This is a genomic window from Methylobacterium sp. A54F (genome assembly GCF_053346035.1).
In genome coordinates this window covers 54,348-101,315 of record NZ_JBKFBF010000016.1, presented here as the reverse complement: position 1 = coordinate 101,315, position 46,968 = coordinate 54,348, and the positions used below count along the sequence as shown (strand labels likewise).

Below are 46,968 nucleotides of genomic sequence, written 5' to 3'. Positions count from 1 at the left end.
GAACCCGATCCCATCTCGAACTCGGCCGTTAAACGCACCAGCGCCCATGGTACTGTGTCTCAAGGCACGGGAGAGTCGGTCGCCGCCAGGCCCGCACAGCGCAATCCAGCAAACCCTCGACACGATCCACTACCGCAAAAGGCCGCCCCTCACCGGGCGGCCTTTTCGCGTTCAAGGCCCCTCGGATCGCCGATCAGATCGCCAGGCCGAGCTGCAGCGGCGCCCGCGTCGGGCCGTGCTGCAGGCTCGACAGGGAGACGCCGAGGAGGCGCACGCTCCGGCGCAGCGGGAAGACGTCCTGCAGGAGCGCGAGGCTCACCTGCTCCAGGGTCGCGCGGTCGGGGACCGGCTCGGGCAGCGAGCGCGCCCGGGTGATCTGCTCGAAATCCGAGAACTTCACCTTCAGGGTCACGGTCCGGCCGCCGACCTCGCGGGCCGCGCAGGCCGCCCAGACCTTGTCGAGGATCGGGGCCAGGCGCTCGGCCAGCACCGGGAACGTCGCCGCATCGTCCGGGAAGGTGTTCTCGGCGCCGATGGACTTGCGGATGCGGTGCGCCCGCACGGCGCGCCGGTCGTCCCCGCGGGCGACGGCGTGGTAGTAGGGCCCGGCGCTGCCGAAGGCGGCCACGAGCTCTTCCAGGGTGCGGGCCTTCAGGTCGCGGCCGGTCTCGATGCCGAGGCGCTTCATCTTGGCCTCGGTCACGGGGCCGACGCCGTGGAAGCGGCCGATGGCCAGCGCCTCCACGAAGCCCGGGCCCATGGCGGGGGTGATCACGAACAGCGCGTTCGGCTTGCGGTAGTCCGAGGCGACCTTGGCCAGGAACTTGTTGTAGGAGACGCCCGCCGAGGCGACGAGGCCGGTGCGGGCCAGGATGTCCGCGCGGATCGCGCGCGCGACCGCGGTGGCGGTCGGCAGACCCTGGCGGTTCTCGGTCACGTCGAGGTAGGCCTCGTCGAGCGCCACCGGCTCGATCAGGTCGGTGTGCTCGGAAAAGACCGCGCGGATCTCCTCGGAGATCGCCCGATAGACGTCGAAGCGGGGCTTCACGAAGACGAGGTCCGGGCAGAGCCGCCGCGCCGTGACCGAGGGCATCGCCGAGCGCACCCCGAAGGCCCGCGCCTCGTAGCTCGCCGCCGCCACCACCCCGCGCTCGCGCGAGCCGCCCACGGCGATGGGCCGGCCCCGCAAGGCCGGATCGTCCCGCTGCTCGACGGAGGCGTAGAACGCATCCATGTCGATGTGGATGATCTTCCGGACGTCGGGACAACCCCCGGACGTGTCCTCCCTGCTCATCGCGATCCCGGGATGCAGCTTTCCGTTCGGTCTTTGTTCCGGAAACCGCCGCCTCCGGTCAAGCCGCGGCGGGGGCTTGTCGACAGGCTCCTCGAAAGTCCTCTGGCCTCCCGGAGGCGCGGATCCGCCGTCAGGCCGGCGCCGGAGCGCCCCCGAACGCCGCTGCGGCCTCGGCCGTCCGCCAGCAGGCGGCGGCCTGTCCGGGCGCGACGGCCATGGGAGGCGGGGCCTCGCGGCCGCAGCGGTCCTCGGCCAGGAAGCAGCGGGGGGCGAAGGCGCAGCCCGGCGGGCGGGCGGCGAGGTCGGGCGGGCTGCCCGGAATCGTGACGAGGCGCGCGCCGCGCGCCATCGCCCCGTCGGCCCGGCTCCTGAGCAGGCCGATCGTGTAGGGGTGGTGCGGGGTGCGCACCACCTGGCGGGCGGAGCCGGATTCGACGATGCGGCCGGCGTACATCACGGCGATGCGGTCGGCGACCTCGACCGCCGCGCCGAGGTCGTGGGTGACGAAGATCGTCGAGAGGCCGAGCTCCGCCTGCAGCTCCCGCAGGAGGAGCAGGATCTGGATCTGCACGGTGGCGTCGAGGGCGGTGGTGGGCTCGTCGGCCAGCAGCACCTCGGGCCGGCAGGCCAGCGCCAGCGCGATCATGGCGCGCTGGCGCATGCCGCCGGACATCTCGTGCGGATAGGCGTCGAGGCGTCGCTCCGGGCTCGGGATGCGCACGCGCTCGAACATCGCGAGCGCCCGCGCCCGCGCCGCGGCCGCGCCGACGCCCTCGTGGCGGCGCACCGCCTCGGCGATCTGGCGGCCCACCGTGTAGACCGGGTCGAAGGCGAGCAGCGGCTCCTGGAAGATCATCGAGACCGTGCGGCCCTGGAAGGCGGCGAGCGCGCCCTTCGAGAGGCCGAGCACGTCGCGCCCGCCGACGCGGATGCGCCCCTCCGTGCGGCTGCGGCGCTCCGGGTGGAGGCGCAGGATCGCGCGGAGCGTCACGCTCTTGCCGGAGCCGGACTCGCCGATGAGGGCCACCGCCTCGCCCTTGGCCAGGGTGAGGTCGACGCCGTCGACGGCGCGCACCGGCCCGAAGGAGACCCGGAGGTTCTCGATCGCGACGGCGGGCTCGGTCGCGCTCATGCGGCCTCCGCGGCTGCGGCCAGGGTGTGGCCCGAGCCCGGCTGGCGGGCGAGGCAGGCGGCGCGATGCTCCGGCCCGATCGCGTCGAGGGGCGGCTCGGTCGAGCCGCAGACGCCCTCCGCCAGCCGGCAGCGCGGGTGGAAGCGGCAGCCGGCCGGCGGATCGATCGGGTTCGGGGGATCCCCGGCGAGCAGCGCGACCTGCGTGCGCGCATCCGGGTCGAGGGAGGGCATCGCGGCGAGCAGCGCCTCGGCGTAGGGGTGGGCGGGCCGCGACAGGACCCGCTCGGCGGGGCCGATCTCGGCGACGCGGCCGAGATACATCACCATCACCCGGTCGCAGATGAAGCGCACCACGTTGAGGTCGTGGCTGATGAACAGGTAGGTCAGGCCGAACTCCTGCTTGAGGTCGAGGAGGAGGTTCAGCACCTGCGCCTCCACCGACTTGTCGAGGGCCGAGACCGCCTCGTCGAGAAGGAGGAGCCGCGGCTCCAGGGCGAGCGCGCGGGCGATGTTGACCCGCTGGCGCTGGCCGCCGGACAGCTCGTGCGGATAGCGGTCCGCGAAGCGCCGCGGCTCCAGGCCCACCCGGGCGAGGAGGCCGCGGGCGCGCTCCGTCGCGGCCCGGGCGCCGAGGCCGTTGACCCGCGGCCCGAAGGCGATGGACGCCTCGACGCTCATGCGCGGGTTGAGAGAGGCGTAGGAATCCTGGAACACCATCTGGGCCTGCCGGCGGAAGCTGCGCCAGGGCAGGGCCCGGCTCCCCACCGCCTCGCCGTCGAACAGCACCTGCCCGGCATCGGGCGCGATCAGCCCCATCAGGAGGCGCGCGGTGGTGGACTTGCCGCAGCCGGATTCGCCGACGATGCCGAGGGTCTCGCCCTTGAGGGCCGTGAAGTCGACGCCGTCGACCGCCCGCACCGCGCGGGCCGGCCCGCGGGCGAGGCCCGTCCGGACGGGGAAGTGCTTCACGAGGCCGGAGACGCTGAGGAGCGGCTGGGCCGGGCCGCCGCGGTCGCGCGGGTCGGTCGTCACCGGGGCCGTGGCGGCGGTCATGAGCGGATGTCCATGGCGGCGCGCAACCCGTCCGAGAACAGGTTGAAGGCGATCGAGACGATGAAGATCGCGAGGCCGGGCAGGGCCGCGACGAGGGGGTTCACGTAGATCGCGGTGCGCAGGGTGTTGAGCATCAGGCCCCATTCGGGCTCCGGCGGGCGCACGCCGAGGCCGAGGAACGACAGGCCCGAGGCGAGGATCATCGAGACGCTGATCAGGCTCGTCGCGTAGACGAAGATCGGCCCGAGCACGTTGCCGAGCACCTGCACGCGCACGATGGTGAAGGGCGAGGCGCCGGAGAGCCGCGCTGCGTCGACGTAGTCGCGGGTCCGGATCTGCGTGGTCACGCTCTCGGCGACCCGCGCGATCTGGGGCACGAACACGCAGGTCAGCGAGACGATGGCGTTGAACACCCCGGCCCCGAGCGCCCCCGACAGGGCGATGGCGAGCAGCACCGACGGAAAGGCGAAGAACACGTCGATGGTGCGCATCACCACCGTGTTGAGGAGCCCGCCCGCGTAGCCGGCGACGATGCCGAGCCCCGAGCCGAGCACGAAGGCGATCAGGACGGGCGTGACGCCCATGAACAGGGAGAGGCGCCCGCCCATCATCAGGCGGCTCAGCATGTCGCGGCCGAGCTCGTCCGAGCCGAGCCAGTAGGTCGCGTCGCCGACCGGGCGGAGGCGGCGCAGCATGGAGCCCTTGTAGGGGTCCATCGGCGTGATCCAGGGCGCGAGGAGCGCGACCGCGACGATGAGGAGGATGATGCCGGCCGCGCCGAGGGCGACGGGGTCGCGCAGGAGCTTGGCGCCGACATGCCCCCAGTAGCCGCGGGAGGAGCCCTGGGAGGAGCCGTGGGAAGAGCCGCCTGCGGACAGGGCGGCCGCCCCGCCGGCGCCGAGGGGCGCCCCCTCGGCGAGGGCCGCGACGTCGGCGGCCGTGACGGGTGCGGCGGTGACGGGTGGGGTCATCGGTTCAGCCCCGCGCGATGCGCGGATCGAGGGCCGTCTGCATCACGTCCACGATCAGGTTGAGCGCCACGAAGAACATCGCCAGCACCAGGATCGCCCCCTGCAGCAGCGGCAGGTCCCGCTGGAAGATGGCGGCGTTGAGGAGGAAGCCGGTGCCGGGCCAGGCGAACACCGTCTCGATGAGGATCGACCCGCCGAGCAGGTAGCCGAGCTGCAGGCCCATGATGGCGAGCGCCGTGGGGGCGGCGTTGCGCACCACGTGGCGGAACACGCCCGGTCCGGTGAGGCCCTTGGCGCGCAGAGCCTCCACGAAATCCTGGGCCAGGATGTCGCCGACGAGCGCCCGCACGGTGCGGGCGATGATGCCCATCGGGATCACCGACATCGTGACGGCGGGCAGGATGAGGTAGCGCAGGTGCTCGAGGTCCGGCCGCCAGTTGCCCGAGCCGTCCGGCCCCGCGCCGGTCGGGGGCAGCCAGCCGAGATGGGCGGAGAACACGATCACCAGCACCATGCCGAGCCAGTAATGGGGCACGCTGACGCCGAACACCGCCACCAGCGAGGCGAGACGGTCCGGGAGCGTGTTGCGCCGGTAGCCCGCCACGAAGCCGAAGAGGGCGCCGAAGGTGAAGCCGATCAGCGTCGCGACGCTCGCCAGGATGAGGCTGTTCACCACCGCCCGCCCGACCTCGGAGAGGACGGGGCGCCCGGTCGCGATGGAGTTGCCGAGGTCCCCGTGCAGGACGCGCCAGAGCCAGAGCCCGTACTGCACGGGCAGGGGCTTGTCGAAGCCGTAGGCCGCGCGCAGCTCCGCGATGGTCTCCGGCCCGGCATCGACCGGCAGCACCGCGCTCAGGGGATCGCCCGGCGCGAGGTGCACCAGGAGGAAGCAGACGAGGCTGACCCCGAGGGCGACCGGCGTGACGTAGACGAGGCGTTTCAGGACGTAGAGGAGCATCGGGGACCTCGGGCGTGCCGGGCATGCAACGGGGCCGCCGCTTGCCCGCCCCCCTCCGCGGGGGCGGGTGGGCCGGCCGTCGGGCCGGATCGGGCGCGGGGCGCGCCGGCCCCGCGCCGCGCCTGCCCCGCGGGGGCCCGGCCCCCGCGGCGGCGGGCGGGTGATCCGGCGCCGCCCATCACCGCCCGGCCGTCGCCATGGTGATCGGCGAGAAGTCCTGGAACCAGTTCTGCGCCTGCACGAAGCCCTTCACCTTCGGGCTCATCGCCCGCGGGTTCACGTCGTGGGTGATCATCAGGAACAGCGCGTCGTCCACGAACTTCTCGTGCACCTTCCTCAGCACGGCGTTCTGCTCGGCCGGGTCGAAGGCGTTGCGGATCCCGGCGAAGAGCTTGTCCATCTCGGGGTCGCAGAAATAGCCCCAGTTGGTCCCGCTCGGGGGCGTGAGGTCGCATTGCAGGTGGCGGCTGAAGGCCGTGAAGGGGTCCTGGATGAAGTAGGAGTAGTTCAGGCCCGTGGCGCCGCGGGCCATGTCCGACTTCGCGCCCGCCCGCCAGATGTTGATGAGCGTGTTCCACTCCACGACCTCGAACGCGATCTCGATGCCGACCTCGGCGAGGCTCTGCTGCACGAACTCGTTCATGGGCAGGGGCTGCATCTGGCCCGAGCCCGAGGCCGAGATCAGGATCTTGGTCTTCAGGGGCTTGCCCGGCCCGTAGCCGGCCTCGGCGAGCAGCTTCCGGGCCGCCTCGGGATCGTAGGCGAGCTTGAAGCCCGGGCTGCCGAACCACTGGTGGCCGGGGGGCATGAAGCCCTGCGCGGGGATCGCGAGGCCGCCGAGCAGCTCCCGCAGCCCGTCGCGGTCGATGGCGAGGTTCGCCGCCTTGCGCACCCGGATGTCGTTCCAGGGAGAGCCCGGGACCCGCGAGAGGTGCCAGGTCCAGTTGTGCGGATAGCTGTTCGTGACGATCTGGAAGCCCGCCCCCTTGAGGGAGGGCACCGCGTCGGGGGCGGGCGCCTCGATCCAGTCGACCTGGCCGGAGCGGAGCGCCGCGACCCGGGCGTTGGCCTCGGGCAGGGGCACCAGCACGAGCTTGTCGAGCTTCGGGATCCGCGCCTTGTCCCAGTAGGCGGCGTTCGGGACCATCTCGGCCCGCTCGCGCGGGGCGAACAGGGTGAGCTTCCAGGGTCCGGTGCCCGAGGGGGTCCTGGCGAAGGCATCCCAGCTCCGGCCGAGCTTCTCCCACTGGGCGGGCGAGGACATCATCACCCAGGCGATCTGGTAGGGCAGGGTAGCATCCGGCGCCTTGGTGCGGATCTCGACGGTGAGGGGGTCGACCACCCGGTAGCTCGCCACCGCCGGGATGCGCGAGCGCCCCTGCGCCGACTGGCGCGGATCGAATTGCGGCGCGTCGTTCTTCAGGAGCTTGTCGAGGTTCCAGACCACCGCGTCCGCCGTGAAGGCCGACCCGTCGTGGAAGCTCACGCCCTCGCGCAGCTTGAAGGTCCAGAGGGTCTTGTCGGCGGCATCCACGGCCCAGCTCTGAGCGAGGCCCGGGGCGAGGTCGGAGGGCTTCGTGGCGCTCGACAGGTCCCAGTTCACGAGGCCGTCGTAGACCGTGTAGCCCATGAACCGCATGCCCTCGCCGCCGTTGTCGGCCTGCCCCGTGGTGAGCGGGATGTCCGAGGCGGTCATGCCGATGCGCAGCACGCCCTGCGCCGATGCGATGCCGAGCGGGGCCGGCGCTCCCGCCAAGCCGAGGGCCGCGGCGAGCGCCAGGCGGCGCAGGCGCCATCCGTTCGCGCGGAGCCCGCGCGTCGTCCGAGTGTGAGGCCGCATGCCGATCCGCTATCCGTTCTCCGCCCGCACCCCTCCGGCCGAGGGGCGCTGCTGGGCCGGCATCTTGTATGCAAGCCGGTGGCCAGTTCGGCCGGGCCCGCGGGGATTCCACCGCGCGGACGGATGCGGCAGGGTCGACCGGGCGCCGCACGATCGGGGGGGTCATGGCCGATCTCAGGAGCCTCGAGATCTTCTACTGGACCGCGACGCTCGGCAGCTTCAGCCGGGCGAGCGAGCGGGTGAACACCACCCAGCCCGCCGTCTCCCAGCGCATCGCCGCGCTGGAGGCCGAGTTCGGCGCCGCCCTGTTCGAGCGGCGCGGACGCGGGGTCGCGCTGACGCCCAAGGGCCGGGCGCTGCTGGCCTACGCGGAGCGCTTCCTGGCGCTGCGGGCCGAGATGCGCGCCGCGCTGGCGACGCCGGAGACCACGGCCGGGGCGCTCCGCCTCGGTGTCTCCGAGACGATCGTGCAGACCTGGCTGCCCCGCTTCCTCGAGCGCATGAGCGCGACCTACCCGGGCGTCACCATCGACATCGCCGTCGACATCTCGCCGAACATGCGCGACGCCCTGCTGTCCCGCGAGCTCGACCTCGCGTTCCTCGTCGGGCCCATCACGGTGCCGAGCCTCGTGAACCATCCCCTCTGCCGCGTCGGCCTCGCCTGGATCGCGGCGCCGGGGCTGGAGACCGGGGCGGGCCCCCTCGACCTCGCGGCCCTGACCCGGCACCCGGTGATCACCTACCCGCGCAACACCAGCCCCTACGCCGAGCTGCGCGAGCTGATCCTGCGGGCGAACCTGCCGCCGCCGCGGCTGCACACCAGCGCCTCGCTCGCCACCATCGTGCGCATGGGCATCGAGGGCCTCGGCATCTGCCTGATCCCGCCCGACGTGGTCCGGGCGGAGCTCACCGCCGGCTCCCTGCGGGTCCTGCCGAGCGCCGTCGGCCTCTCGGACATCCCCTTCACGGCCACCTACGCGGCCGGTCCCGACACGGAGCTCGCCGAGCGTGCGGCCGGGATCGCGCGCGCGGTGGCGGCGGAACCCGACTGGCGCCGATAAGGGCGGCTTATGGCTCCGCATCGCCAATGACGATTGGCGCAGATCTGGGCAGGCTGCGAACCTGCCGCATCGCGAGGCAAGGGACGAATCGCCGTCAGGCCCGTCCCGCAGCCCGGAGGACGAGATGCCCCATCCCGCTTCCGTCACCCACCCCCGCTTCCTCGATGCGGGCGAGGCCGCCCTGGTGGTCGAGTTCGGCGACGCGGTCGACCCCGCCCTGAACGACCGCGTGCTCGCCCTCGACGCGGCGCTCCGGGCGAGCCCGCCCCCGGGGCTCGCCGAGACCGTGCCGACCTACCGCTCGCTGATGCTCCACTACGACCCGCTCGCGATCGGCCGGGCCGACCTCGTCGGGGCGGTCGAGGACGCGCTGGGCCGGGAAGGCCCCCGCCGGGACGGCGGCGCGGGCCGGACCTGGATCCTGCCCTGCTGCTACGATCCGGCGCTCGCCGAGGACATCGGCGAGGCGGCGCAGGCCCTCGGGATCACGCCGGAACGCCTCGCCGAGCGTCACGCGGGGGCCGCGTACCGGGTCTACATGTACGGCTTCGCGCCGGGCTTCGCCTATCTGGGCGGCCTGCCCGAGGAGCTCGCCGGCCCGCGCCGCCCGAGCCCGCGCCCGCCCCACCCCGAGAACGCGGTGATGATCGGCGGCGGCCTTGCGGCGGTGGCGACCGTGCCCATGCCCACCGGCTGGTACGTGATCGGCCGGACCCCCGAGCGGCTCTACGCTCCCGAGCGCGCGTCGCCCTTCCTCGTCGAGGGCGGCGACACCCTGCGCTTCGAGGCCGTGGACGCGGCGGCCTTCGCCGACCTCGACCGGCGGGCGCGCGCCGGCGAGACCGTCTCGCGCGCCGGCGAGACGCGCACCGGGAGGCCCGCATGACCGCCCTGCGCATCCTCGCCTCGGGCGGCGCCACCCTGCAGGACGGCGGCCGGCACGGCTACCTGCGCTACGGCATCACGCCGGCCGGCCCGATGGACCCCCTGGCCCATGCCACCGCCAACCGGGCGCTCGGCAATGCCCCCGGCGGCGCCGCGGTGGAGGTCTCCCTCGGCGGCCTCTCGGTCACCGCGGAGGACGGCGCGGTCGACGTGGCGCTCGCGGGCGGCGCCTTCCGGATCGATCTCGACGGGCGTCCCCTGCCGGGCGCCGTCGCCCTGACGCTGCGGCCCGGCGCGCGCCTCACCCTGCGGCCCGGCCGCGCGGGCGCCTGGTGCACGCTCGCGGTCGCGGCCCGCATCGCGGTGCCGGCCCTCCTCGGCTCCCTGGCCACCCACGCCCGCTCGCGCATGGGCGGCCTCGACGGGCGGGCCCTGCGGGAGGGGGACGCGCTGCCCTTGGCCGATGCGCGCGCGGGCGTCGGCGAGCCGGTCCGCCTCCTCGCCCCCTGGCTGGAGCGGCCGGCGGACACGATCCGGGTCGTGCCGGGCCCGCAGGCCGACCACTTCTCGGGGGACGCCGTCGCGGCCTTCCTGGACGGGCCCTGGACGGTGAGCCCCCGCGGCGACCGCATGGCCTGCTTCCTCGACGGCGCGCCGGTCGCCCACGCGCGCGGCCACGACATCGTCTCGGACGGCGTCGCCATGGGGGCGGTCCAGGTCCCCGGGTCGGGGCACCCGATCGTGCTGATGGCCGACCGCCAGCCCACCGGCGGCTACCCCAAGATCGCCACCGTGATCGGGCCGGACCTCGGCCGCCTCGCGCAGGCGCAGGCGGGCACGCGGCTGCGCTTCCGCACGGTGAGCCTCGACGAGGCCGTGGCGGCCCGCCGCGCCGAGGCCGCCTGCCTCGCCCCCGCCATCCCGACGGAGCCGGTGGTCCGCACCGCGTTCACCCCCGAGTTCCTGCTCGAACGGAACCTGATCGACGGGGTGGTCGGGTGAGCGGGACGAACGCGACGAGCGCGCGCAACGAAACGGAGGACAGGATGATCCCCAAGGTCGACCCCGCCGGCACGCCGGCCGAATCCCTCGCCGACGCGGCCGCCGCGCGGCGCGCCATCCGCTCCGGCGCCTGGCGGGGCCACACCAGCGGCCTGGCGCCGGCCCACGTGCAGGGCAACCTCGTGGTTCTGCCGGACGCGCTGGCGGGCGACTTCCTGCGCTTCTGCCAGGCGAACCCCAAGCCCTGCCCGCTGATCGGCGTCTCGGAGCCGGGCGCGCGGGGCATCCCGGCGCTGGGGCCTGACCTCGACATCGCCACCGACGTGCCGGCCTACCGGGTCTTCGCGGACGGCGCTCTCGTCGCCGAGCCCGCGCAGGTGGCCGACCTCTGGCGGGACGACCTCGTGAGCTTCGTCCTCGGCTGCTCGTTCTCGTTCGAGCACCTGCTGATGGAGGCCGGCATCCCGCTGCGCCACGTGGCCGAGGGGCGCAACGTCGCGATGTACCAGACGAGCATCGCGACCCGCCGGGCCGGCGCCTTCCACGGGCCGATGGTGGTGTCGATGCGGCCGATGCGGGCGGCGGACGCGATCCGCGCCGTGCAGGTCACCGCTCGCGTCCCGGCGGTGCACGGGGCGCCCGTCCACCTCGGCGATCCGGCGCTGATCGGCATCGCGGACCTCGCCCGCCCCGATTACGGCGACCCGGTCGCCGTGCGGCCGGACGAGATCCCGGTCTTCTGGGCCTGCGGGGTGACGCCCCAGGCGGTGGTGGCCGCCGCCAAGCCCGACTTCTGCATCACGCACGCGCCGGGGCACATGCTGATCACCGATCTCCTCAACCGCGACCTGCCCTTCGCAGCCTGAGCGGGCACCTCCAACACCGAACGGGAGCCTCGAGCCATGTGGTTGAAAGACACGAATCCGGGTGAGCGCAAGGTGCTCGGCGCGGCGTTCGCCGGCTACGGCGTCGATGCGTTCGACTACATGGTCTACACCTTCCTGATCCCGACGCTCGCGATGGTCTGGGGGCTCACCAACGTCCAGGCCGGCAACATCGCCACCGCGGCGCTGGTCACCTCGGCGATCGGCGGCTGGGGCGCCGGCATCCTGGCCGACCGCTACGGCCGGGTGGTGATCCTGCAGGTGACGGTGGCGTGGTTCTCGCTCTTCACCGTGCTGTCGGGCTTCACGCAATCCTACGAGCAGCTGCTGTTCACCCGCGCCATGCAGGGTTTCGGCTTCGGCGGCGAGTGGTCGGTGGGCTCGGTGCTGATCGCCGAGACCATCCAGGCGCGCTACCGCGGCAAGGCGGTGGGCCTCGTGCAGTCGAGCTGGGCGGTGGGCTGGGCCTGCGCGGCCATCGCCTTCTGGGCGGTCTTCGCCTTCGTGGAGCCGGCCACCGCCTGGCGGGTGCTGTTCTGGCTCGGCACGGTGCCGGCGGTGCTGATCTTCTGGATCCGCCGCAACATCGGCGACCCGAAGGTCTACACCGAAGCGAAGGCCGAGGCGGCCCGCACCGGCGCCCGCGCCAACGCGCTCGAGATCTTCACCGGGCCGCTCCTCGGCCGGACCGTGCTGGCGAGCCTGCTCGCCACCGGCATGCAGGGCGCCTACTACGCCGTCACAACCTGGCTGCCGACCTACCTGAAGACCGAGCGCCACCTCTCGGTGCTCAACACCAGCGGCTACCTCCTGGTGCTGATCCTCGGCTCGTTCATCGGCTACCTGACGAGCGGCTGGCTCTCGGACCGGATCGGGCGCCGCCGCGGCTTCATGCTGTTCGGCGCCTGCGCGGGGGCCCTCGTCGTGGCCTACACGCACCTGCCGATCACGGACGGCATGATGCTGGTGCTGGGCTTTCCCCTCGGCTTCTTCCTCTCCGGCGTGTTCTCCGGCATGGGCGCCTTCCTGAGCGAGCTCTTCCCCGTGCGGGTGCGGGGCTCGGCGCAGGGCTTCTGCTACAATTCCGGGCGGGCGCTCGGCGCGGTCTGCCCGGCCCTCGTCGGCTACTTCAGCGGCACCATGGGCCTCGGGGTGGCGATCGGGACGCTCGCGGTGGCGGGCTACGCCCTCGTGGTGGTCGCGGCCTTCTTCCTGCCCGAGACGGCCGGCCGCGACCTCGAGGCCGCTGCGGCCGAGGAGGCGGTGGCCGACCGGCCCGGCGCCCTGCCGCAGGGCTCGGCCTGAGGCAGCCCCTCGACCAGCAGCCTCTTGACCAGCAGCCCTCGGGCCGCGAAGCCAGCGGACGACAAGCCCTGGCCGCGCCCGAGGACCGCCCCCTTGACCCTCACCCAGATCACCCACCACGACCTCGACGGCTACGGCGCCGCGACGATCGTGGCCGCGTTCGCCGCGCCCGCGCGGATCGTGCACGTCCCGCGCTACTCCGACGTCGGCCCCGTCGTGGAGGCGGAGCTGAAGCGCCTCGACAAGGCGCGGGAGCCGGAGGGGCTGATCCTCACCGACCTCGGCCTGGAGGCCGTCGCGGTGAAGTTCCTGCGCAGCTTCGCGGCGCTCAACCGGCGCCGGGAGGAGGGGCTCCGCCATCGCCTGACGGTGCTCGACCACCACGCCTCCTCCCTCGACCAGCTCCGCGAGCAGGGCCTCGCGCCGGCCGTCCACCCGGAGCGGACGGGCCTCTGGAGCGTCGATCTCGGCGATCCGCTGATCACGGTCCTGATCGACGAGGGGCGCTCGGCCACCCGGATGGCCTACGAGCACCGCGACCTCTACGCCGACCGCGAACCCGCGGCGGAGACGGCCGACCTCGAAGCCCTGGTGGGGGCGATCGACGCCCTCGACCTCTGGCGCAAGGACAGGCCGGAGTTCCTGGGGGGCCTCGCCCTCGACGAGGTGTTCTGGGACAATGTCGGCACCCTGGTGCCGGTCGGCCATCCCTGGCACGACCCGTTCGTCGCCCGCCTCCTCCTCGGCCTCGCCGGGCTGCTGCGGGGCGGCGCGAGCCCGGCCGAGATCGAGCGCGGCGTCAGCGCCGTCCGGCTCGCGGCCTGCGACGCCCTGCTGGCGGAGGAGCCCGGCGACGAACCGGCCCTGACGACGCGCATGCGCATGGCCCGGGCGCTCGCCCGCTCGGACAGCCTGTTCCATGCCCTCTCGGACGGCACGCTCCTGTCCTTCGGCCTCGATTCCGGCACCTTCCAGCGCGTCTCGGACCACGTCATGGCGCTCGGCCGGGCGAAGCGGGTCGTGAACGTGCAGAGGGTCGGTACCCTGTCCTTCCGCTCGAACGACGAGACGGCGCTGGACGGGGCGCGCAGGTTCCGCGGCGGCGGCCACAAGGACGCGGCCGGCGGCAAGCTCACGAGCGGCTCGGCCTACTCGCTCGCCGACGCCGTCGCCCAGGTCGAGCCGGTCCTCAACCCGCCCCCGCCGGACCCGGCCGCGAGCCCCTTCGCGGCGCTCCGGAACTGGAAGGGCTAGGGCGGGCCCGAAGTTGCCGGGCCGCCCGCCAAGCCGCCCCTAGGTCGCCCTCAGGCCGCCGTGGCGGGCTTGTCGGCCAGGCCCGCGCGGACGCGGTCCAGGCCCTCCGGTCCCAGCGCCAGGGCGAGGCGCACCGCCTCGGCCACGAAGGCGTCGGGCGTCGTGCCCGCGCGCCGCGCTGCGCGGGACACCTCCAGGCCGAGGGCGAGGTCGAGGGCGACCGGGGCTGTGCGGGGGGGCGGCGCGGCGGACGCGGCCGGTGCCGAGGGCGCCCGCGGCGCGGCCGGCGGCGTGCCCTCCTGGGCGAGCCCGAGCGCCTGCCGGCGCCCCTGCGTGGCGAGGCGGTCGGCCCGCTCGTTGCGGGGGTCGCCGGCGTGGCCCCGCACCCAGGTCCAGCGCACGTCCCGCGCGGCCGCGAGCGCGTCGAGCTCCTGCATCAGGTCGATGTTCTTCACCGGACCGGTGGCGGTGCGCCAGCCCCGCGCCTTCCAGCCGCGCATCCACTCGGTGACCGACTTCACCACGTACTGGCTGTCGCAGCGCATCTCGATCTGCGCGCCCTCGGGGAAGTGCGACAGCGCGCGGATCGCGGCGGTCAGCTCCATGCGGTTGTTGGTGGTGGCGCGCTCGCCGCCGCAGAGCTCGATGGTCTCGTCGGGGCCGGAGATCACGACCCCCCAGCCGCCCGGGCCGGGATTGGGGTCGCAGCCGCCGTCGGCGTAGACGATGGTTCGCATGGGGTTTCGGCTGCCTGTCTGATGCGGGTCGGGTCGAGCCTACCCCAGCGGGGCAAGGGAGTCAGGCCGGGGACTGGGAGTCAGGCCGGGGACGGGGAATCAGGCCGTCGCCGGCGCCGTCCCGGGCTCGACGGGCGGGGGCGGTTCGGCCGCGGGGCGCCGGTAGGCGCCGGGCCGGAAGGGCAGGAGGAGCTGGTCGAGGAGGCCGAGCTCGCTCACCCCGGCGACGCCGACCGGACCGTCGCAGGGGCCCGGCACACGGTGGGTGCCGAAGGCGCGGTCGAACAGCGAGAACACCGTGGCGAAGTTGGTGTCGAAGGCCGCCGGGTCGGTGGCGTGGTGCCAGCGGTGCATGGCCGGCGAGACCAGGACGGCCCGCAGCGGCCCGAGGGTCCAGGGCAGGTCGGCGTGGATGAACTCGCCGTAGAAGTGCTTCACGAGCCAGGCCACCACCAGCGCGTAGGGGGGCAGGCCGAGCAGGCTGAGCATCAGGCCGTCGATGAGCACCGTGGTGAGCCGGTTGATCGGGTGGAAGCGGAACACCGCGAGCCAGGTCATCTCGGTGTCGCTGTGGTGGAGCGCGTGGGCGGGCCAGAGCCAGCGGGTGTGCTCCAGGCGGTGCCGCCAGTAGCCGATGAAGTCGGCCGCGAACACGGCGCAGAACGTCACCAGGGCCACCGGCAGCGCCTCCCAGGCCGCCGGCGGCACGAGGTGGAGGCCGTTCGCGTCGAGGGCGCCGCGCATCGCCACCAGCATCAGGCCGAGGGGCGGCGCGATCAGCAGCGGGTCGAGCCCGATGAGCACGAGATTGCGCAGGATCTCGGGCACGGCGCGGCGGCCGTCGGCGATGGCGGCGCTGCCCTTGGCGATCAGCGCCAGGGCCCCGAAGAGGAGGCCCGGCAGGGCAAGCTGCTCCAGGGCTTCGGCGAGCGTCGTGCCGGTTCGCAGCAGGAGGTCTTGAACCGGCAAATCTTGGAGAAGCGGGAGCATCGGCGGCAACGTCCGGCGGAGGCCGGCACGATCCCGCCTTCCGGTTAATGCGGCCTTAGGGCCGGGTCGGCGGCCACCGCGCGGGCGAGGGCGGCGGCGTCGTTGCGGATGTCGGGCACGGCGGTCGCCTCCCACAGGACCCCGCGCAGCAGCGGGCCGAGGAGCCAGAGCGGCCGCGCCTCTCCGGCCTGCAGCCGGTAGGCCGCGTCGGCGTCGAGGCCGATCCCGAAGGGGCCGGGCCGCACCAGGCCGCGGGCGAGGAGCTGGCCGAGGAGCGGGTCGGTGCTCTCGGCCGCCTGCCCGATGCCCGTGGCGTCCAGGATGCACTGGACGGCGAGGGTCTCGAGGGCCGTGCGGCCGCGGGGACGCAGCGTCACCAGCGCCTCGGCGGGCGCATCCTCGATGGCGACGACGCGCCCGGCCCGCACCGTGAGGCTGCCCCGCGCGATCTCCGCCTCGATGGCGGCGCCGGCCGGCGGGGCGGTGCGGTGGCGGTGCACGTCCCAGAACGGGCGCAGGTGGCGCAGGAACCGCGCCCGCTCGGCGGGCGGCAGGCCCCGCCAGAGCGGGTTCGTCGCCGGGCGCAGGGCGTCGATCACCCCGCGCCAGCCGGTGCCCTGCGCGTCCGCGGCGGCGGCCTCGGCCCGGACCCGGCGCAGCAGCCCCCGCAGCGAGGCGGAGTCCGCCGCGAGGTCGGGCGCCGGCCAGGGGCCCGTCGCCGCGTGCGGATTGGGCAGGAGCCCCCGCCGGGACAGGGCGATCACCGGCCCCGCGAAGCCGTGCCGGCGCAGCGTCGCGACCGCGTCCACCATGGTGAGGCCGGTGCCGAGGATCAGCACCGGCCGGTCGGGATGGAGGCGTCCGAGGGATTCTGCGCGCCAGGGATCGAGCCGGTGGCGGCTCGGCGGGCCGCCCGAGGGCGCGAGGTTGCCGACCGCCAGCACCGCCCCCGCGACCCGGTGGCCCGAGCCGCCCTCGAGCCGAAGGGCGAATCCGTCCGGGGCGGGCGCGAGATCGACGACCGCCTCGTTCACGAGGCGCAGGCGACCCGCGTCGCGCCCGGTGACAGCCTCGGCGAGGAGCTCGGTGAGGTAGCGCCCGTAGAGGCCGCGGGCCGCGAAGGTGCCGGCCGGCGTCGCCCGCACGCCCTCGGTCCCGGGTTCGAGGGCCGCGAGCCAGCCCTCGAAATGGCCGGGCCGGTCGGGGAACGCGCTCATGTTGGCCGCGCGCACGTTAAGGAGGTGGTCCGGGTTGCCGGTGGCGTAGGCGAGCCCGCGCCCGAACCGGTCGGCCCGCTCGCACAGCAGCACCGGCCGGTCCGGGGGCAGGGCGGCGAGGAGCTGGAGCGCCGCCATCGTCCCGCTGAAGCCGGCGCCGATCACGGCGATGGGAAGCGGGCGCGCCTGCGGGTTCACGGAATCGATCTCGGCTCTGGATGGGAGCCCGGAGGGTAGGCGGCGGGCGCCGTGCCCGCAACAAAGGATTGATGCGCCGGATCAATCCTTTAGTGCGATGCAGCGAGTTTGGGAGGATCATCCCCGGCCGCCGCGGGCCGGGGGTGATCCTCCTGCGGGCCACCGCATCGGGAGACGGTCGACGCCCTCAGGCGTTCGGGGCCGCGACCGGGCTGCGCAGGCCGGCGATCACCGCGCGCAGGATCTCGTCGCCGCCGGTCTGCGCGCCGTCGGCCCGCATCGCGTAGATGCGCTCGTGCACGAAGGCGAGCTTGGCGATCACGGCGGGCGTCAGCTTGAACGGGTATAGCGCCGGCTGGCCCATGCTGCGGGAGAGGGAGTTCACCGCGTAGGTCAGGGGCAGCCACGCCTCGATCAGCCGGTCGAGGTCGGGGGTGCGGTGCGGGTCGAAGTCGATGATGACCGGCGCGTCCGGCCCGTGGCGCAGGCGCGGGCGCACGTGCAGCTCGAAGGTCGAGGCGGTCTCGATGGTGTCGACGATGTGGAGGTAGTGCGCCCAGGTCTCGGCGAAGTCCTCCCAGGGGTGGGCGGTGGCGTAGGCCGAGACGTAGGCCTCCTCCCAGCCGGGCGGCGCGCCGTTCGCGTAGTGGCGCTGCAGGGCGCCGGCGTAGTCCGCGCTCTCGTCCCCGAACAGGGACCGGAAGGTCCACAGGCTCGGGTCGTTGCGCACCAGCACGTTCCAGAAATAGTGGCCGATCTCGTGCCGGAAGTGGCCCAGGAGGGTGCGGTAGTACTCGCCGAACAGGAGCCGGCGCCGCTCGCGCTCGACGTCGTCGGCCTCGGCGATGTTGAGGGTGATGAGGCCGTCCTGGTGCCCGGTGAGCACCGGCGGGCCGATCAGGAAGCTCTCCGCCGGATCCACCAGGAAGTCGAAGGCGAGCCCGTCCGCCGCCTCGGCGCGGGTGGCGAGCGGCAGGTCGAGGCGCAGCAGCGAGTAGAACAGGCGATGCTTGGCGGCCTCGATCTGGCGCCAGCGCGTCAGGTTCCAGGGCATCGTCAGGTCCGGCACGAGGCGGTTGTGGCGGCAGGTCGTGCAGAACGGGGAGGGGTGGTCCTCGGGCACCAGCCAGTTGCAGGCCCCGTGCGCGGCATTGGCGCAGAAGCGGTACTTGCGGCCCGGCTGCGCGTAGGCGTGGAAGGTCTGGGCGCCGCCCATCTGCGGGTGGGCGGAGTGGCCCGAGGGCTCCAGGGCGGAGACCTCGTGCACCTCGCAGACGTAGCCGAGGCGCCGCTCGCAGCTCTCGCAGGCCGTGCTCTCGAAGGTCACGGGCTGGTCGCAGGCCTGGCACTGGAAGATCTTCATCGTGGGCCCGGTCCGGCGTCGGGAACGCGGCGGCAGCCCCGGGGCGGCCGCGCGGGACGGTGTTCGTCACGACGCCTCTGGCCACAAGGGCGCTTGGCCGCCAAAGTTCCCGCGGCGGGGACCCGATTGAGAATCGATACCTGCCGGCGCCGGTTCGGCGCCGGGCCCGGACGCAACCACGCCTGGAAACCCACGCACGGAACTTGCTAGGGTCCGGCCGGGAGCGGCCCCGCACGGCGGCCTCAGAACGGCCCCCCCGCGGGCCTCAAGCGCACGCAAGCGCATCCATCAGCCGAGAGCGGAGTGCCCGTGTCGATCAAAGCTGCCCTCCACCACGTCACGCACTACCGGTACGACCGCCCGATCGCCCTCGGCCCCCAGGTGGTGCGTCTGCGCCCGGCCCCCCATGCCCGCACCCGGATCCCGGCCTACGCCCTGAAGGTGAGTCCCGAGAACCACTTCGTGAACTGGCAGCAGGACCCGAGCGGCAACTGGCTCGCCCGCTTCGTCTTCCCGGAGAAGACCGACGCGCTGCGCATCGAGGTCGACCTGACCGCCGACCTGGCGGTGATCAACCCGTTCGACTTCTTCGTGGAGGACTACGCACAGACCCGGCCCTTCGCCTACGCGGAGGACCTGCAGGGCGAGCTCGCGCCCTACCGCGTCACCGACGATGCCGAGGGCCCCGAGATCGACGCCTTCCTGGAGCGCCTGCCGGAGGAGCCCGGCACCGTCCAGTTCCTGGTGGCGCTGAACGGGCTCGTGGCCTCGAAGATCGCCTACGGGGTGCGCATGGAGCCGGGCGTCCAGGCGCCGGCCGAGACCCTGACCCTGGGCAGCGGCTCCTGCCGCGACTCGGCCTGGCTCCTCGTGCAGGTGCTGCGCCGGATCGGCTTCGCGGCCCGCTTCGTCTCCGGCTACCTGATCCAGCTCGTGCCCGACACTACGGCGGTCGACGGGCCGGAGGGCACCAAGACCGACTTCACCGATCTCCACGCCTGGGCCGAGGTGTACCTGCCGGGCGCCGGCTGGATCGGCCTCGACGCCACCTCGGGGCTCCTCTGCGGCGAAGGGCACATCCCGCTCGCCGCCACGCCCCACTACCACTCCGCCGCGCCGATCTCGGGGCTCGCCGAGCCCGCGAAGGTCGAGTTCGGCTTCGAGATGACCGTGACCCGCGTGGCGGAGTCGCCGCGCATCACCAAGCCCTTCTCGGACACCGTGTGGACGGCCATGGACGCGCTGGGCGAGCGCGTGGACGCCGACCTCGCCGCGCAGGACGTGCGCCTGACCATGGGGGGCGAGCCGACCTTCGTGTCGGTGGACGATTTCGAGGCCCCCGAGTGGAACGCCGCCGCGGTGGGGCCGACGAAGCGCGGCCTCGCCGACCAGCTGATCCGCCGCCTGCGGACCCGCTTCGGGCCGGGCGGCATGCTGCATTACGGGCAGGGCAAGTGGTACCCCGGGGAGAGCCTGCCGCGCTGGGCCTTCGCCCTCTACTGGCGCCGGGACGGGAAGCCGATCTGGCAGGATCCCGCCCTCATCGCCGCCGAGACGGGGCCGCGGGAGGCCGGAATCGGGCAGGCCGAGGCGCTGATCGGAGCGCTCGCCCGCCGCCTCGGCCTCGCCGACTACGTGATGCCGGCCTACGAGGACCCGCAATACTGGGAGGAGCGCGAGGCGGAGCTGCCCGTCAACGTCACCACCGACAACCCGGAACTCGCCAATGCCGAGACCGCCGCCCGCATGAGGCGGGTGTTCGCGCGGGGCCTCGGCGCGCCCGCCGGCTACGTCCTGCCCCTCGCGAGCCTCGCCACGGGCCGCGACGGCGGGGGCGACGAGCGGCGCTGGATCTCCGAGGCCTGGACCTTCCGGCGCGGTGCCGCCCTCCTGACGCCGGGCGACTCGCCCCTCGGCTTCCGCCTGCCGCTGTCGAGCCTGCCCCACGTGCCGCCGGAGCACTACCCCTACTACCAGCCGCAGGACCCGCTGGAGGCCCGCGAGCCCCTGCCCGAGGGCCATCCCGGCCGGCACACGCCGAACGGCTCCGGCGTCACCGGCGTCGCGGTGCGCACGGCGCTCGCCGTGGAGCCCCGGGACGGGATCCTGCACGTCTTCATGCCGCCCCTGCAGCGGGCCGACGAATACCTCGCCCTCGTCGGGCACCTGGAGGCCGCCGCGGCCGAGACCGGCCAGGCGGTCCACGTCGAGGGCTACGAGCCGCCCTTCGATCCGCGGCTCAACGTCATCAAGGTCACCCCCGACCCCGGCGTGATCGAGGTGAACGTGCATCCGGCCAAGACCTGGCGGGAGGCGGTCGCCATCACGAGCGACCTCTACGCCGACGCCCGCGAGACCCGGCTCGGCGCCCAGAAGTTCATGACCGACGGGCGCCACACCGGCACGGGCGGGGGCAACCACGTGGTGCTCGGCGGCGTCACGCCGGACGATTCCCCCTTCCTGCGCCGCCCCGACCTCCTCAAGAGCCTAGTGCTGTACTGGCAGCGCCATCCCTCGCTGTCCTACCTGTTCTCGGGCCTCTACATCGGCCCGACGAGCCAGGCGCCTCGCATGGACGAGGCGCGCCACGACGGGCTCTACGAGCTCGAGATCGCGCTGGCGCAGATTCCGGCGCCGGACGCCCCGAACATCCCCCGCTGGCTCGTCGACCGGATCTTCCGCAACATCCTCGTCGACGTCACCGGCAACACGCACCGGGCCGAGATCTGCATCGACAAGCTCTACTCGCCGGACGGGCCCACCGGCCGCCTCGGCCTCCTCGAGTTCCGCGGCTTCGAGATGCCGCCGGACCCGCGCATGAGCCTCGCCCAGCAGCTCCTGCTGCGCGCCCTCGTCGCGTGGCTGTGGCGCGAGCCGCAGGCCGGCCCATGTGTCCGCTGGGGCACGGCGCTGCACGATCGCTTCATGCTCCCGCATTTCCTCTGGGCGGATTTCCTCGGAGTGCTGGAAGACCTTGGCCGGGCAGGCTACGCTTTCGACCCGAAGGCCTTCGAGGCGCAGCGGGAATTCCGCTTCCCCGCCTTCGGGCAGGTCGAGCACGGGGGCGTCGGCCTGGAGCTGCGCCAGGCGCTGGAGCCGTGGCACGTGCTCGGCGAGGAGGGGACGAGCGGTGGCACGGTGCGCTACGTCGACAGCTCGGTGGAGCGCCTGCAGGTCCGGGTCACGGGCTTCGTGCCCGGGCGGCACGTCATCGCCTGCAACGGCCGGCGGCTTCCCATGACGGGCACCGGCACGGCGGGCGAGGCGGTGGCGGGCCTCCGCTTCAAGGCCTGGCAGCCGGCCTCGTCGCTGCACCCGACGATCCCCGCGCACGCGCCCCTGACGATCGACATCCTCGACGCCTGGAGCGGCCGCGCCCTCGGCGGCTGCCGCTACCACGTCGCCCATCCGGGCGGGCGCAACTACGAGACCTTCCCGGTCAACACCTACGAGGCCGAGGGCCGCCGCCTCGCCCGGTTCCAGCCGCACGGCCACACCCCGGGCCGGGTCGAGATGCCCCGCGAGGAGGCGAGCGCCGAATTCCCCCTCACCCTCGACCTGCGAACGCCGGCGCCCCGATGAGGATGCCGGGCGGCGACGGGGAGGGCGCGCCCGATCGGCTCGCCCGCTGGACGGCCGCGTACCGGCCGCTCCCCGGGCTGCCCGACGAGTTCCTGCGCGGGGACGGCACCCGGCGCCACGCCTGGACCCGCTACGTCGACCGGCTCGGCCGCCTCGACGAGGCGGAGGTCATGGCCCGCTTCGTCTCGGCCGAGCGGCACATCCGCGACGCCGGCATCTCCTACCGGGTGCACGGCGACCAGCGCGAGCACGCCTGGCCGCTGAGCTCGCTGCCCCTCGTCGTGGAGGCGGCCGAGTGGCGCGAGCTGAGCGAGGGCCTCGTGCAGCGCGCCGAGCTGATGGAGGCGATCCTCGCCGACGTCTACGGGCCCGGCCACCTCGTGGCGGAGGGCCTCCTGCCCGCCGCCGTGGTTGCGGGCAGCCCCGAGTTCCTGCGCCCCCTGCACGGGGTCGCCCCGCCCGGCGGCCGCTACCTGAAGCTCTACGCCGCCGATATCGGCCGGGATGCGGACGGGCGCTGGCAGGTGCTCGCCGACCGCACCCAGGCGCCGTCCGGCCTCGGCTTCGCCCTGGAGAACCGGATGGTGCTGACCCGCGCCTTCCCGGACTTCTTCCAGGAGCTGCACGTCGAGCGCCTCCAGGCCTTCTTCCGGAGCTTCCGGGAGAGCCTCGCGGCCGGCGCCGAGCGCACGGATCCGCGCATCTGCCTGCTCACCTCGGGGCCCTACAGCTCCACCTACGTCGAGCAGGCGGCGCTCGCCCGCTACCTCGGCCTGATGCTGGTGGAGGGCGACGACCTCGTGATGCGCGAGGGACGGCTGCAGGTCCGCACCGTCTCGGGGCTGAAGCGCGCCGACGCCCTCTGGCGGCGCATCGACGCCGACTACCTCGACCCGCTGGAGCTGAACCCGGCTTCCCGCCTCGGCATCCCGGGCGTGATCGAGGCCCTGCGCAACGGCAGCCTCGTGATGGCCAACATGCCGGGCTCCGGCATGGTCGAGTCCGCGGCCCTCGCGCCCTACCTCGACGGGATCGGCCGCCGGCTCCTCGGCGAGAGCCTTCGCCTGCGTTCCCCCCGCGCCTGGTGGTGCGGCGACCCGGCCGGGCTCGCCCACGTGCGCGACCACCTCGACGCCCTGACGCTCCGCCCCGCCGCCACCCCGCAGCGCGGGGCCGGGCGCGACGCGATCCTCGGCCCCCACGCCCTCGCGGCCGACCGCGCGCGCGTGGTGGCGGCGCTGCGCGACCGGCCCTTCGACTACGTGGGCCAGGAGCCCGCCCCGCTCTCGACCATGCCGGGCTGGGAGCGCACCGCCGCGGGCCTGCGCCTCGTGCCACGCCCCTTCGCGCTCCGGGTCTTCGCGGCCCACACCGCGCAGGGCTGGCGGGTGATGCCCGGCGGCTTCTGCCGCATCTCCGAGCGGCCCGAGGTCGACCCGAGCGAGATGCGCCTCGGCATCCGCTCGGCCGACGTCTGGGTGCTGTCCGAGACGCCCGTCGACACGCCCACCCTGCTCTCGCAGGTGCCCCCCAGGGTCCGCCGCATCGCCGGGCACCTGCCCTCGCGGGCCGCCGACAGCCTGTTCTGGTTCGGGCGCTACCTGGAGCGGGCCGAGGCGGTGCTGCGCCTCGTGGTGGCGCATCTCGGCAGCCCCGGCGGCGCGGTGGTCACGGACATCCCCGGCGACAGCGCGACGCCGGCCGCCCGGCGGATCCGCGCCCTGCTGCACGAGTGGGGCGCCGCACGGGCCGCCGACCTGCCCACCGCGGCGCTGGCGCTCGAGGCGCTGGCGGGCCGCGAGGCGCCGGGCTCGGCGCGCGCGCATGTCCAGTCGGCGCGCAAGAACGCGTCCAGCCTGCGCGCCCGCCTGTCCGGCGAGGCCTGGCGCGTGCTCGCCGACCTCACCGAGCTCCTCGCCCTCGACGGGACCCGCGACTACGCCGAGTCGCAGCTCCTCGGGCGGGCGGAGCGGGCGCTGAGCCACCTCGCGGCGCTCGCCGGCCTGATTCAGGAGAACATGAGCCGGGCCGCGGGCTGGCACTTCGCCGACCTCGGGCGCCGCATCGAGCGGGCGATCAACACCACCTCCCTCGCCATGGCCTTCGCGGGCGACGATGCCCGGGCCGACGACCTCGGCGTGATGCTGGCGCTGAGCGACTCGCAGGTGGCCTACGGGGGCCGCTACATGCAGGGCGTCGCCCTGGAGCCGGTGCGGGACATGGTGCTCCTCGATCCCTTCAACCCCCGCTCCGTCGCCTTCCAGATGGAGGCGGTCGCGCGCCACCTCGCCGAGCTGCCCGCGCTCTCCGCCGACGGCATCCCGGAGCCGCACCGGCGCCTCGCCGCCCGGGTCGCCGCCGAGTTCGAGAGCGGCGAGGCGGCCGATTTCGACGACGTCGCCATGGCCCGGCTCGAGAGCGAGCTCGAGCGCCTCGCCGACGCCGTGGCGATCCGCTACTTCGCCAGCGGCCCGCAGGCCCTGCGCCCCGAGAAGCTCCTGGGGCTGGCATGATCTACGCCCTGCGCCACCTCACCACCTACCGCTACGGCCGGCCGGCGCGCTTCGCCCGCTGCTCCCTGCGCCTCGCGCCGCGGGACGAGGCGGGCCAGACGGTGCTGGAGCACGCGCTGACCCTCGGCCCCGCCCCGCGCACGGATGTCAGCCGGAGCGACTTCTTCGGCATCGAGACGCGGGCGATCACCATCGACGCGCTCCACACGGAGTTCCACGTGGAGGCCCTGTCGCGGGTGCTGGTGGCGCGCGAGGCGCCCCCGCCCCCGGAAGCCGGCGAGGCCTGGGAGAGCGTGCGCGACCGCGCGGCGGTCGACCGGGCCTTCGGGCCGAGGGGGCCCGTCCACTTCCTGTTCCCGAGCGCCCGCGTTCCCCTCCTGCCGGCGGTGGCCGACTACGCCCGGCCGAGCTTCCGGCCCGGCCGGAGCGCCTACGGGGCCGCGCTCGACCTGATGCACCGCATCCGGACGGATTTCCGCTTCGACGCCAAGGCGACCACGGTCGCGACGCCGATGCCCGAGGCCTTCGCCCTGCGGGCCGGCGTCTGCCAGGATTTCGCCCACGTGATGATCGCGGCCCTGCGCGGCCTCGGGCTGCCGGCGGCCTACGTCAGCGGATACCTCCGGACCCTGCCGCCGCCCGGGCAGCCGCGGCTGCGCGGGGCGGATGCGAGCCATGCCTGGGTCTCGGTCTGGTGCGGCGACGCGTGGCGGGACCTCGACCCGACGAACGACGTGGCCGTGCGCGACGACCACATCGTGGTGGCCCGCGGGCGCGACTACGGCGACGTCGCCCCCATCGACGGGATCGTCACCGCCTCGGGCTCGCAGCGTCTCAAGGTGGAGGTCGACGTCGTCCCCGAGGACGAGCCGGTGCCGGTCGCGCTCTCGGCCTGAGCTTCAGCCGAACAGCAGGTCGGCGATCCGGGCCGCCTCCACGGGCTTCTCGCAGTGGCGCACGTCCGCGTAGCGGGCCGGGATGGTGCTGCGCTCGTAGCCCGTGGCGAAGAGGAAGGGCACCCCGCGCTCCCGGAGCCGGTCGGCCACCGGGTAGGCCATCACGTCGCGCAGGTTGATGTCGAGCACCGCGCCGTCGATCCGCGGCGTCTCGGCGATCAGGGCGAGCGCAGTGTCGACGCTCCCCACCGGCCCGAGCACCTCGGCGCCGCGCTCCTCGAGGGCGCGGCGCATGTCGTCCGCGATGAAGTACTCGTCCTCCACCAGCAGCACGCGACGCCCGGCCAACGCGTTCGGCATGGTCCTCTCCGCTCTCGCCGAGGGCCCGAAGTCTCGCCGAGGGCCCGAAGTCTCGCCGAGGGCCTGGATCGGCGCCTGAGCCCGACGCCCCGCGGCCCTCGCAGCAGGGTTCGGCCCGGATGCGCCATCCTAGCATGGTCGAGACGCCGGGGCGCCCGATGGGCGTGATGCCGAGCCCCGCCGACCTCGTCGCCGTCACCCGCATCGTGCGGACCTGTCGCTCCATCGGCCCGCAGGACCGCATCCTCTCGGTGCTGCCCGCGGAGGTGCCCGTGGGCGCGGGTCGGGCGACTTGGACCGGACCCCGGTGAGCCCTGCCGGTGAGCCCTACCCGGTGAGCCCTACCCTTCGGCGAAGCGCCGGAAGGCCTCCAGGGTCTCGCCGCTGACGTGGTGCTCGATGCCCTCCGCGTCGCGGCGGGCCGTCTCGGGGCTGACGCCGAGGGCGCAGAGGAAGCGCTCGACGATGCGATGGCGCTCGCGGGCCTGCTCGGCCAGCACCCGGCCGGCCTCGGTGAGGAACACGCCCCGATAGGGGCGCTGCTGCACGAACCCTTCCTCGGCGAGGCGCTTCAGCATCTTGGCCACCGTCGGCTGGGCGACGCCGAGGCGGGCCGCGATGTCGACCTGGCGGGCCTCGCCGCCGTCGCCGATCAGGTCGGCGATCAGCTCCACGTAGTCCTCGACGAGTTCCAGGCGGCGGGCCTCCCGGGCCTGCCGGAAGCTCTCGACATGCACCTCGGGATCGATCAGCGCGGGCTCCGGAGCCGGCCGTGACGGGTCCTGCATGGTGCCGGCTGCCTCCCTGGGACGTCGCGCGGGGGACGCGTCGCGGCCCGCGCGTCCCTCTCACTCCCTCTCTAGCAAACCAGCGGGGCCGGAGGGGAGTCCCGCCAAGCCGATTCAGCAGACCCCTTGATCTTGAGCCGATGCGCATGATTATAGCAGATGCTATAAAAGGGATGCCGCCTGCGGCACGCGCGACGATGACACGGGGACCGACGACGATGGCCGAAGGACCGGCGCGCGACGCGCTGAGCCGCCGCACGGAGCAGGAGATCCGCGCGGTGCTGGACGGCCGCCATTCCGGCCGCGGACGCTTCCTGCTGTTCACGGGACCGGCCGTGATGGCCTCGATCGCCTACATGGACCCCGGCAACTTCGCCACGAACATCCAGGCGGGCGCGAAGTACGGCTACACCCTGCTCTGGGTGGTGCTGATGGCGAACCTCGTCGCCATGCTGTTCCAGGCGCTCTCGGCCAAGCTCGGCATCGTGACGAACCGGAACCTCGCCGAGCTCTGCCGCGAGGAGTTTCCCCGCCCCGCCCGGCTCGGGATGTGGGCGGTGAGCGAGCTCGCCGCCATGGCGACCGACCTCGCGGAGTTCCTGGGCGGCGCCATCGGGCTGGCGCTGCTCACCGGCATGCCGCTCTTCGCCGGCATGGTGGTGACCGCGATCGTCACCTACGCGATCCTGATCCTGGAGCAGGGCGGCTTCCGGCGCATGGAGATCGTCATCGGCGCGATGGTGGCCACCATCGGGCTCTGCTACGCGATCGAGCTGTTCATCGCCCCGATCGCCTGGAAGGAGGCCGCGACGGGCCTCGTGACGCCGCGCATCCCCGACGCCGAGGCGCTGATCATCGCGGTCGGCATCATCGGCGCCACCGTGATGCCGCACGCGCTGTTCCTGCATTCGGGCCTGACGCAGGGGCGGGCGCCCGCCCGCGACGAGGCCGACCGGCGCCGCCTCGTGCGCTACTCGAACCGCGAGGTGGTGGTGGCGCTGGCGCTCGCCGGCGGCGTGAACATGGCCATGGTGATCATGGCGGCCTCGGCCTTCCACCTCGGCCACAGCGACGTGGCCGAGATCGCCCAGGCCTACCACACCCTCACGCCGCTCCTCGGCTCGGCGGCGGCGGGCGCCTTCCTGGTCTCGCTGATCGCCTCCGGGGTCTCCTCCTCGGTGGTCGGCACCATGGCGGGGCAGATCGTGATGCAGGGCTTCCTCGGCTGGCGCATCCCGCTCTGGGTCCGCCGCCTCGTCACCATGGTGCCGGCCTTCATCGTGATCGCGATGGGCGTCGACCCGACCCGGGCGCTGGTGCTCTCGCAGGTGGTGCTGTCGCTGGCGCTGCCCGTGCCGATGATCGCCCTGGTGCTGTTCACGCGCCGGCGCGACCTGATGGGGCCCTTCGCCAACGGCCGCCTGACCCAGGTCGCCGCGGTGGCGGGCGCCGCGGTGGTGCTCGCGCTGAACTGCGTGCTGCTCGCCCAGGCCTTCGGGCTGCCGATACCGGGGCTCGCGGAGTGAGCGGGACCGCGGCTCAGCCGTAGGTCGCGCTCACCGGCACCTCCACAAGGTTCGGCTTGCCGGAGCGGATCCCGGCCTCGATCGCCCCCGCGATGTCGGAGGCCCGCTCGACGCGGCGGGCCGGCACGCCCATGGACGCGGCGAGGGCGAGGAAGTCGATGCGCGGGTCGGTGAGGTCCATGGCGATGAAGCGGTTCGCGCGCACCGAGGCGTAGTGGGTCTGCGAGCGCATGTAGCGCTTGAGGATGTTGTACTCGGCGTTGTTGATGACCACGAAGGTCACCGGCAGCCCCTCGTGGGCGGCGCTCCACAGCCCCTGGGGCGAGTACATCGCCGCCCCGTCGCCGACGACGCAGACCACCGGCTCGCGGTCGAGGCCGAGGGAGAAGCCGACGGCGGCCGGCATGCCCCAGCCGAGCACGCCGCCGCGGATCGAGGCGTACTGGCGCGTCCAGGTGCTGTCCAGGAAGGTGCGCAGGTGCCCGAGGGTCGCGGGCGCCTCGTCGACGATGGCGGTGCGGGCGCCCACCGCCCGGGCGATCTCGCGGGCGGCCACGAGCGGCGCGGTGACGGGGGCCCCGGCCTCGGCCTCGGCCGCCGCGAAGAGTTTGGCGCGGCGCGCGTCCCGGGCGGCCGCGGCGCGCGTCCGCTCGGCGGCGTAATCGGCGGCGCGGGACGCGATCCGGGCCTCGACGAGGGGCAGCAGCACGGCGAGCGAGGCCCGGATGTCGCCCACCGTCGAGAGCTGCGTCACGTAGGTGCGGCCGAGGTCGCGCACGTCCGCCGAGAGCTGGTAGACCTGCGTGCCCGCCGGCACCGCCGAGCCCTCGGTGTAGAGCACGGTGATGAGCGACTTGCCGCCCAGCGCGAAGACCGCGTCGTAACCCCCGAGGATCTCGGCGATATCGGTAGCCCGCGTCGGCAGGTTCCCGGCCCAGAGCGGGTGGGCGGTGGGGAAGGGGATGTGGGCCGGCCAGGACGAGCCGTAGACCGGGGCGGCCAGCGCGTCGGCCAGCCGCACGGCCTCCGCCGAGGCGTCGCTGGTCTCGATCTCGTCGCCCGCGATCAGGGCGAGGCGGCCGGGCGGGACCGCGGCGAGGTGGTCGGCCAGCCGGTCGAGGGAGCCCGCCACCGCGCAGCGGTCGATGGTCGAGACGCCGCCGGGGGCGGCGTCGGTCATCTCCTCCATCACGTCCATGGGCAGGGACAGGAAGACGGGGCCGGAGGGCGCCGCGCTGCAATCGTGGAAGGCCCGGCGCAGGAGGATCGGCAGCTGGTCGGCATGGGTCACCTCGCGGGCCCACTTCACGGTGGGGCCCGCGATGGTCACGAGGTCGCCGAACAGCAGCGGGTCGGTGATGAAGTGGCGGGAATCCTGCTGGCCCGCGGTGACCACGAGGGGCGTGCCGGCGATCTGGGCGTTGAGCAGGTTGCCCATGCCGTGGCCGAGGCCGCCGGCCGTGTGCAGGTTGAGGAAGCCCGGCCGGCGCGCCCCTTGCGCGTAGCCGTCCGCCATCGCGACCGCGCTCGCCTCCTGCAGGGCGAGCACGTAGGCGATGTCCGGCGCGTCGGTGAGCGCGTCGATCAGGGGTAGTTCGGTGGTGCCGGGGTTGCCGAAGATGTAGCGCACGCCCTCGGAGCGCAGCACTTCCAGCAGCACCTCCGCGCCCCGGCGCGCGCCCAGCGTCTCGACGGTTGCGATCGACATCGGCTGGGCTCCTCGTTGCTGGCGCGACCCCGCGAGGCTACGCCTCCGGGGCCCGGTCGCAAGCCGCGCGCCGCGCTGCGTGCCTCACGCCCGCAGGTGCGCCACGAAGGCCTGCGCGAAGGCCGGCAGGCGGTCCAGCGCCCGCAGGCACAGGGTGAGGTCGCGCACCGCCCAGGGGTCGGTGAGGGGCACCACCGCGATGGCCATGCCCCGGGCGGCGCGGCGCGCCGTCGTCTCGGGCACGATGCCGAGGCCGACGCGGCACTCCACGAGGCGGCAGACGGCGTCGAAGCCGCGCAGCTGCACCCGCAGGCGCATCGGCCGGCCGATGCGGGCGGCCCGGTCGGCCAGGAAGCGGGTGATCGCGCTCGCCCGGTCGAGGCCGACCATGTCGTGGTTCAGCACCTCCGCGAAGGAGGCGCTCTCGCGCCAGGCGAGGGGATGGCCGTGGGCGGCCACCAGCACGAAGCGGTCCTGCCGGAACGGGTAGGTCTCGAGGCTGCCGGTGTCGACGGTGCCGGACAGGATGCCGAGGTCGGCCGCGCCCTCGGCCACGAGCCCGACGATCTCGTCCGAGGTGTGCTCGTCGATGTCGACGCTGACGCCGGGATGGCTCGCGAGGTAGAGGCTCAGGGCCTCGGGCAGGAACTCGGTGAGGGCGTTGGTGTTCGCGAGCACCCGGATCTGCCCCACCGTGCCGCCCGAGAAGGCGGAGAGCTCCCCCTGCATGCGGTCGATGTCGGCCATGAGCGCGCGGGCATGGGCGAGGAGCGCCCGCCCCGCCGGGGTCGGGGTGACGCCCTGGCGGCTGCGGGTGAGGAGCGCCGCCCCGAGGGATTCCTCGAGCCCCCGGATCCGGGTCGAGGCGGCGGCGAGCGCGAGGTTCGCCCGCGCGGCCCCGTGGGTGATCGAGCCCGCCTCCACCACGTGGCGGAACAGGGCGAGGTCGATGAGGTCGAAGCGCATCATGGCAGGTGGCCGTGGCTTGCGGGAAAACGAAGGTTCGGCGCGGGATGAGGCCGCTCAGGCTGGAATGAGCGACCACGGCGGCTCCGGATTCCAGGTTCGCCTTCGGCGCACGGGAATGACGGGATTGCACGGGAGACCGTCGCATCGTCCGATGGCGCTCGGCTTCTCATCCCTCATCCTTCGCCTGACGCGAAGGCTCCGTCAACGGATCCCGAATTGCGGTCTGGAGCCGTTCCAGAAAGGATCGCGCCGGAACGGGGAGGGCCAGAGCCGTGCCGGTGCAGGGTCTCATCAGCGGGGAGGGGGTGGTGGTCGCCACCGCGGTCCTGCTCGTGCTCTGCATGGGGCTGTGGGCGACGGCGCTGCTGGCCGAGATCGTCACGGCGCTCCTGTTCTTCGCGCTGGCCATGCTGCTCGGGCTCGGGCCCGCCGGGACGGTGTTCTCGGGCTTCGCCTCCCAGGCGTTCTGGCTCGTCGCCGCCGGCATGGTGGTGGCGCACGCCATGAGCCGCACCGGCCTCGGGGCGCGGCTCGCCCGCTCGCTCAGCGCCCGCCTGTCCGGTTCCTACGGGCGCTTCATCGCGGGGCTGGCGCTGCTGTCCTTCGCCCTCGCCTTCGTGATGCCCTCGAACATCGGCCGCGTCGCGGTGATGATCCCGGTGGTGCTGGCGCTCTGCGACGCCTTCGGGCTGGAGCCCGGCCGGCCCGGACGGACCGGGGCGGTGCTGGTGGTCGGGGTCGCGACGCCGATCCTGTCGGCCGCGATCCTGCCCGCCAACGTCCCGAACCTCGTGATGGCCGGCGCCGCGGAGCGGCAGTACGGCCTGCACCTTGCCTACCTGCCCTATCTCTGGCTGCACGCCCCCGTGCTCGCCGGCGTGAAGGGCTGCCTCCTCGTGCTCCTCACCCTGCGGATCTTCCCCGACCGGATCGAGCCGCACGGGGCGCCGGCTCCGCTGCCGCCCTTCACGGCGCCCGAGCGGCGCCTCGCGCTCATCCTCGGCGCGACCCTGGCCCTGTGGATCACGGACGGGTGGCATCACATCGCTCCGGCCTGGATCGGCCTCGCGGCGGCGGTCGTCTGCCTGATGCCCCGCATCGGGGTGCTCGCCCCGGAGGCCTTCGGGCAGGTCAACCTGCGCACCTCGTTCTACGTGGCGGCCCTGCTCGGGCTCGTCGCCCTCGTGGACGAGAGCGGCCTCGGCGCCCGGCTCGGCCACGCGCTGCTGGCCGTCGCGCCCCTGGAGCCCGGGGCCGAGGCCCGCAACTTCGGCGTCCTGACGCTCCTCGCCACGGCGCTGGCGGGCGTCGCCACCGCGAACGGCGCGCCCGCGCTCTACACGGCGCTCGCCGAGGAGATGAGCCGCGCCACCGGCTTCGACCTGATGAGCGTGGTGATGATCCAGGTGGTCGGCTACTCGACCCTGTTCCTGCCCTACCAGGCGCCGCCCATCGTCATCGCGAGCGATCTCGGCCGGGTGCCGCTCGCCGAGGCGGCCCGGCTGACCCTCGCCTTCGGCCTCGCCTCCCTGCTGGTGGCAGCACCGCTCGACTACCTGTGGTGGAAGCTTCTGGGGAGGCTGCCGTGACAGATGACAGTGGCCGTCAAGTGCGGACGGGCCGACCGCCCCCCCATGCCGCATTGCGGGTTGGCAGCCCGCGCACTAGCGATACCTGACCTTAGAAACAGTTCAGTTCTCAACTGCCGCGAAGGACGCCGCGATGGCCCCAACCGCCAGACCCACCACCGCCCAGCCGCTCTCGCCCCACCTCCAGATCTACCGCTGGACCTGGACGATGGCGATGTCGGTGTTCCACCGCATCACCGGCACGGCGCTCTACGGCGGGTCGGCGCTGGTGGCGATCTGGCTGGTATCGCTCGCCGCGGGGCCGGCCGCCTACGGCTGGACCGCCTGGGCCTTCGGCTCCTGGCTCGGGCGCCTCGTGCTGTTCGTCTACACCTGGATCCTGCTGCACCACATGCTGGGGGGCCTGCGCCACTTCGTGTGGGACTTCGGCGTCGGCCTCGACCGGGAGGCCCGGATGGGCATGTCCCGCGGCACCCTGATCGGCTCGGTGGTGCTCACCGCCGTGATCTGGGCCGCCGCCCTGATCCTGCGCTGAGAGGAGGCGGACCCATGGCCGACAATCGCCAGAACACGAACCTCTCGATCCGCACGCCCCGCGCCCGGGTGCGCGGCCTCGGCGCCTCCGGGCACGGGGCGGGCCACTGGTGGCAGCAGCGCCTCACCGCGGCCGCGAACGCCCCCCTGATGCTCGCCTTCGTGGTGATCATCGCGCTGATGGCAGGCCGCCCCTACCCGGAGGCCGTGGCGCTCGTCGGCCATCCGCTGGTGGCGATCGTGATGATCCTCGCGGTGGTCTCGGTGACCCTCCACATGCGCCTCGGCATGCAGGTCATCATCGAGGACTACGTGCACGACAAGGCGCTGCGCATCGCGGCGCTGTTCGCCAACAATTTCTACGCGGTCGTCGTCGCCGTGGCCTGCCTCTACGCGATCCTGCGCGTGGGCCTCGCCCGCTTCGCCTGACCCGAACCCACGAAGGAGCCGCCGCATGGCCGCCAACGGAACGAACGGGTCGCAGCCCGCCTACACCATCCACGACCACACCTTCGACGTGGTCATCGTCGGGGCGGGCGGCGCCGGCCTGCGCGCCACCGTCGGCTGCAGCCAGGCGGGCCTGCGCACCGCCTGCATCACCAAGGTCTTCCCCACCCGCTCGCACACCGTGGCGGCGCAGGGCGGCATCTCGGCCTCCCTCGGCAACATGGGGCCGGACGACTGGCGCTGGCACATGTACGACACCGTGAAGGGGTCCGACTGGCTCGGCGACCAGGACGCCATCGAGTACCTGGTGCGCAACGCGCCGGCCGCCGTCTACGAGCTGGAGCACTGGGGCGTGCCCTTCTCCCGGACCGAGGAGGGCAAGATCTACCAGCGGCCCTTCGGCGGCATGACCACCGACTACGGCAAGGGCACCGCGCAGCGCACCTGCGCGGCGGCCGACCGCACCGGCCACGCCATGCTCCACACCCTCTACGGGCAGGCGGTGAAGAACCACACCAACTTCTTCATCGAGTACTTCGCCCTCGACCTGATCATGGACGAGGAGGGCCGCTGCCGCGGCGTCATCGCCATCGACCAGGCCACCGGCGAGATCCACCGCTTCCGCGCCCAGATGACGGTGCTGGCCACCGGCGGCTACGGCCGCTCCTACTTCTCGGCCACCTCCGCCCACACCTGCACGGGCGACGGCAACGCCATGGTGCTGCGCGCGGGGCTGCCGCTGCAGGACATGGAGTTCGTGCAGTTCCACCCCACCGGCATCTACGGCGCGGGCTGCCTGATCACGGAGGGGGCCCGCGGCGAGGGCGGCTACCTCACGAACTCCGAGGGCGAGCGCTTCATGGAGCGCTACGCGCCGTCCGCCAAGGACCTCGCATCGCGCGACGTGGTCTCCCGCTCGATGACCATGGAGATCCGGGCCGGCCGCGGCGTCGGCAAGGGCGGCGACCACATCTTCCTGCACCTCGACCACCTCGACCCCAAGATCCTGCACGAGCGCCTGCCGGGCATCTCGGAATCGGCCAAGATCTTCGCGGGGGTCGACGTCACGAAGGAGCCGATCCCGGTGCTGCCGACCGTGCACTACAACATGGGCGGCATCCCCACGAACTATCACGGGGAGGTGCTGACCCTGCGCGACGGCAACCCCGACACCGTGGTGCCGGGCCTGATGGCGATCGGCGAGGCGGCCTGCGTCTCGGTACACGGAGCGAACCGCCTCGGCTCGAACTCGCTGATCGACCTCGTGGTGTTCGGGCGCGCCTCGGGCCTGCGCTGCGCCGAGATCGTCGAGCCGAACGGCCGCCAGATGGACCTGCCGAAGGACTCCGCCGACAAGGCGCTCGCTCGCCTCGACCGCTTCCGCTACGCGAACGGCAGCACGCCGACCGCGGAGCTGCGCCTCGAGATGCAGAAGACCATGCAGAACAACTGCGCGGTCTTCCGCACCGGCGAGGTGCTGGAGGAGGGCAAGGGCCTGATCCACAAGGTCTGGCACGCGGCCGCCGACATCCGCATCACCGACCGCTCGCTCGTGTGGAACACGGACCTCCTGGAGACGCTGGAGTTCGACAACCTGATCGGCCAGGCGGTGGTGACCATGGAATCGGCCGCCAACCGCAAGGAGAGCCGCGGCGCGCACGCCCGCGAGGACTTCCCCGACCGCGACGACAAGGAGTGGATGAAGCACACCCTCTCCTGGCTCGACACCCAGGGCCACCAGGTCAGCATCGATTACCGGCCGGTGCACACCTACACGATGTCGAACGAGATCCAGTACATCGAGCCGAAGGCGCGCGTGTACTGAGATCTCGGCGCTGCGGGCGGAGCCTCTCATGGGTGAACTGATGATCAGGGACGTCGATGACGAGACCGTGGAGCGCATCTCGGATCTCGCGCGCCGACACGGACGCAGCGTCGAACAGGAAACGCTAACGCTGATCCGGGAAGCACTCGGTGCGCAAGGAAATGACCTTCGTGAGGATCGCGCGGCGATGGCCAGGCGTATCGCCGCGATGACGCCGAAAAATGTCGTGCAGACCGACAGCGTGGCTCTGATCCGCGAGGAGCGGGACAGGTGAAGTTCGTGATCGACACGTCGGTCGCAGTAAAATGGTTTCTCTCCGAAGTGGAGCATGAAACCGCCGTTGCTCTCTTGGCAACGCGAGCGACGTTCCATGCACCCGATCTGCTCTTTACCGAATTCGCGACCGCGATGCAGAAGAAGATCAGGCTCGGAGAAGCTGATCGGTCTCAGGCAGATCTGTCGTGCGCCTCGCTGCCAAGCATATTTTCCTCGATCACTCCGACCCTCCTCCTGTTCGAGCGGGCCCTGGATCTCGCCATCGCAATCGCCCATCCGGTCCAGGACTGCATCTTCCTCGCCTGTGCGGAGCGCGATGGCCTGCGTGTGATCACCGCCGACCTGAAGCTGATCGAGAGAGCGTCCGAGCATGGACTCGCCCATCTCGTTCTCCGGCTCGGCGAGGCGGTCGCGGCCATCCGCGTGTCCGGAGCAGACACGACGATCACGCCAGCGCAACTGGAGGACATCCTCCGCCTGAACGCGCGCGTCGATGCGACGCTCGGTGACCTCACCGTGCGAAACGAATCGCTCGTCGCGGGCTTTCATTTCCTGCCGGCCAGCGTCTACAGCCCGGCCTTCTCCTCGCCCGCCTTCCTGAGGTTACGCAATCTCGTCGCATCCCTGACGCGTGATCAGCTGCGCGACCTGGTTGCACTCTGCTGGCTCGGACGCGGCTACGATGGGGCGGATTGGTCCCACCTGCGGGGCATGGCCGACAGAACCATCGACAGCCTCCCGGGCGACCTGACCTACGTGCTCTCGCTGCTGTCCTACCTACCGGCAGGCCTCGATCGCGCGAGGCCTGCCACACCCGAACCGACCTTGAGTAGGGACGCCTGATGGCCCAGTTCGCACTTCCCAAGAACTCCCAGCTCCGCGAGGGCAAGGCCTGGCCGGCGCCCTCCGGGGCCAGGAACCTGCAGGAGTTCCGCGTCTATCGCTGGAACCCCGACGACGGCGCCAATCCGCGCATCGACACCTACCAGGTCGACCGCGACGATTGCGGGCCGATGGTCCTCGACGCGCTTCTGTGGATCAAGAACCGGGTCGACTCGACGCTGGTCTTCCGCCGCTCCTGCCGCGAGGGCATCTGCGGCTCCTGCGCCATGAACATCGAGGGCCAGAACGCGCTCGCCTGCACCATGGGCATCGACGAGTGCCAGGAGCACGCCAAGGGCAAGAAGACCGGGGCCGTCAAGGTCTACCCGCTGCCGCACATGCCGGTGCTGAAGGACCTCGTGCCGGACCTGACGACCTTCTACGCCCAGCACGCCGCGATCGAGCCCTGGCTGCAGACGGAGACGCCCGCCCCCGAGAAGGAGTGGCGCCAGACGCCCGAGGACCGGGCGCGCCTCGACGGGCTCTACGAGTGCATCCTGTGCGCCTGCTGCACCACGAGCTGCCCGAGCTACTGGTGGAACGGCGACCGCTTCCTGGGCCCCGCGGCCCTGCTCCAGGCCTATCGCTGGCTGATCGACAGCCGCGACGAGAACACCGGCGAGCGGCTCGACACCCTGCACGACCCGTTCCGGCTCTACCGCTGCCACACGATCATGAACTGCGCCAACACCTGCCCGAAGAGCCTGAACCCGGCCAAGGCCATCGCCGAGATCAAGAAGATGATGATCGCCCGCGAGGTGTGAGCCCGGGGCGGGGCGGTCCGGTGCGGCCCCCCCGCCACACTCTCCCGAAAAGCCGTCCCGCCGCCGCGATCCCCGGGCACGGCCGCCCGCCCCGCCTTGCGGGCATCGCATTTGCCGGTGAGGCAGACGGCCGAGCCGCCCCGTGCGGGGCCACCCGGGAAAGTGGACCGATGCCGCGTCAGTACCTGTCGAGTCTCGCCGTGCTCGCCCTCGCGGCGGGCCTCGGCGCCTGCAGCACGTCGCGCATCGACGGTCCCCGGGCGCGGGCGGGCGTCCCCGGGCCGCAGGCGGCCCTGGAGCCGGTGGTGCCGGCCGTGCCCTCGGGCGCCGTCACGGCGGCCCCCCTCGCGCCGCCGCCGGGCATCGCGGCGTCCCCCGACGGACCCACCGGCACCGACGTCGCGGTGGCGAGTCCCCCCGCCTCGAACGTCATCGCCGAGCCCGTCCTGGCGCCGCCGCCCCCGCCGCCGGTGGTGGCCAGCGGCCGCTCCTCCGTCGTCGGCAACTGGACGGCGAAGGACGCCACGGGGGGCAGCTGCCGGGTCGCCCTGTCCAGCGCGCCGGCGCTGGACCTCTACAAGGCCACGGCCTCGGGCTGCCCGAACAAGGATCTCGCGAAGGTCACGGCCTGGGACTACCGGGACGGGGAGGTCTACCTCTACCAGCCCGGCGGCACCGTCGCGGCGCGGCTGCGCCAGGGGGGCGGCAGCCTCGACGGCGCGCTGAGCAAATCCGGCGCGAGCCTCGCCCTGGTGCGCTGAGGCCGGAGTTGCCGGGAAGAGCCGCGCCGGGGCGCGGCCTGCCGGGAAGGGCCGCGCCCGGGCGCGGCCTCACGGGTTCACGCGGACGCCGAGCAGGAAGGTGTTGTCCTTGAAGCTCGCCCCCGCCACGGTGCTGTCGATCTGCTGGTAGATGTAGGTGCCGCGCATCGTCAGCCACCGGTTGAAGCGGTAATCGAGGCGGCCGGTCGCCGAGAAGCCGGTCTCCCGGATGCTGGCACCCTGGTAGTCGTTCCGCAGGAGGGCGCCCCCCAGCGTCAGCGAGAGGTTGCGCAGGAGGTCGTGCTGCACCTCGAACGTCGCCGCCTCGGTGAGGATGCCCGAGGAGCCCGGCACCGCCGTCTCGCTGACGCCCGTCACCGCGCCGAGGCGCACGGTGGTCAGCGGGCTGAGCGACCAGATCAGCGCCGCGTTGACGAGCGGCGCGTTGATGGCGCGGAGCGACGGGTCGACGTAGGTGCGGTGCTGGATGCCGGCCGAGATCTCGCCGGTGAGGAAGCGGGTGAGGGCGAAGGCCGCGCCCGCCGTGACGGCGACGCCGTCCGAGTCGCGGCGCAGGCCCGAGGCGTCGCGGACGAGGTCGTAGACGCGGGTGTCGGCGAGCAGATCCACGAAGGGCGTGATGACGGGCGAGATCTCGTAGGCCGTCCGCAGGCGCAGGCCGTACTGGTTGAGGTTGCGGTCGCTCTGCACCAGCACCTGGCCGTTCGTGAGCCGCGCATCCTCGAACTCGGAGCGGTCGATGGAGCCCCGGAGCGAGACCTGGAGCCGGTTGAAGCTCTGCGTCGCCCCCACCGTGGTCCCGTAGGTGGCGATCAGGGGGCGCGTCGCCACGGCCGCCTGCAGGTCGGGGCTGCCGGCGCGCTGGGTATCGACGAGGAAGCGGCCCTCCACGTCGATGCGGGTGTCGCGGTTGGCGTCGAGGCGCAGGCGCACCGAGCCCGCGCCGTTCGGCCGGCTCGCCGCATCGTTCTCGGGGAAGTTGAAGTACCCGCCGCGCAGCTCGCCCGCGAGCTCGTGGGCGGACCAGTCGCTGCGGAAGTTCAGCTCGCCCTCGCTGCGCAGCGCCACCGAGCCCTTGGCGAGGCGGCCGGAGATCTGGTCCGGGTTGGTGTCGTAGCCGATGCTCTGGGTGAAGGCCGGCAGGAACGTCAGGGTGCCGAGCTTGATCCCGAGGGGCGCGTAGGCGTCGTCCGTGGGGATTGGGCGGCGCAGGCCGTTCAGGAGCAGGGCACCCGGCGTCACGAGGCCGAGGATCGGCACCGCCGCGGGCAGCGGCACGCCGCTGACCGGGCTCTGGACGATGGGGGAGAGGCGCAGGGCCAGGCTCGGCACCTGCGTCACCTCCTGGGTCACCCGCCGCGTCGCCGAGCCGATCCGGCGGGGCGGGGCGGCGCGCTGGCGGATCAGGCTCGTCGGCGCGCGGGCGTTCGTGCCGGTGCGGGCCCCGGCCGTGGAGAGGCCCCCGAGGGTCCGGCTGCGGCCGAGCGTCGAGAGACCGGTGCGGGCGAGATCGGAGGGGGCGGAATCCTCGCCGCCGGTCGGTCGCCGCGCGTTCGGGGCGAACAGGTCGGTGGCGCTGCTGCGGCGCAGGCTCGGCAGGCCGTTCGGGTCCGCCTCCTGCCCGGGGCCGGGGTTGTCCGGGCCGCCCGTCACCGGGCTCGTGACGTCGAAGCGGGAGGCCGGGGCGGCCCCTTGAGCGAGGGCGGCCGGGGCGCCGGGCAGCGTCGCGAGCAGGATCGCCAGCGGGATCGGCAGGCGGCCGCGGCGCCGGCCGCGCGCAGGCCCTTCCCCGTCCCCGCTCGGCGCTGCACCCCTCACCGGCCCAAGGCTCCCGCTGATCGGGCGCCACCCGCCGCAATCCTCTCGGTTTCGTAAACGGACAGGGTTAGCGGCCGGTTAATGGGCGGCCGTCCGGCTCGCGGCGACGGCGCCCCCCAATCCCACCACATTCGCCGGCCAAGGATCGCGGCGAAATGGATCGCCGCGAGATGGATCGCGGCGAGATGGAATCCGTGCGGTCCGCCACCGGGGCGGGCCCGATCATGGGGAGCGGGCCGGCCTCGGACGGGGCATCACGGCCCGGGCAGGCATGGCTCAGGCACAGGCGGCGCTGGCGGAGCGGATCGAGCCGGAGACCCCGGCGGTGGCCTCGGCGCTGCGCACCATCGGGACGGAGCGCGACGGGCTCGCCTGCCTGATGGAGGCGATCGGCAACGGGCTCGGCGCGGCCTTCGCGGCGGCGGTGGAGCGGATCGGCCGGGCGCGCGGGCGCGTCATCCTCACCGGCATGGGCAAGTCCGGCCATATCGGGCGCAAGATCGCCGCCACCCTCGCCTCCACGGGGACGCCCGCCCTCTACGTGCACCCGGCCGAGGCGAGCCACGGCGACCTCGGCATGGTACAGCCCGAGGACGTGGTCCTGGCCCTGTCCTGGTCGGGCGAGACCACGGAGCTCGCCGACATCATCGGCTACGCCAAGCGCTACCGGGTCGCCCTCGTGGCGATCACCTCGAACCCCGCCTCGACCCTCGGGCGCGAGGCGGACGTCTGCCTGACCCTGCCGAAGGCCCGGGAGGCCTGCCCGAACGGGCTCGCGCCCACCACCTCGACGGCGATGCAGCTGGCGCTCGGCGACGCGCTCGCGGTGGCGCTGCTGGAGGCCCGCGGCTTCTCGGCCCGGGAATTCTCGATCTACCACCCGGGCGGCAAGCTCGGGGCCTCCCTGCGCCAGGTCCGCGAGGTGATGCACACGGGCGCGCAGATGCCGGTGGTGACCCGCGGCACCTCGATGCGGGCGGCGATCGCGGAGATCGACGCCAAGGGCTTCGGCTCGGTGCTGGTGGTGGAGGCGGACGGGCGCCTCGCCGGCATCGTCACGGACGGTGACCTGCGCCGCAACGTCTTCCGGGCCGACCTCGACCGCCTCGCCGTGGAGGCGCTGATGAGCCCGACGCCCCGCACCGTCGCCCCCGAGACGCTCCTCGCCAAGGCCCTGGAGATCCAGGAATCGATGAAGATCACGAGCCTCGTCGTGGTCGAGGGCGGCCATCCCGTCGGGCTCGTGCACTACCACGACCTGCTCCGCTCCGGCGTCGCCTGAGGGCCGACGAGGCCGTCCGCGGGCGGGCACGCCCACGCACGGCGGCCTCCATCCGCCGGCCGCATCTCACGGTCGCGGGCGCAGACGCCCGGGATCCGACCGCCCGAGCCCGGCTCGCCGGATGCCGGGCGGCATCGCCTCACGCCGTCGGCCCCGGTTCGCGGACGGCGTGTCCGATCAAGATTTCGTCACCGGCTCTCGATTCGGCCTTTGACAGTCTTCGCACAGCTTGACTGTTCGGGACGACTGTCTAAGCGGCGTATCGCTCCACGCCCGCGCAGCCGGCGGTCGTCGTGGAGGCGAAGGACGAGCGAGGTCGACTATGAATAATAAGTGCATGATCGCCGCATTACTCGGCATGGTTGTATTTTCGGCTGAGCCGGCCCTGTCTGCCAACCGCCACGTTGACATCGTCAACGAGACCGGCATGGCGATCAAGCATTTCTACGCCTCGACCAGCGGCAACAACGAGTGGGAGGAGGACATCCTCGGCCGCGACGTGATCCAGGACGGCGAGACCTTCGACATCGACATCGACGACGGCTCGGGCAAGTGCGTCTACGACTTCAAGGCGGTGTTCGAGAACGGTCAGTCGCTCGTGCGCAACCGCATCAACGTCTGCCAGATCTCGACCTTCACCTACACCCGCTGAAGGGCCTGGGCGGGCCGCGCGCGGGTCCGTCCGCGCCGTGCCCGTTCTCGCGAGCGCAGTCCGCGCTCGGCGAGCCCGCAGAGGCCGAGGCCGGCGAGGGCGAACGCCGTGAAGGCGGCGAGCATCGCCCGGCCGAGCCCGGCCGCGCCGAACACCGCGTCGTTGAGGATCCCGACGAGCAGGGGCCCGAGCCCGAGGGCGACGAGGGTCACGCCCGCGACGAACAGCGCGCTGATCCGCCCGCGCAGGGCCCGGGGCGTCAGGAACTGCAGGCCTCCGAGCGCCGCCGGCGAGGTGAGCCCGAGGGCGATCACGAGGCCCGCGAACCCGGCGAGCGCCGCGTTGCGGTCGGTCGCCAGGGTCAGGAGCGCGGTGGCCGGCAGCGTCAGGCCGAGCCCGAGGGCGAGGAGCCGGGGCGCGGCCCGGCGCCCGGCCGCGCGCCGCCAGCGGTCGAGGATCCGCCCGCCCGCGACATGGCCGAGCGGAGCCGCCACCAGCACGATTGCGCCGAGGGTCAGCCCGCTCCGCGCCGGGCTGTCGCCGTGGACCCGCACGAGGAAGGCCGGGGCCCAGGCGGTGAGGCTCTGGTTGATCAGCATGGCGGCGGCGGCGGCCGCGAAGTGCGGCAGGTAGGCGGCCCGGCGGCGCGCCACCCAGGCGAGGGCCGGCCCGGCGGCGCGTAGCCCCGACCGGCGACCGGCCGGCGGCTCGGCGATGCCCCGGAGGAGGGGCAGGACGAGGAGGTTCGGCAGGCAGGCCAGCACGAACAGGGCCTGCCAGGGTGCCAGCGGGCCGAGCCCCGGCAGGACGAGGCCCCCGCGGGCGACGAGCCAGGCGAGCACGAGGCCGCCGCCGAGGAGCGCGAGGCTGCGGCCGAGGCTGCCGCCCGCGGTGAGGAGCGAGACCCCGAGGCCGAGGGAGCCGGGTGCGAGGCGGTGCGCCAGCAGCGCGAGGGCGGCGGGCACCAGGGCGGCCTGCCCGAGGCCGAGGGCGGCGCGGGCCGCGACAACGGACGCGAAGCTGCCGCCGAGGCCGCAGGCCAGGGTCGCCGCGGTCCACAGGCCGAGGCCGAGCAGCAGGATCGCGCGCCGGTAGCCGCGGTCGGCGAGCGCCCCGGCCAGGGGCAGGGCCAGCGCGTGCGGCACCGCGAAGGCGGAGCCCTGGAGGAACCCGAGCTCGGCATCGCTCAGGGCGAGCGCCTGCTTGAGGGGCTGGGCCACGAGCGCGATCAGGACGCGGTCGCTGTAGGCCAGGACGTGCGTCCCGGCGAGCAGCAGGGCGAGCGGCCAGCCGGCGGAGGAGCCCGCCGCCCCGGCGGCCGGTGGAGCTTTTCGCATCAGAACAGTTCGCTGGTCCAGCGGACGAGGATGGGAACCGCGGCATCGCCGGCCGCGCGGGACCGCAGGATCTCGGCCCGGAACTGGCCGGGCGGCGCCCCGAAGGCGGCCCGGAAGGTACGGCTGCAGTGGCTCTCGCTGACGAAGCCGTGGGCGTGGGCGAGCGCCGCCACCGAGCGGGTCTCCTCGGACCGGCGCAGGGCGTTGCGCATCGCCTCGAGGCGCCGCCGCTGGACCAGCTGGGCGACCCCGCCCTCCGCCTCGAAGGCCCGGTAGAGCGCGGTGCGCGAGACGCCGATGCCGGCGGCGATCGCCTGCGCGTCGAGGGCGGGGTCGGACAGGTGCGTCCGGATGTAATCCTCCGCGCGCTCCCGCCGCAGGGTGCCGAGGGCCTCCGCCACCGCGTGCCGGTCCGTCGGCATCGCCGCGGGGTCGATGCTCATCGCCAGGATCTCGGAGAACGCCCGGGCCGCCCGCTCCGCACCGGGAGCGGCGAGGTCGGGCGCGCGGCGGATGAGCGACCCGAGGAAGTCGGCCGCGAGCCCCGCGCCGGCCCCCCGCAGGACCGCGCCGCTCACCGCGCGCGGCACGATGCCGGCGGCCTCCGCCTGCTCGCGGGCGAGGGAGACCGAGATGATGTGCGCGTTGCCGACCCGGTTGCGGTTGGGCTGGCCGGCATCGACCAGCAGGATCTCGCCGGGCCGGACGGGGCCCTCCGCCCCGAACGTCCCGCCGACGTAGTCGCCCGAGACGACGTGGTGGATCGTGAGGTGGTCTAATCCGTCCCGCCGGATGCGGGCGGCCCCGCGGGAATGCGAGACCCCGCTCAGGTGGCGGTCGAACACCAGCATGCGCGGGAAGCGGTAGACCCGGACCTGCGCCCCGAAGGCCGGCGAGACCCGGCCGACGTCGGAGCCCGCCGCGTAGAGGTCATGGTAGACATCGAACGCCTGTCCGGGCGCGGCGTTCTGCGTCGAGAAGGCGAAGGATGGGACGGACCCGGCGGCGGCCTGCGCGGACTCCCGCGGGACACTCATGCGCCGACCGCGGGACGCCGAGCGCCCGCCGGCCGGACACGGCGCCTCGGCGCGCGCTTCCGCGCCCGATCCGGGCGCACACAAACCCTCACCCGCTCGCTCCCCCTTCGCCCGTGCCCTCAGCCTCTGCCGCACGATTCCGCAACGCAAGACACGTTGTCTTGAAGACGTCCTGCCTAGCCCCTGCGTCGACCCGTCCCGCGCCCCGGGATCGCCCTCCCGGTCGTCCCCTTCGGTCGCCCGTGGATCGCCGGGGGGCGGGCCGCTATAGTGCCGCCATGCCCGTCCTCCCGGTCCGCCGCCTCGATCCGATCCTCGTCGACCGCATCGCGGCCGGCGAGGTGGTGGAGCGGCCAGCCTCCGCCGTGAAGGAGCTCGTGGAGAACGCCGTCGATGCCGGGGCCGGCGCCATCGAGGTCACCATCGAGGGCGGCGGCCGGCGCCTGATCCGGGTGGTCGACGACGGTGCCGGGATGAGCCCGGAGGACCTGAGCCTCGCGGTCGAGCGCCATGCCACCTCGAAGCTGCCGGACGGCGACCTCGCCCGCATCCGCTCCCTCGGCTTCCGCGGCGAGGCGCTGCCCTCGATCGGCGCGGTGTCGCGGCTCGCCATCACGACCCGCACGGCGGGGGCTCAGTCGGGCGCGAGCCTCGTCGTGGAGGCGGGCCTGAAGGGCGAGGTCCGGCCGGCGCCGGCCCGCGCCGGCACCCGCATCGAGGTCACGGACCTCTTCGCCGCCACCCCCGCCCGGCTCAAGTTCCTCAAGTCCGACCGGGCCGAGACCGCGGCCATCGCCGACATCGTCCGGCGCCTCGCGGTGGCTCAGCCCGGCATCCGCTTCACCCTGCGCACCGAGTCCGGCAGCCCCCTGGTCCTGCCGGCGGAGACGGAGGCCGGGCCGGCCGCGCAGCTCCGCCGCCTCGTCGCCGTGCTGGGCCAGGAGTTCGGCCCGAACGCCCTCGCGGTCTCCATGAGCCGCGAGGGCTTCGCCCTGTCGGGCCACGTCGGCACGCCGACCTTCCACAGGGGGGCGGCGACCCACATCCACTTCACCGTGAACGGCCGGCCCGTGCGCGACCGGCTGCTGCTCGGGGCGGTCCGCGGCGCCTACGCGGACACCATGGCCTCCGACCGGCACCCGGTGCTCGGCCTCGCCATCACCTGCGAGCCCGGCCTCGTCGACGTCAACGTGCACCCGGCCAAGACCGAGGTGCGCTTCCGCGATCCGGGCCTCGTGCGGGCGCTGATCGTCAGCGCGATCCACGAGGCCCTGCGCCGCGGCGGCGGCCGCACGGCGACGACCGTCGCGGCCCGGACGCTGGAGGCGCTGCGGGCCAGCTCGGGCAGCGTCGAGCCGCAGTCTCCCATCCAGGCCGGGAGCTTCCGGCCCCATACGGGGACGGCGGCGCCGAGCCTGTTCCGCCCGTCCCAGCCGGCCTGGAGCGGCGCCGCACCGTCCGTCGCCGCGCCTGCCGGCTTCGATCGGCCGGCCCCCTGGGAGGTGCCGGACGGGGCCCGTGAGCCCCGGACCGGCTTCGGCGAGGGGCCGCAGGCCCTGCTGGCCCGGGACGATCCGGATGGCGCTGCCCCGGCCTGGGCGGACCCGGGTCGCGGGGATTTGGAGCGTCGCGACCTGGCGCCCCCGGCCGCCGATATCCGCGACGGGCCGGAGGACGCGGCCGAGGCCGCCGCCGACCATCCCCTCGGCGCGGCCCGGGCCCAGCTCCACGAGACCTACATCGTCACCCAGACCCGGGACGGCATCGTCCTCGTGGACCAGCACGCCGCCCACGAGCGCCTCGTCTACGAGCGCCTCAAGGCCGAGCGCGCGGGCGGCGGCGTCGCCCGCCAGGGCCTCCTGATCCCCGACGTGGTCGAGATGGCGCCCGACGAGGCCGAGCGCCTCGTCGCGGCCGCCGCCGACCTCGACCGCCTCGGCCTCAGCCTGGAAGCCTTCGGCCCCGGCGCGGTCCTGGTGCGCGGCGTGCCGGCGGCGCTCGGCCGGGCCTCGGTGCGGGGCCTCGTCCTCGACGTGCTCGACGCGCTGCAGGCGAGCGGCCTGGAGGATGGCGCGGCCACGGAGGGGGAGGGCGCCCCCGATTCCAGCTTCCTAAGTCGGCGCCTCGACGCCATCCTGTCGCGCATGAGCTGCCACGGCTCGATCCGGGCCGGCCGCCGCCTCAGGCCCGAGGAGATGAACGCGCTCTTGCGCGAGATGGAGGGGACGCCGCTCTCCGGCCAGTGCAACCACGGCCGCCCGACCTACGTGGAGCTGAAGCTCGCCGACATCGAGCGCCTGTTCGGCCGGCGCTGAGCCGGCGATACCGATTCGGCATCGATCAGGCGGACCTCGCAGGGGAACCGCTATCGATCCGCGCCCGCGAACCGCGCGAACAGGACGGCCGTGTCCCCGCTCGCGCGTCGCTCCAGCGCCTCGAAGCCCGCCGGCAGCGCCAGCGCCGCGCTGCCCGCCTCCTCGACGACCACCAGGGCGCCCTCGGCGAGCCAGCCGCCCTCGGCCGCTGCGCGCAGCGCCGCCGGGGCGAGGTCGCGGCCGTAGGGGGGATCGCAGAAGACGAGGCCGAAGCGCCCCGCCGGCCCCGCGGGCCCGAGGCGGGTGGCGTCGCGGCGGAACAGGCGGGTCGCGCCTTCGAGGCCGAGCGCCTCGACGTTCTGGCGGATCACCGCCCGGGCCTCCGCGCCCTCGTCGACCAGGAGCGCGTAGGCGGCGCCCCGCGACAGCGCCTCGAAGCTGAGCGCCCCGGTGCCGGCGAAGAGATCGAGCACCCGCGCGCCCGCCACGGCATCGTCGTAGGCGTGGGCGAGGACGTTGAACACCGATTCCCGCAGGCGGTCGGTGGTCGGCCGGATCGCGTCCGTGCGGGGCGCCGCGAGGCGTCGGCCGCGCAGCGCCCCGCCGACGATCCTCACCGGTCTCCGCGGGGCGGGCGTCCGCCGGGCTTCGGCCCGGAGCGGCCCGCCCCGGGCTTGCCGCCCGGCCGCGCGCCGCCCGCCTTGAACCCGCCCGGCTTCGAGCCCCCGGCCTTGAAGCCGCCTGCCCGGGAGCCGCCCGGCTTGAAGCCACCGGTCTTGAAGCCGCCGGGCTTGGCGCCGTCCCCCCGGGCGCCCCCGGCCTTGAAGCCGCCGGGGCGTCCGCCGGGCCGGGCCTCGCCGCCCTCGCGCGGGGCGCCCTTGAAGCCACCCTTGAAGCCGCCCGGACGTCCGCCGGGCCGGCCGCCCTCGGGACGCGGGCC

Annotated in this window: 40 protein-coding genes, 1 rRNA gene and 1 pseudogene (1 of these 42 cut by a window edge); 23 read left to right on the top strand and 19 right to left on the bottom strand. The window is 73.7% G+C overall.

The window, feature by feature from the left end; translation table 11 throughout:
- A 5S ribosomal RNA gene (gene rrf, locus ACLBXP_RS22230) occupies positions 1–91 on the top strand; the annotation flags it as partial.
- Between the two features lie 102 nt (positions 92–193).
- On the opposite strand, the gene dinB is transcribed toward rrf, so the two are convergent.
- The 6 genes from dinB to ACLBXP_RS22200 all read right to left on the bottom strand — a co-directional run bounded on the left by dinB (position 194) and on the right by ACLBXP_RS22200 (position 7,250).
- Positions 194–1,294 (bottom strand): DNA polymerase IV, encoded by a 1,101-nt coding sequence (dinB, locus tag ACLBXP_RS22225; protein WP_447669999.1) that lies wholly within the window; start codon positions 1,292–1,294, stop codon positions 194–196.
- Positions 1,295–1,424: 130 nt separating this feature from the next.
- Complete coding sequence (locus ACLBXP_RS22220; protein ID WP_447669998.1) at positions 1,425–2,426, bottom strand: ABC transporter ATP-binding protein; 1,002 nt, start codon at positions 2,424–2,426, stop codon at positions 1,425–1,427.
- Positions 2,423–3,481: an ABC transporter ATP-binding protein gene (locus tag ACLBXP_RS22215; RefSeq protein ID WP_447669997.1), complete on the bottom strand. Its 1,059-nt coding sequence runs from the start codon at positions 3,479–3,481 to the stop codon at positions 2,423–2,425. The genes ACLBXP_RS22220 and ACLBXP_RS22215 overlap by 4 nt, the downstream gene beginning before the upstream one ends.
- Positions 3,478–4,452 carry an ABC transporter permease gene (locus ACLBXP_RS22210; RefSeq protein WP_447669996.1) on the bottom strand — a complete coding sequence of 325 codons (975 nt, stop codon included), beginning with the start codon at positions 4,450–4,452 and terminating at the stop codon, positions 3,478–3,480. The genes ACLBXP_RS22215 and ACLBXP_RS22210 overlap by 4 nt, the downstream gene beginning before the upstream one ends.
- Before the next feature lie 4 nt (positions 4,453–4,456).
- On the bottom strand, positions 4,457–5,410 hold the full coding sequence (locus ACLBXP_RS22205) for an ABC transporter permease (RefSeq protein WP_447669995.1): 954 nt from the start codon (positions 5,408–5,410) through the stop codon (positions 4,457–4,459).
- Between the two features lie 178 nt (positions 5,411–5,588).
- The gene (locus ACLBXP_RS22200) at positions 5,589–7,250 is read right to left on the bottom strand and encodes an ABC transporter substrate-binding protein (protein ID WP_447669994.1); all 1,662 of its coding nucleotides are present in this window, start codon (positions 7,248–7,250) and stop codon (positions 5,589–5,591) included.
- A gap of 164 nt (positions 7,251–7,414) precedes the next feature.
- Between ACLBXP_RS22200 and ACLBXP_RS22195 the strand changes: the two genes are divergently transcribed.
- From ACLBXP_RS22195 to ACLBXP_RS22170, 6 genes are all read left to right on the top strand, one after another.
- Positions 7,415–8,311 (top strand): LysR family transcriptional regulator, encoded by an 897-nt coding sequence (locus tag ACLBXP_RS22195; protein ID WP_447669993.1) that lies wholly within the window; start codon positions 7,415–7,417, stop codon positions 8,309–8,311.
- 124 nt (positions 8,312–8,435) lie between these two features.
- On the top strand, positions 8,436–9,197 hold the full coding sequence (locus tag ACLBXP_RS22190; protein WP_447669992.1) for a 5-oxoprolinase subunit B family protein: 762 nt from the start codon (positions 8,436–8,438) through the stop codon (positions 9,195–9,197).
- A complete protein-coding gene (locus tag ACLBXP_RS22185) occupies positions 9,194–10,198 on the top strand; it encodes a 5-oxoprolinase subunit C family protein (protein WP_447669991.1) in 1,005 nt (334 codons plus the stop codon). The genes ACLBXP_RS22190 and ACLBXP_RS22185 overlap by 4 nt, the downstream gene beginning before the upstream one ends.
- Before the next feature lie 44 nt (positions 10,199–10,242).
- Complete coding sequence (locus tag ACLBXP_RS22180; RefSeq protein ID WP_447669990.1) at positions 10,243–11,064, top strand: putative hydro-lyase; 822 nt, start codon at positions 10,243–10,245, stop codon at positions 11,062–11,064.
- Between the two features lie 36 nt (positions 11,065–11,100).
- Positions 11,101–12,387, top strand: a complete 1,287-nt coding sequence (locus tag ACLBXP_RS22175; RefSeq protein ID WP_447669989.1) for an MFS transporter — start codon at positions 11,101–11,103, stop codon at positions 12,385–12,387.
- A 93-nt stretch (positions 12,388–12,480) separates the two neighbouring features.
- Positions 12,481–13,641: a dimethylmenaquinone methyltransferase gene (locus ACLBXP_RS22170; RefSeq protein WP_447669988.1), complete on the top strand. Its 1,161-nt coding sequence runs from the start codon at positions 12,481–12,483 to the stop codon at positions 13,639–13,641.
- Positions 13,642–13,691: 50 nt separating this feature from the next.
- Here the strand turns inward: ACLBXP_RS22170 and rnhA are convergent, their stop codons facing one another.
- The 4 genes from rnhA to ACLBXP_RS22150 all read right to left on the bottom strand — a co-directional run bounded on the left by rnhA (position 13,692) and on the right by ACLBXP_RS22150 (position 18,146).
- Positions 13,692–14,378, bottom strand: coding sequence for a ribonuclease HI (gene rnhA, locus ACLBXP_RS22165; protein ID WP_447669987.1), 687 nt, complete (start codon positions 14,376–14,378; stop codon positions 13,692–13,694).
- A gap of 99 nt (positions 14,379–14,477) precedes the next feature.
- Complete coding sequence (locus ACLBXP_RS22160) at positions 14,478–15,368, bottom strand: sterol desaturase family protein (protein WP_447669986.1); 891 nt, start codon at positions 15,366–15,368, stop codon at positions 14,478–14,480.
- Between the two features lie 44 nt (positions 15,369–15,412).
- On the bottom strand, positions 15,413–16,783 hold the full coding sequence (locus tag ACLBXP_RS22155; protein WP_447669985.1) for an FAD/NAD(P)-binding protein: 1,371 nt from the start codon (positions 16,781–16,783) through the stop codon (positions 15,413–15,415).
- Positions 16,784–16,970: 187 nt separating this feature from the next.
- Positions 16,971–18,146, bottom strand: coding sequence for a zinc-binding metallopeptidase family protein (locus tag ACLBXP_RS22150; RefSeq protein WP_447669984.1), 1,176 nt, complete (start codon positions 18,144–18,146; stop codon positions 16,971–16,973).
- 309 nt (positions 18,147–18,455) lie between these two features.
- On the opposite strand from ACLBXP_RS22150, the gene ACLBXP_RS22145 reads away from it, so the two are divergent.
- The 3 genes from ACLBXP_RS22145 to ACLBXP_RS22135 are packed head-to-tail and all read left to right on the top strand — an operon-like array spanning position 18,456 to position 25,137.
- A complete protein-coding gene (locus ACLBXP_RS22145) occupies positions 18,456–21,728 on the top strand; it encodes a transglutaminase family protein (RefSeq protein ID WP_447669983.1) in 3,273 nt (1,090 codons plus the stop codon).
- Positions 21,729–21,730: 2 nt separating this feature from the next.
- Positions 21,731–24,241 (top strand): circularly permuted type 2 ATP-grasp protein, encoded by a 2,511-nt coding sequence (locus tag ACLBXP_RS22140; RefSeq protein WP_447670004.1) that lies wholly within the window; start codon positions 21,731–21,733, stop codon positions 24,239–24,241.
- The gene (locus ACLBXP_RS22135) at positions 24,238–25,137 is read left to right on the top strand and encodes a transglutaminase family protein (RefSeq protein ID WP_447669982.1); all 900 of its coding nucleotides are present in this window, start codon (positions 24,238–24,240) and stop codon (positions 25,135–25,137) included. Before ACLBXP_RS22140 ends, ACLBXP_RS22135 begins: the two co-directional genes overlap by 4 nt.
- Before the next feature lie 3 nt (positions 25,138–25,140).
- Here the strand turns inward: ACLBXP_RS22135 and ACLBXP_RS22130 are convergent, their stop codons facing one another.
- Positions 25,141–25,497: a response regulator gene (locus tag ACLBXP_RS22130; protein ID WP_447669981.1), complete on the bottom strand. Its 357-nt coding sequence runs from the start codon at positions 25,495–25,497 to the stop codon at positions 25,141–25,143.
- Positions 25,498–25,631: 134 nt separating this feature from the next.
- On the opposite strand from ACLBXP_RS22130, the gene ACLBXP_RS22125 reads away from it, so the two are divergent.
- A complete protein-coding gene (locus tag ACLBXP_RS22125) occupies positions 25,632–25,808 on the top strand; it encodes a hypothetical protein (RefSeq protein ID WP_447669980.1) in 177 nt (58 codons plus the stop codon).
- Positions 25,809–25,838: 30 nt separating this feature from the next.
- Here ACLBXP_RS22125 and mntR read toward each other — a convergent pair whose 3' ends face one another.
- Complete coding sequence (gene mntR / locus ACLBXP_RS22120) at positions 25,839–26,285, bottom strand: manganese-binding transcriptional regulator MntR (protein WP_447669979.1); 447 nt, start codon at positions 26,283–26,285, stop codon at positions 25,839–25,841.
- Between the two features lie 218 nt (positions 26,286–26,503).
- Between mntR and ACLBXP_RS22115 the strand changes: the two genes are divergently transcribed.
- Entirely contained in the window at positions 26,504–27,811 is a 1,308-nt protein-coding gene (locus tag ACLBXP_RS22115; protein WP_447669978.1) for an Nramp family divalent metal transporter, read from the top strand.
- 13 nt (positions 27,812–27,824) lie between these two features.
- Here ACLBXP_RS22115 and ACLBXP_RS22110 read toward each other — a convergent pair whose 3' ends face one another.
- The gene (locus ACLBXP_RS22110) at positions 27,825–29,519 is read right to left on the bottom strand and encodes a thiamine pyrophosphate-binding protein (RefSeq protein ID WP_447669977.1); all 1,695 of its coding nucleotides are present in this window, start codon (positions 29,517–29,519) and stop codon (positions 27,825–27,827) included.
- Positions 29,520–29,603: 84 nt separating this feature from the next.
- A complete protein-coding gene (locus ACLBXP_RS22105) occupies positions 29,604–30,488 on the bottom strand; it encodes a LysR substrate-binding domain-containing protein (protein WP_447669976.1) in 885 nt (294 codons plus the stop codon).
- 272 nt (positions 30,489–30,760) lie between these two features.
- Here ACLBXP_RS22105 and ACLBXP_RS22100 point away from each other — a divergent pair, with 272 nt between their 5' ends.
- The 8 genes and pseudogenes from ACLBXP_RS22100 (at position 30,761) to ACLBXP_RS22065 (ending at position 37,566) form a co-directional block, all read left to right on the top strand.
- Entirely contained in the window at positions 30,761–32,077 is a 1,317-nt protein-coding gene (locus tag ACLBXP_RS22100; RefSeq protein WP_447669975.1) for an SLC13 family permease, read from the top strand.
- Between the two features lie 133 nt (positions 32,078–32,210).
- Positions 32,211–32,612 carry a succinate dehydrogenase, cytochrome b556 subunit gene (sdhC, locus tag ACLBXP_RS22095; protein WP_447669974.1) on the top strand — a complete coding sequence of 134 codons (402 nt, stop codon included), beginning with the start codon at positions 32,211–32,213 and terminating at the stop codon, positions 32,610–32,612.
- 14 nt (positions 32,613–32,626) lie between these two features.
- Positions 32,627–33,040, top strand: a complete 414-nt coding sequence (gene sdhD, locus ACLBXP_RS22090; protein ID WP_447669973.1) for a succinate dehydrogenase, hydrophobic membrane anchor protein — start codon at positions 32,627–32,629, stop codon at positions 33,038–33,040.
- Positions 33,041–33,065: 25 nt separating this feature from the next.
- The gene (sdhA, locus tag ACLBXP_RS22085; RefSeq protein ID WP_447669972.1) at positions 33,066–34,883 is read left to right on the top strand and encodes a succinate dehydrogenase flavoprotein subunit; all 1,818 of its coding nucleotides are present in this window, start codon (positions 33,066–33,068) and stop codon (positions 34,881–34,883) included.
- A gap of 28 nt (positions 34,884–34,911) precedes the next feature.
- Positions 34,912–34,980 (top strand): annotated as a pseudogene (locus ACLBXP_RS22080) (hypothetical protein); the annotation flags it as partial.
- 173 nt (positions 34,981–35,153) lie between these two features.
- Complete coding sequence (locus ACLBXP_RS22075) at positions 35,154–36,002, top strand: PIN domain-containing protein (protein ID WP_447669971.1); 849 nt, start codon at positions 35,154–35,156, stop codon at positions 36,000–36,002.
- Positions 36,002–36,805: a succinate dehydrogenase iron-sulfur subunit gene (locus tag ACLBXP_RS22070; RefSeq protein ID WP_447669970.1), complete on the top strand. Its 804-nt coding sequence runs from the start codon at positions 36,002–36,004 to the stop codon at positions 36,803–36,805. The genes ACLBXP_RS22075 and ACLBXP_RS22070 overlap by 1 nt, the downstream gene beginning before the upstream one ends.
- Positions 36,806–36,975: 170 nt before the next feature.
- The gene (locus ACLBXP_RS22065; protein WP_447669969.1) at positions 36,976–37,566 is read left to right on the top strand and encodes an AprI/Inh family metalloprotease inhibitor; all 591 of its coding nucleotides are present in this window, start codon (positions 36,976–36,978) and stop codon (positions 37,564–37,566) included.
- A 69-nt stretch (positions 37,567–37,635) separates the two neighbouring features.
- Here the strand turns inward: ACLBXP_RS22065 and ACLBXP_RS22060 are convergent, their stop codons facing one another.
- A complete protein-coding gene (locus ACLBXP_RS22060) occupies positions 37,636–39,405 on the bottom strand; it encodes an outer membrane beta-barrel protein (protein WP_447669968.1) in 1,770 nt (589 codons plus the stop codon).
- 271 nt (positions 39,406–39,676) lie between these two features.
- Here ACLBXP_RS22060 and ACLBXP_RS22055 point away from each other — a divergent pair, with 271 nt between their 5' ends.
- Both ACLBXP_RS22055 and ACLBXP_RS22050 read left to right on the top strand, forming a co-directional pair.
- Positions 39,677–40,687, top strand: a complete 1,011-nt coding sequence (locus ACLBXP_RS22055; protein WP_447669967.1) for a KpsF/GutQ family sugar-phosphate isomerase — start codon at positions 39,677–39,679, stop codon at positions 40,685–40,687.
- A 337-nt stretch (positions 40,688–41,024) separates the two neighbouring features.
- Positions 41,025–41,339, top strand: coding sequence for a hypothetical protein (locus tag ACLBXP_RS22050; RefSeq protein ID WP_447669966.1), 315 nt, complete (start codon positions 41,025–41,027; stop codon positions 41,337–41,339).
- Here ACLBXP_RS22050 and ACLBXP_RS22045 read toward each other — a convergent pair.
- Both ACLBXP_RS22045 and ACLBXP_RS22040 read right to left on the bottom strand, forming a co-directional pair.
- The gene (locus ACLBXP_RS22045) at positions 41,327–42,676 is read right to left on the bottom strand and encodes an MFS transporter (RefSeq protein WP_447669965.1); all 1,350 of its coding nucleotides are present in this window, start codon (positions 42,674–42,676) and stop codon (positions 41,327–41,329) included. The genes ACLBXP_RS22050 and ACLBXP_RS22045 overlap by 13 nt on opposite strands.
- Positions 42,676–43,713: a helix-turn-helix domain-containing protein gene (locus ACLBXP_RS22040; protein WP_447669964.1), complete on the bottom strand. Its 1,038-nt coding sequence runs from the start codon at positions 43,711–43,713 to the stop codon at positions 42,676–42,678. Before ACLBXP_RS22040 ends, ACLBXP_RS22045 begins: the two co-directional genes overlap by 1 nt.
- Positions 43,714–43,991: 278 nt before the next feature.
- Here ACLBXP_RS22040 and mutL point away from each other — a divergent pair, with 278 nt between their 5' ends.
- Positions 43,992–46,028, top strand: coding sequence for a DNA mismatch repair endonuclease MutL (gene mutL, locus ACLBXP_RS22035; RefSeq protein WP_447669963.1), 2,037 nt, complete (start codon positions 43,992–43,994; stop codon positions 46,026–46,028).
- A gap of 50 nt (positions 46,029–46,078) precedes the next feature.
- On the opposite strand, the gene rsmD is transcribed toward mutL, so the two are convergent.
- Together rsmD and ACLBXP_RS22025 are read right to left on the bottom strand one after the other, a co-directional pair.
- Positions 46,079–46,645, bottom strand: coding sequence for a 16S rRNA (guanine(966)-N(2))-methyltransferase RsmD (gene rsmD / locus ACLBXP_RS22030; RefSeq protein ID WP_447669962.1), 567 nt, complete (start codon positions 46,643–46,645; stop codon positions 46,079–46,081).
- Positions 46,642–46,968, bottom strand: partial view of a pseudouridine synthase gene (locus tag ACLBXP_RS22025; RefSeq protein WP_447669961.1) — the 3' portion only. It continues 1,644 nt past the right edge of the window; 327 of the gene's 1,971 nt are visible here — the last part of the coding sequence; the start codon falls outside the window, past its right edge; its stop codon occupies positions 46,642–46,644. Before ACLBXP_RS22025 ends, rsmD begins: the two co-directional genes overlap by 4 nt.

What these genes read in the sequence shown, in the direction of transcription:
- ACLBXP_RS22180 (WP_447669990.1), top strand. Translation starts at nt 10,243, where the DNA reads ATGATCCCCAAGGTCGACCCCGCCGGCACGCCGGCCGAATCCCTCGCC.
- dinB (WP_447669999.1), bottom strand. Translation starts at nt 1,294, where the DNA reads ATGAGCAGGGAGGACACGTCCGGGGGTTGTCCCGACGTCCGGAAGATC.
- ACLBXP_RS22130 (WP_447669981.1), bottom strand. Translation starts at nt 25,497, where the DNA reads ATGCCGAACGCGTTGGCCGGGCGTCGCGTGCTGCTGGTGGAGGACGAG.
- ACLBXP_RS22135 (WP_447669982.1), top strand. Translation starts at nt 24,238, where the DNA reads ATGATCTACGCCCTGCGCCACCTCACCACCTACCGCTACGGCCGGCCG.
- sdhA (WP_447669972.1), top strand. Translation starts at nt 33,066, where the DNA reads ATGGCCGCCAACGGAACGAACGGGTCGCAGCCCGCCTACACCATCCAC.
- ACLBXP_RS22040 (WP_447669964.1), bottom strand. Translation starts at nt 43,713, where the DNA reads ATGAGTGTCCCGCGGGAGTCCGCGCAGGCCGCCGCCGGGTCCGTCCCA.
- ACLBXP_RS22205 (WP_447669995.1), bottom strand. Translation starts at nt 5,410, where the DNA reads ATGCTCCTCTACGTCCTGAAACGCCTCGTCTACGTCACGCCGGTCGCC.
- ACLBXP_RS22220 (WP_447669998.1), bottom strand. Translation starts at nt 2,426, where the DNA reads ATGAGCGCGACCGAGCCCGCCGTCGCGATCGAGAACCTCCGGGTCTCC.
- mutL (WP_447669963.1), top strand. Translation starts at nt 43,992, where the DNA reads ATGCCCGTCCTCCCGGTCCGCCGCCTCGATCCGATCCTCGTCGACCGC.
- mntR (WP_447669979.1), bottom strand. Translation starts at nt 26,285, where the DNA reads ATGCAGGACCCGTCACGGCCGGCTCCGGAGCCCGCGCTGATCGATCCC.
- ACLBXP_RS22195 (WP_447669993.1), top strand. Translation starts at nt 7,415, where the DNA reads ATGGCCGATCTCAGGAGCCTCGAGATCTTCTACTGGACCGCGACGCTC.
- ACLBXP_RS22190 (WP_447669992.1), top strand. Translation starts at nt 8,436, where the DNA reads ATGCCCCATCCCGCTTCCGTCACCCACCCCCGCTTCCTCGATGCGGGC.
- ACLBXP_RS22175 (WP_447669989.1), top strand. Translation starts at nt 11,101, where the DNA reads ATGTGGTTGAAAGACACGAATCCGGGTGAGCGCAAGGTGCTCGGCGCG.
- ACLBXP_RS22045 (WP_447669965.1), bottom strand. Translation starts at nt 42,676, where the DNA reads ATGCGAAAAGCTCCACCGGCCGCCGGGGCGGCGGGCTCCTCCGCCGGC.
- ACLBXP_RS22065 (WP_447669969.1), top strand. Translation starts at nt 36,976, where the DNA reads ATGCCGCGTCAGTACCTGTCGAGTCTCGCCGTGCTCGCCCTCGCGGCG.
- sdhC (WP_447669974.1), top strand. Translation starts at nt 32,211, where the DNA reads ATGGCCCCAACCGCCAGACCCACCACCGCCCAGCCGCTCTCGCCCCAC.
- ACLBXP_RS22050 (WP_447669966.1), top strand. Translation starts at nt 41,025, where the DNA reads ATGATCGCCGCATTACTCGGCATGGTTGTATTTTCGGCTGAGCCGGCC.
- ACLBXP_RS22200 (WP_447669994.1), bottom strand. Translation starts at nt 7,250, where the DNA reads ATGCGGCCTCACACTCGGACGACGCGCGGGCTCCGCGCGAACGGATGG.
- ACLBXP_RS22105 (WP_447669976.1), bottom strand. Translation starts at nt 30,488, where the DNA reads ATGATGCGCTTCGACCTCATCGACCTCGCCCTGTTCCGCCACGTGGTG.
- ACLBXP_RS22185 (WP_447669991.1), top strand. Translation starts at nt 9,194, where the DNA reads ATGACCGCCCTGCGCATCCTCGCCTCGGGCGGCGCCACCCTGCAGGAC.
- ACLBXP_RS22070 (WP_447669970.1), top strand. Translation starts at nt 36,002, where the DNA reads ATGGCCCAGTTCGCACTTCCCAAGAACTCCCAGCTCCGCGAGGGCAAG.
- ACLBXP_RS22110 (WP_447669977.1), bottom strand. Translation starts at nt 29,519, where the DNA reads ATGTCGATCGCAACCGTCGAGACGCTGGGCGCGCGCCGGGGCGCGGAG.
- ACLBXP_RS22140 (WP_447670004.1), top strand. Translation starts at nt 21,731, where the DNA reads ATGCCGGGCGGCGACGGGGAGGGCGCGCCCGATCGGCTCGCCCGCTGG.
- sdhD (WP_447669973.1), top strand. Translation starts at nt 32,627, where the DNA reads ATGGCCGACAATCGCCAGAACACGAACCTCTCGATCCGCACGCCCCGC.
- ACLBXP_RS22150 (WP_447669984.1), bottom strand. Translation starts at nt 18,146, where the DNA reads ATGAAGATCTTCCAGTGCCAGGCCTGCGACCAGCCCGTGACCTTCGAG.
- ACLBXP_RS22210 (WP_447669996.1), bottom strand. Translation starts at nt 4,452, where the DNA reads ATGACCCCACCCGTCACCGCCGCACCCGTCACGGCCGCCGACGTCGCG.
- rnhA (WP_447669987.1), bottom strand. Translation starts at nt 14,378, where the DNA reads ATGCGAACCATCGTCTACGCCGACGGCGGCTGCGACCCCAATCCCGGC.
- ACLBXP_RS22115 (WP_447669978.1), top strand. Translation starts at nt 26,504, where the DNA reads ATGGCCGAAGGACCGGCGCGCGACGCGCTGAGCCGCCGCACGGAGCAG.
- ACLBXP_RS22160 (WP_447669986.1), bottom strand. Translation starts at nt 15,368, where the DNA reads ATGCTCCCGCTTCTCCAAGATTTGCCGGTTCAAGACCTCCTGCTGCGA.
- ACLBXP_RS22125 (WP_447669980.1), top strand. Translation starts at nt 25,632, where the DNA reads ATGGTCGAGACGCCGGGGCGCCCGATGGGCGTGATGCCGAGCCCCGCC.
- ACLBXP_RS22055 (WP_447669967.1), top strand. Translation starts at nt 39,677, where the DNA reads ATGGCTCAGGCACAGGCGGCGCTGGCGGAGCGGATCGAGCCGGAGACC.
- ACLBXP_RS22215 (WP_447669997.1), bottom strand. Translation starts at nt 3,481, where the DNA reads ATGACCGCCGCCACGGCCCCGGTGACGACCGACCCGCGCGACCGCGGC.